Raw genomic sequence first — 57671 nt, forward strand, 5'->3', positions numbered from 1 at the left:
AAAATGCGACTAAACCTAAGCGCTAGCTGCGGGCCTCCAACGGGCACGTACTAGCCGTTAGGCCCGCGGCTAGCGCCGTCGGCTCACAAAAACAACAGCCCGCGAGCCGTCCGGTCCCGAGTCACCGGACGGCTCGCGCCGTTCCGTTACTTTTGATATCCCGTACTAATTAAGTCGACGCCCCCAGACGTTTTACCGGCCTGAGCATTTCCGTTCTTCACGTAGTGGTGTCTTGCAGATGCCACTGGAAGACCGATGGCGGCTGGAAGCCACCACTACTGGTTCGCACCACGTGTCCCATTTGAAATTGCTTTAATCAGGAGGTGCTCTCCGCTAGGTTAGAACTTCAAATTCTCACGCGGTTTAAACGCCGTCTCGCTCTCGAGTTGTTTGATCAATTCGATCGCCGAATCTGAAATTTCACTCGGCAGTTGGATCATCAACTCCACGATCAAATCGCCAGGAGTTCCGCTGGCGGACTGGACACCGTGTCCTTTGACCCGCAGGCGTTTGCCACTTTGACTCCGTGGTGGAACCGACAGCGTGACCGTGCCCTTGGGCGTTGGCACGTCGACTTTGGCCCCCATCACTGCTTCACCGATGGTAATCGGCAATTCCAGCTCGAGGTTTTTGCCTTTGCGTTCGAAGAATGGGTGCTGGTCGATTTTGATTGTCAGGATCAAGTCGCCAGGCGAGCCACCGGGAACGACTTGGCCCTGTTCGCGCAAACGGATCTTGGCTCCGTCATCGACTCCCGCGGGGATCGTGACAGAGAGCTTTTCGTTCTTCCCGGTACCGGTCGGGTAGAACTCAGCCTTCCCGCCCAACACCGCTTTCTCAAACGGGATTGACAATTCATAGCGAATGTTTGCTCCGCGTTGGGGAGGTGCAGGCTGAGCCGATCGCCCGCCGCGACCACCACCGCCGCCTCCGAATCCAGCACCACCGCCGAGGATCTGCTCGAAGAAGTCGTTGAATCCATTTTCGAATCCACCGCCTCCCCCGCCACCTCGTCCGGCTGCGCGAAAGATCTGCTCCATATCGAGTCCGTCGAACGTGGGACCGCCGCCTGCGCTGCCGGCACCGGGCTGGTACCCGCCACGGATCTTTTCAAAATCGGGGCCATAGCGATCGTAAGCTGCCCGTTTTTGCTCGTCCCCCAAAACCTCGTACGCTTCCTGGACACGCTTAAATTTTTCTTGAGCCGCTTTGTCATCCGGATTCATGTCCGGGTGGTATTTGCGTGCCAGTTTGCGATAGGCTTTTTGCAGATCGGATTTGTCCGCGTCGCGAGAAACTCCAAGCGTTTGATAAAGGTCTTCGGCCACAGTGAATCATCAACAAGGTAGGAAACGTCGCAGGTGCGAAAAAACAGTTCAATGCCGCGAGGTTCTGCGTGAGCGTCAAAACGGCAGTCCTAGCGGCAGCGAGGACACTGTAGCAAACGCCAAACCAATTACCGAGTGGACTGCCGGACTGAAATGCCGACGACGTCCCTGGTGCATTGATGCATTCGTATTTCTGCTTGTATTTTTTTCTGTCGCCGATGCCGCAGAAGGGACGTTGACCTTCTCGGCGATCGATGAAGCCAGCGGAATGCCCACAATCGCACGCATCGAGCTAACTCGACCACAAATGGTTCGCGGAGACGGGAGGGCGACCACCCGCCGAACCTCAATCCGCACCGCTAGACCGTTGCCCGGCCGCACCGCCGTCGACACCGGATTCGGCTTCGTCATCGACGGCCGCGCGGAGGTGAATCTGCATGAAGGCCCTTACGAGTTTCGAATTTTTCGCGGCCCAGAATACCGGGTGATCAACGGCAATTTCACGATCGAGAAAACGAGCGAAGACGAAAGCACGCTAATCCTTCCCCGCATCCTCTCAATGCGGCAACAAGGCTGGACAAGTGGCGACTGCTTCGTACCACCCTCGCTCGAAAATTTGCCGATTCGAATGTCCGCCGAAGATCTTCACTTGGCAATGGTCGGCAATGACGCGGCATCCGTGCCAACCGAAACCACCGAGCAGTTACGTGTCCGCAGGCAGCGGAAAGAGCAACCCGATCTCAGCGATCCGATGTTCATCGGCCGCGGCGCCGAATCGATCGCGGGCTTAGCGTTCTATCACTCAAACGGGTCGTTTGATTCCGCTGGAGACTCTGAAACGCAACCAAACACGGACCCTCAACTCGATGCCTTCCGGCGAATCGCGAGACTAGCCCACACACGTCGGGAAAACAAACAAGTCGCTGCACTAAACGACGATGACGATCCTTCCGCGGTCACGTCCCCTCAGAAAACTTCGTCAGCCCCAAAAACGTCGCCCCCAGGAACACTGCCCGCGAAAATGGCGATCGAGGATCCGTTTGCCTGGTCGCTGCCGGTGTCACTCGCCAGTGGTCAAGTCGACGGGTATTTCATTTTGGGTGATTGGTTGCGACTCGACAAAGCGACGCTGCAAACCAAGACGGGCCGCCCGTTCTCGACCGCATCGGGTCGCACGCCGACAACGCTCGGACGCGAAGCCGAACAGATCTATTGGGAAACCCTCAATGCGGGATTCCGACTCGCTCCACTTGCCGGCACCGGTGATGAAGGAACGCTTCATCCGGTCGGATACAACCGTCTTTACGTCGGCGGGCCTCCCGAAGCAAACGCGTCCTACGACGACCCACGTCAATCCCCAACGCCGGTGACGACAGAAGAAGAGTGGTGGTCACGGGCTTGGTCCGGATGCAGTTTTGCAACCAACGGACCGTTATTGCAAGCGACTATCGGGGGCAAATTGGCGGGGCATGTTTTCGAAACTTCGTCCGGTATCCCACTGTCATTGACACCGGAGCTCACACTGACCGTCCGCGACCCGGTCGATTACCTCGAAGTAATCCTCAACGGCAAAATCCATTACTCGGCGAAGCTTGACGAATACGCCAAAGCCGGGGGCAAGATCCCGCCGCTCAACATCAAAGAATCAGGCTGGGCGTTGATCCGAGTCGTCACTCTTTACGAGGGTCACTTCCGCGCCGCCACGACCGCCCCGTGGTACTTCGACGTCGACGACCAACCCCGAATTTCACGAGCCAGCGTTGAGTTATTCCAAAAGTGGTTGGCCGACTTCGAGTCCCACCTCACTTCACAACCAAATGTGGACCTCGCCGCCTACGCCCCCTTCATTCGAGCAACGCGGAGCTTTTGGCAATCACGCCTCGAACAAGCGAACGCGCGCTGAGCACAAGACTACGTCCGGATCAGCCGCCTCGAACATCGTGAAGTTCGACTTTGAAGTGCAGCGTTGCATTCGGTGGGATCGAGCCCGGCATTCCCATGGGTCCGTAGCCGAGTTCCGACGGTATTTCGAGTTCGATCATGCCGCCTTCGCTGACCAATTGCAGCCCTTCGGTCCATCCCGGAATGACACTGCTGAGATTGAATTTCGTCGGTTCGCGTCGGCTATAGGAACTGTCGAATTCCTCTCCGCTATCGAGCCATCCGGCATAGTCCACCGTCACGAAACTCTGCGGTCTTGGCTGGTCGCCACTGCCACGACGCAAAATTCGGTATTTCAATCCCGACTCGGTGGTCGTGAATTCTTTTGGCGCGTCAGCGTCTTCGGGACCAGGCCGGCCACCACGCTGCGACGGGGAACACCCCACTGATAGAACGAGCATCAGAGTAACGATGAGCGAGAAAGGACGATTCATAATTCCGATCGCGGACAGAGGAACAAAATGACGTGATATGTCGAAGTCTAACACAGATGCCCCGCAGACGACCATTGGACGGGGTGCGGGGCGAACCGAAAGCCTCACCAACCGCTCGGGCAACCGCCTTTCGCCGACGCCAATACGCGGATCTTTATGAGCTCGCGCTGCGATAACTGCCCAACGCGGTTCGGAAAACCCAGCGACTCGCCAGAACACTCATCACCGTTGCGATCAACGCCCATCCGATCAACCACCATTCGCCATCGCCGCTCGGTTCCACCGGACGGGCCAAGATCCTCGCGGGCACGTTCACCACCACCAACACCGGAATCACAAACGTGAACAAGCCATACAACGGCTGGCCCCACCCGCGGTTGTAGATCTCCATCGGATAGCGGCTGAAGTTCGTGATATAGAACCAAAAGTTGTACAGCGTCTGGTTGCGTCCGAGCCAAATACTCGTCGCCGACAAACAAATCATCAGGCTGTACATGATCGCGACGCCGCAACCGCAGAACAACACATACAGGACGCACGAAAGCGCTGACGGCACATACGGATCCACCTCCCGCGTGGCGAGCTGCCATAGCGAGACCGCCGCGATCACGATCCCCGCCCCGAAGTTCGCCAGCGAACTCCAACTGACCCGGCGAAACGAGATCAGAAACTGAGTATCGATCGGTTTCAAAAGTGCGAAATCTAAACCACCGGTGCGAATCAATTCACTGAACTCTTCCGCGTTGGGCATGAAGAATGCTTGCACAAGTGAATTGATAAACCAGGTCGTGGCAAGAAACAGAAAGAACTTTTCACGATCCCAACCGCTGTCGGCACCAATCGATTTGGTGTGTTCGAAAATGATCAGGTAAAAACCGACGTTCATCAACGTCCATCCCAAACTGCTCAAACATTCGATTACGAAATTGGTGCGAAACGTCATGTCCCGCACCAAACTGTTCTGTGCAAACGTCAAGAAGACGCGTCGATAGCGATTCAATTCAGCCAACATCCGTTCAGCCTCCATAACCGCTGTAACGAGCCACGCCGCGCGAATAGGCGAACCGGCAAAGCACGATAAAGAAAACCAACCACGCGGCTTGAATCCCCATTTCCATCCACAACTCATCTTCGGGAATTTTGCCGAGGAAAACCGCGGCGGGGAAATACGCGAGGTATTTCAAAGGCAAGAAATTCACAAACGGTTCGATCCAATCGGGCAACAACGTGAGCGGGAACATGTGTCCGGACAGAAAGAAGCTGAACAACATGTACAGGAACAGTAGAGATGAGACTTCGAGAAACCAAAAACCGATCATCCCGATCGCGGCTTCCAAAAAGAATCCGATCAAAAACCCCATCACCAATGAGGCGACGAAAGCGATGAACAGATGCGGAGGCGGAAACCCGTCGACGAAGTAGTCACGACACAAGTAGAACACGAGTGCAAACGGAGCGATCGCGACCGCGTAGTAAGCACACTTGTGCGCGATACGATTCAGCAGCAAGAAACCGATCAGATCGACCGGTTGAATCATGTATCGCTTGATTTCGCCTTCGCGAATTTGCAACGCAATCCCGGAGGCGAGTCCCGGCATGCTCGAGAACGCCCGGGCGATCATCGTGAGCAGGTAATACGCCACCATCTCGCGAAACCCGTAGCCACCGATCGTGACCGGCTCGTCCGGGTTGCCCGTTGCATCGCCCGCCGAGACTACTCCCGAATGAGCTATCGAATCGAAGATCGCCCACCATAAAAAGATCTGTGTGATGATTGGCAGGAACCGCATCAACGTTCCCAGCGCGAAATCACCGCGATAAACCAACCGCTCGGAGAAAGCGGTCGAAAAGATCATCTTCCAAATCCGGATCCGTCCCCACAGTCCGATAGGTGCATGACGCGAGGTCGAGGTATCGGAGACCGGAATGGATGACATAGAAAACGAAATCGCAGGAACGCTGAGAGAGTAAAAAATCGACCGGGACTACAACTCGATCGTTTTGCCGGTCCGGGCACTTTCGTAGATCGCGCAGATCAACTCGATACTGCGACGTCCTTCAACGCCGTTGACAAGTGGCTCGCGGTCGCTTTGAATCGCCTCGAGGAAATCGTTGAAGACTTCAGTGTGCCCGTGATGTCCAATGGCGGCGGGATCCGAAGCTCCGCCACCGGTCTCGGTTTTGCCGGCCATGCGGTCGCGGATCGATGCGTCCTCGTCGCTTTCTTTGGCAAACGTCCACTGCGTCAGGTCTTCTTCCTCGAGCACCGCACTGCCTTCGCTACCTGCGATTTCGACTCGCTTGAGAGCCCCCGGGAAAGCCGTCGTGGTGGCTTCGACGACACCCAACGCACCGTTTTCGAATTGGATGTTGGCGATCACGATGTCTTCGACTTCAATCCGCTCGTGAGTGAGCGTGTCCATCATGGCGTGAACTCGTTTAGCCGGTCCCATCAACCACAACAACAAATCGACGCTGTGGATCGCTTGGTTCATCAACGCACCGCCGCCATCGAGGGCCCAGGTTCCCCGCCACGCGCCGCTGTCGTAGTACTCTTGGCTGCGGTACCACTTCACATAGGCGTCGCCCATCGTGATCTTGCCGAACCGCCCCGCGTCGACGGCGGACTTCATCAGTTGCGATGACTCGTGAAAACGACTCTGGAAAGTGGCGGCCAACTTCACGTTTGCCGCATCGCACGCGGCGATGATCGCGTCACATTTTTCGGTGGTGACCTCGAGCGGCTTTTCCACCATCACGTGCTTACCGGCATTGGCAGCTGCAACGGCGGGTTCGAGGTGGGCACCGCTGGGCGTGCAGATCGCGACCGCTTGAACATCAGGATCGGCCAACATGTCTTCGAGTGTTGCGTATGATTTGCAGTCGTTGGCCGACGCAAACTGCTCGGCACGCTCGACACTCCGGTCGTAGCAGCCGATGAGTTTTCCGTCACGTGTGTCCGCGATCGCTTTGGCATGAAAATTGGAGATCATTCCTGCTCCGACGATACCGATTCCGATGCTCATGAATTCTTTCAATGCGAGTTGTGTAAACGAGCTGAACTAGGCGAGTTCGAGCGATCAAGATACGTTTTCAGCTTGCCCACCGCCACCGCCGACCGCATTCGAAGGCTGCCCCACGTGCCACCAGACACGAAACCTCAGTCGAAATCGCAATCGAAAGCCCGTAAAACAGGCCCGTCGAAGCGAAAACTCCAATTGCGATCACTGCACGACGTCCCCGAGGTGCTCGACAAGCACGCCGGTGTCGGCAAAGCGATCAAGCAGACCGGTCGCGACACGCCACTGGCGTTTTCCGGAGTATGGGGAGGCATCCGTGGTCTGCTAGCCGCCACGCTGACCCGTCACACGCCACACGTCCTCGTGCTGCTGCCGCAAGCCGTCGACGCCGACATCGTGGCCGGCGATGTCCGTGCTTTTGGCGTGAAAGATGTCGTCGCATTACCATTGTCGGCGGGCGACGGAACCGGTTCGTCGATTCGCGACGCGGACTACGCCGCCCGTTTGCAAGTCCTGCAATCGCTGCGGGGGCGTGACAACGACTCCCCCGAACCGCTCGTGGTGACCGCTTATATCGGGGCCGCAATCCAGCGTGTGCCCTCAGTCGATCGATTGTCGCGTGCAACTCGGAAAATCAGCGTCGGCGATGAAATCGCCCCCGAAGAACTGCGTCGTTGGTTGAGCGAAGCAGGATTCGCCGCCACCACGGCGGTCCATGTGCCCGGCGAGTTCGCCAGCCGCGGGGGGCTACTCGACATCCATTCACCAGACCAAACCACGCCGATCCGGATCGAGTGGTTCGGCGACGAGATCGAATCGATCCGCCGCTTTGACGCCGCCACCCAACGCAGCAACGAAACGCTCGATCATGTTGAAATCGCGGCGATCGGTGCCGACGGTGTCTCCAGCGACATGATTCTCGGCACGCTCGTCGACGACGACTTCGATCCCGACGCCGAGACCGACGACGAACCGACACCGAAAAAACCCCGCGGACGAGGCAGATCGAAAAAGACATCCGACGACTTCGACGCCGAACTCGCCCCGGTGGACGACACCGTTGGCGCCGAAGCCACCGTGGTCGACTACCTCCCCAGTGACACGGTCGTTCTGGTCGTCGATCCGGCCGAGTGCGCCGCAACGAGTGCCGCGTTGCTAGCCCGCGTCGCACGTACCGATCGATTCGTGACGATGGAGGAACTGCTCGCGGAACTTCGCGGACATCGTGTCGTCACCGGCACGCAGATCGCCGATGCAGCCGATTCCGATCACGTGGACCTGCACACCGCAGGCGCCGACAGTTTCGCGGCTTCACTTGACGAAACCAAATCCCGTGTCGACAGCGTCGCGGCGGGACATGAAGTCATCGTCGTCGGTGACACCCCCGCCGACGGACAACGTCTGACCGAATTGCTCAGCGACACCGACGCGGCGAGGTCGGGACGTTTGCACATGACCGTTGCGGCGTTGAGTGGCGGGTTCCGTTTGTCTGGCGCCGAAGTATTAGTGCTGACCGGTGCCGAGTTGTTCCACCGCAGTCCCGTGCGACGGGTCAGCTCGCGGGTTCGCGGCAAACCGATCGACAGTTTCTTGCAACTGACGCCCGGCGACCTCGTGATCCACCTGTCGCACGGCATCGGACTGTATCGTGGCCTCAACTCGATCGAAAAAAACGGGCTGCACCAAGAGCATCTGACGATCGAATTCGATGGCGGCACCAAGATTCATGTGCCGGCGACTCGGATCCAATTGATCCAGCGTTACGTCGGCGGCACCAAAACTCGTCCGCGGCTAGCCAAGATCGGCGGCATCTCGTGGACCAACCAACGTAAGGCGGCCGAGTCGGCGGTCACCGACATGGCCGACGAACTGCTCGAACTGCAAGCCAAACGGGCGACTCGTCGCGGGATCGCGTTTGATCCTGATAACGAATGGCAACGTCAATTCGACGCGAGCTTTCCCTATCTCGAGACCCCAGACCAACTCACCGCCATCGAAGCCATCAAGGCTGACATGGAATCACACCAACCGATGGACCGTTTGATCTGTGGTGACGTCGGTTTTGGAAAAACCGAAGTGGCCATGCGGGCCGCTTTCAAAGCCGTCTCGTCAGGTTATCAAGTCGCGGTGTTGGTACCCACCACGGTCCTCGCCGAGCAACACTATCACTCGTTTTGCGACCGAATGGCGGAGTTCCCGGTCGAGATCCGCAAGATGTCGCGGTTTTGCTCTCCCGCCGATCAACGTCAAACGGTGAAGGACATTCGTCGCGGTAAAGTCGACATCGTCGTGGGCACGCACCGCGTCGCCAGCAAAGACGTTGACTTCCACAATCTCGGATTGGTCGTCATCGATGAGGAACAACGGTTTGGGGTTGCGGTTAAAGAACGTTTAAAGACCCGACATACCAACGTGGACGTGTTGACCTTGTCGGCAACGCCGATCCCGCGCACCCTGCACATGGCCCTCGTTGGCGCCCGCGACATCAGCAACCTCGAAACACCACCCGCCGAACGGATGCCGGTCGAGACCAAGGTCACGCGTTGGGATCCCAAGCTGATCCGATCGTCAATCGTGCGTGAACTTAACCGGGGCGGCCAAATGTACTTCGTCCATAACCGCATCGGAGACATGCATGACCTCGCGGCAAAGATCAAGGAAGTCGTTCCCGAAGTTCGCGTCGGCATCGGTCACGGCCAGATGGGCGAAGGCGAACTCGAACAGGTAATGATCGACTTCATCGACCACAAGTTCGACATGCTGCTCGCCACGACAATCATCGAGAGCGGTCTGGATATCCCGAACGCCAACACGATGTTCATCGACGAGGGCAATCGCTACGGCTTGAGCGATTTGCACCAACTGCGCGGTCGTGTCGGACGATACAAACACCAAGCGTATTGCTATCTGCTCGTCTCACCGACCAAGCATCTCACCCCGGAAGCGAGTAAGCGATTGCGTGCGATCGAAGAGTACTCGCAGATGGGAGCCGGTTTCGCGATCTCGATGCGAGACTTAGAAATCCGTGGCGCCGGGAACTTGCTCGGCAGCCAACAGAGCGGCCACATCGCCGCGGTCGGGTATGAACTGTATTGCCAACTGCTCGAAGAAGCCGTGCGGCAAGCGAAAAAGCTGCCGCCCAAACTATCCGCCGATGTCGACATCGATCTGCCGATCGAAGCCTACCTGCCCGACGACTACGTCCCAGACCTACGACACAAAATCGATCTCTACCGCCGCATGACTCGGATCAATCACGCTGCCGAGATCGGACAATTCCAAGAGGAACTCAAAGATCGCTTTGGTCCGATCCCAGACGCGGCAAAACGAATGATCCAACTGTGTGAACTGCGACTCGACGCGGCCGCATGGAGCATCCAGTCCATCACTAACAATGATCGCTTCATCGTATTGCAGTATGCCAACCGACGACGTATCGAACAGTTGGTGGCGAACGCTTCGGTTCCCGTTCGCATTGTCGATACTCGCAAAGCCTATATACCAACCAAAGGCTTTGACATGAGCAACCCCACCGGCGAAGCATGGCTGCAACTCGCCCGCGCGGCGTTGTGGATCGGTTAGCGAAATGACGCGCAGTCCGGCGTTTCATCCGTAACGTTTTTCAATTTCAATAATGTCATGTCCCGTGGCTTCACGGAGCAGTCCACGTTCGATGATGTCACGTAAGATGCGTTTGTCTTCTTCGAGCGACTCTTCGCACAGACGACTGGGGTCGATCGGCCGTGTCGCTTGTTGTGCAAGCAGGCGGCGGTGACGTTCGAGCAGTTTCTCGAATGACTTCGTTCGCATTCTTGTCACATTCTGCCACGAGCAGGGCCGCGGTTCGGGCATCGCCTTCGTCGTGATCAAACTGCGGCCACCAGCCAAGCGACTATAAAAACCCTGACGCGTCTCGTCCAAACGCACCGTTCCGTCGCGGCACAGTAAACGATGAAACGTCAATTGAATGCGTCCATCCGGCGTGGTCATTAACATCTCGATGCCCAACCGCGGCCCCACCGTCGGCGACGTGAGGTAACACGGGTTCACAAATCCGAGAGTGATCGCGAGTTCGCGGGCGTTTCGAAAATCCTCGGTGAACTGGTCAGGAATCTCTTGCTCACTGATCTCTCGCAGATCGAGCAACGCGGCCGCCCAGGAAGGACGATTGGGAACACGAAACACTTTGAAGATGAGAAAGGCCAGCGAGAACTCGAGCACGTTGCGGGTCATCGACCACAATTCGCGAGTCGGCAGATGTTTAATCGACACCACCGTCCAAAGTCGTTCGTCGCCTCCGGGAAGCAACAGGTCGTCTGGTGACGGCAACGGCGACGACGCCTGCGACGATGGATGCGACCAAACCGTCTCGCGCGAAACCGGTGGACTCGCGTAAGGGTTGGACGTCACGTCGCGTGAGAAATCGCTCACTGGATCTCGCGAATCACTCGGTGGCATGGGCACTGCGGCAGGCAAGAGTAATGGGCGTCTGCGTCATGCCGAAGCGAAACTACGCTAAGTACCGCCGACATGCACCTGGACCCCGTGGTTTTCGTTCGCCCTCACCCGCATACGGGTGTCGCTCAACCGAAGCCCTGCCGGACAGGCCAGGACAAACGGGGATCGCCTTCTACTCTACTCGGTTTCACGGACCGGCGCGGGCAACTCAAGCGATTCTTCGACCGGAGCGACCAGAACGGGACCGGGCAGTTCGAGGACTTCGGCAGTGTTCAGATCGAGTTCGGCTTCGAGTTCCGCTTCCGCCGCTTGATCAATCGCGTCTCCATCCTGCCAACGCATCGGAGGTTCGTCCACTTCTACCGCTTCCGTGACACGGGTGCGATCCCGACGAGGCCCCACCGTTAGAACTTCCCAAGGTTTGGGGTAGAAATAGTGTTGTTCAACACGTTGGGGCGCACAATGTTTTCCGGCGAGCGCGCCTTTGATTCCATTGTTGTCGTACAGCCCAAGCTCTTCTGCACGATGAAACGCCATCGCCTCTTGGCTGGACGGTTCAATTTTCGCCGCTAGCTTGCCGCCCAAGTAAGTGGGGCGGTTGTACTGACGACGATACGACTCGGGCAATCGATTCCCGACCGGTCCGATCACATCCACACGTGGAGTGCCCTCGTAGCGGGACCAGGGCCAAGGACCAACCCACGGCGAACCGGCGTCGGCGTGGGAGGCGATCGCTCCCACCGCGAGAATCAAAAAGGTCAGACCGGCTCGAAACTGTTTGATCGTCATCCGTTGCATCCTGCAGGTGCTCCCATCGTGTTACCACGGCACGAGAGCGGCATCCTTCCGCCCTCCATGTTCTCATCGGCGGTGAAGGCGCAGATGTGTCAGAAAAAGCGAATGATACGGAGTTGCATGTGCATCGCGTCGTCGTGGTCGTTCCGATTGCGCAAACCGTATCGGTTCAGTCAACCACCATGACGGATTTGACCAACGAAGCCATCTCACGTCCGGCGCAACACGAATGCTCGTAATAGCGTTTTTCGCTGTGATGATTCCCAACCGTTGACGAGCAATCATGCGCACGAATGAGCAAAGGCGTGCCGTCATGACGAGGTGCAAAATAACGCGGCCCGGTGTATCCGAGTGCCTGCGACATCGGGTTTTTCGAAATCAGCTTGAAATACTTCAGGGCGATGTCGCGGTGATTGTAAAACAACACCAACCGATTCATGTTCTGTGTCGCCAACCCATGTTCGGCGCCTGAACAAAGCCATCTCGAATCAACTGCCGGAGCGAGTAAACCGACGTCGATATTGGCCCCCGTGATCGCAGGTTCACCGATCGTGCGGCGACCGAGGGAACCGCCCGCCAACGCGTGCAGTGATCCCGTGACGATTCGTCCGCCAAAGCTGAATCCGATCAACCCGGACGGTTGCGACCTCATGAGATGTTCTCTCAATAGCCAGGCGACATAGAGACCTTGCGAGTTGGTCCGCTGGGCTTTGTCACGGACGTCAGAAAGGAAAATCGAACTTGCGTCACTTGGCCAACTCCAAATCACCCAGTCGATTGGTTGATCGACGGGTCGATTTCTTGCCACTTGATGATAGACAAACAAACCTTGCGAGATTGCGGTCGATGCATCGCGGCGATTGCCGTGAATATAGATAATCCGTGGACGCGTCGAATCCATGGAGGAAAGATAATCCTCCATACTCGAAGGCAGGCGCTGACCACACCGATTCAATCGACTGACGTGAAAATTGGGTTGATTAAGATTCATGCGGCAGGTGTTGCAAGTCAGATGCCGCGTGTTGATCAACCAGAACCGATCACACTGCAAATCAGCAGATAGAGACTGTGGCATTCCCGGCATCGAAGGAATTTCGCTCGTCGAATGCGTGATATCGTCTGACGCAATGACGTCTTGATCGAACTGTGGCAACGCCTCGCGGTGAGCAACGGTGGCTGCGCCGGGTTCAAACAGCGAACTCGGCGTGGCCAGGAAACCACTCGGCGAACTCATCCAATCATCAGACACGCCCGCAGGCTCCGCTCGCAGCGATGTCGCCGAAACGATTGCAACGATTAGGCACGTTGCAGAGATCACAGTTCCTCTCGCTATCCGAGTGTGCTGCCAAAATACAGTCATCAAGGAAATCCGTGACTCGTCGTTTCGGGTCAGAAGGTGCATCATGGCGACGATCAGACGTTCGTTAGGGAAGGGTAAGGAAGACAACATGTTTCATAAAGCTGGCACAGACACGTGATGCAAATTGTCACACAGGCATCTCTATCGGCGCATCGCGAGCGGGGGGCGTGCGTGTTGCACCCCAACAACCAATTGTTGCAGAAAAAAAACGATGTTGCGTTTGCACAACACGAAACGCGCACTACTTTTCAGTGGTCACCCGTCGGAGACCAACGTTTACGCTTGCTTTGCTTTTGAAGGAAACTTTGATGACTATCCGATCTTTCACACTTGTAACGCTCGTGATGGTCATGGGCAGCGCAACCGGTTGCGGTGGAATGCGAAACTTTTTCTTTGGTCGTGGCGCACGTTGCGGGTTATGCAGCCGTGCAGGCGCCGTGGGCACCGCGATCAACCCACTTGCCCCGCCACCGAACACCGTTCCCGTCGCGCCAGCGGCGCCCCTTTTTAATGCCCCTCGTTGCCGTCTATTTGGACGCAACGCGGCTCCAACCTACGCACCTCCGGTTGCGGTAGCTCCCATGGCGCCCTGCCAAGGCGTTTGCCAAGACGGTTATGCGGGCGGTGCCTACGTTGATGACTGCTATTCTGCAGGAATGGCCGGCGATTGCGGATCGCCCTGCGGCGGACAATGTGGCGGTTCGTCCTACGGCGGTGTTCAATACGATGGTGGTGTCGTGGACCCATACTTGGGTAGCGGCGTCTACGACGGTGGCTACACCAATGGCGGCGTCATCCAAAGTGATGATTTTCAGCCACGCACTTACGAATCAAGACGCTACTCTCCCGGCCAATACGATGCACAAGGCGATCGCATCATCAGTGTCGATCCGCTGCCACCGGGATCGCAAATTTTGAACTGAGCGTGGCTGGTTGTGCTGGGTCGCAAGAATCGGGATGATGGGAGTTCTCACATCTTGATTACCAGCTCCCCTCATCACTCAAATCAGGCAACGCATGTGAATCGTCGCATGCCACCTGGAGTTATCGCCCCTTCATGTTTCCGCTCCGCCGCTCAACGAAAGAACCGGAGATCGATTGGCCGGCGTTGCTCGCACTGCTTGAGGACGATGACCGGCGCGCGGCAATCGCCCGGTTGGCTCCAGCGCCGGGCCGGGAAAGCTATCTGATGGCGCTGCGGAGGATGCAATCCTCCGTCGTCGCCGAAACACTCACAGCCGGTCGTCGACTCGATACCGCCGGCCGGTTAGTCAATCGGCCCACGATCGCGGTCGCGGGGATGCTCAACAGCGGCAAAACGAGTTTGGTGAGTTCGTTCCTCAGTCCCGCCGGACAGGCCCGGACACTGCGTGGGACGAGCAACCGCGAGGGCACTCACCGGTTCGTCCTATGGTTGCCCCAGTCGTGGCGCAACGACGTGGAATTGTGGAGTCTTTTGGTTTCCCGAATCGGCGATTCACTCGGACACCCTCCCGAGGATCTGGCGGAAGATCCGGCTGAGGCTGCGGCTCAATACAACAACCGGGCAGGTGACGAGTCACAATTATCGGTCGCTCTGCTCGCGACCGATCCCGCGCTCGATGAGATCGGCGTCGGATTGTTGGATTGTCCCGACATTGTTTCTGATGAGGAACTCGGTTTGGGCTCGCCCCAACAGCGCAAAGACCTGCTCGGACGTGCCGCCACCCTCTGCTCCGCATTCTTGATCGTGACCGACGCGGCATCGTCACGTGACACCACGCTCGCGGACCTGATGCGGATCGCTTCGGACCTCATGCCGGGCGTGCCACGCATGTTGGCAGTCAATAAGGTGCGTCCTCGACAATCGCCTGACCAAGTCCTCGAGACATTCTCTCCGCTGAGTCAAAAACACGGCGTCGCGACAATCTATGCCGCCTACGATTACGACGTTCCGGCGAGCCGTCCGTTTATCCCGCAGCGCAGCGACGACGACTCCGAACGTCGATTGCCGGCGTCGGTCGATTCGGCAAGTGGGAAGCTCGCTACCGATGCGGCGTCCAATGAAACCGAACCCTTACCGGTATTCTTTGAAGTCTCTGCGAACCCCGACGAAAACCCACCCGCTTCGATTGACGAACAACGCTTCTTAATGTCGCTGCCTTTGAAACTCGATCGTGGCGTTCTCTTTTCGCAGTTGCACCGGGCGCTGCGGATCAACCTCGAAAAAGTCATCTGGGATCGCGGTCTGGAATCGATCCGCAAAAACGCCGAAGCGTCGTTTGCGAAAACTCGTGACTGCCACCGGGTGCTGTTGGATGCATCACTTGAATTCTTTGCCCATCGAAAGATCGGCGGCGAAGTCATGGAGTTGCGTTTGCACCAAAGCGAACGGATCCTGCGACAGTTATCCGAATCGTTCGCGGCGACCGCACCCTGGTACGCACGCTGGGGCGTTCGATTGAACTCCACGATTCGGCGGTTTGTTGGCGGTGCCGGCGATCTGGTTCGTTCCCTGACTCCATCGGCACTTTCACAAAAAGCCGCTGACGACATCAAAGGCCGCTTTCGCAGCGGAGAGTACGGCGGCCTGATCGCTCCGAGCGGACTGCTCGCCGAAATCGAACGACATGGCGGCACCGTGGTTCTTTCGCATTACCGCGATCATCAAGCCGAAGCCCGATCACCGTCGCAACAGGTGGACGATTCGGGTCTTTCACTCGAAGAACCGAGCGCCGACAAACCGGTCCCAAAGGCCACACGTGCGAACTTAATCGACGACGAAGCCTTGTTGATGCCGCCCATCGAACGCGCGGTGTTACGATTTGAGCAAGACGATTTCACGACGCTGGATCCTCGTCGACTCGATGAGGCGATTCGGATCATGTGGTCGGAAATTCCGATGCACAAGAAACTCGCGCACGGCCTCACGCCGCTGGCCACCATCCTGGCCGCGTTCGGCGCCGCGTTGATGATCCCGATCGACTTCGGGCACAGTTTCATACTCGCCGCATCGATCCCCGAGTTGCTCGCCGCAGCAGGACTGGGGGCGTTGGCGGCCATGTGGGCCGGTAACCAGGGTGCTCGCGAAGTCGGCCAACAAGCCGCCCGGCAGCAACTCTCGGACTTCCTCGCTGTACTCTGTGATGAACTCGGTGTTGCTCGGCCCGACCCTCCAATGAAGGTCCGAGTCGCCGGCCATGATGTCGCGCTACCGACCTCACGAATCAGCCGGAGCGAAACCAACGGACCGACCATGCCGGTCTATCGCGTACGAGACGAATTCGTGAGCGAACTCAACAAACTGCTGCCGCGATCCTCGGGGAAACAGAAATGAGCGGTAATGATTCCCAGTCAAACACGGTGCCGCGTCTTAGCGGCACGGACGCGGGTGAGAAGTTCGCACGCCGTGTCCAACGCGCTGCCACCCATGTTCTTGGCGATAGCGAAGCGGGCATTGAGATCGTCGAACTCTGCCGACACCATCAAGAAGCCCGTTCGATGGTCATCGCCGATCGCGCCGACAACGCAACCGTTGTCGCGATCGTCGGTACAACAGGCCAAGGAAAATCTTGGTTGGCACGGCAACTGATTTCAGATCCCGCGATTGCCGCAGCCATCCGCAGTGGCAACAATCTTGACGAAGCGACCGAGAAACTCACATGGATCGGCCCCCGCCCACCGTCCGACCTCGATTCTCGCCACGAGCGATACTTGGCGTGCGACGCCGCCAACATGCGCTCGATCGGTGGCCCCTATTTGATCGTCGATGCTCCCGGTGCGAGCGACGACCGACGTGCCATCGCGGGGGTTGCTGAGCGAGCTTTGTCTCTCGCCTCGGTGCTCGTGCTCGTCGTCCGACGTGATCAACTTCGCAGCCAACGTGTTACCGGTCTCGCCTCGGCATCCGACGGCACCATTGTGATACCCGTCATCAACATGGTGACCGCCGACGAGTATTCTCCGGCGCAGAGCGATGTTGGTCAGCCTCAGATCGACGGCGACTTGGTGGCCGATATTGAAACGTTGGTATCCCGATTGCGCACCGTTGCGCCGCAAAGCAACATTGCCCAGGCGGTAATGATACGTGACTTCGAAATTGATCCTCGTGGCGAAGAAGCGATCGGTAAGGACGCCGCCGAAAGCGTTGCCGCCGCGATTTCAGCAGCATTGGTAGAGTCCGGTGGCGGAGACCATCGTCGCTCCACTCGATTGTCCGCGCTCGATGCCAGATTCACCGCTGCGGTCGCCTCGGTGCTAACAAGTCAGCTGCCCGACCTAACCACGGCCGTCGATCGACTTGACGCCGAAGCCCGCAAATTGCCAACCCAGATCGCAGGCACATTGCTCGGCGGTGAAACCCCGCTGAAGGCGGCGATCCGAAGCCGACTGCGTCTATCACTGCTTTCCAACACCGCCGCGATTTGGTTTCCCTATCGAACGGTGCTCTCGGTATTGAACCTCACCCACGGTGCTTGGGACCGCGTGTTGTTATCGTTCTCCGGTTCGATCCCATCGCTCGTCGGTGCCGTTTACACCAGCGTGCAGAATATTCGTGGCGGACACGAGACGGCGTTAGATTTACGAAACGGTCTACGCCAACGTGCATCCACCGCCGTGAGCGAACGACTCGGACCGATGGCAGCCCGTTTCCGCCGCGAACTACGAGGGCTCAATCGTACGAACGCGTCATTCAGCAACCCGGCGGACGACGATGACTCACCAATCGCGACGCTGGCCGGAATCGACGCGTTGCAAGAAGGATCGCAAGCCGCCTTCGACGAAACGATCGAGAACGACAGCGTATCGGGAACATTTGCAGTCGTGACCGGGTTGATCGGCACCGCGATATTCTGGGCGTTGATGGCTGGTCCGTTGGTTGCGTTGTATCGCGGATATCTCGATGCGAGTTTTTTCGCCATCGGAGACGTCGTTGGCGTCTACGAGCCGCATGCACCGGAACCGGCACCTCTCGGATCGGAGTCGCCGGCGCTAACACACAGCAACGATCGACTCGAAAGATTCCCGCACCCGAGCGCCGCGATGTTATTGACCAGCGTCCTGTTGTCGCTGCTACCGATGGCGATCTTTGCGATGATCGTGTTGTCGATCTGCCAAGGCCGGCGACGGATCGACAACATCGCCCGTTCGCTGCGACACCAACACGATACGATGATCGAACGGTTACAACGTGATGGTGTGTTGCGGTTGCGATGGAGTGACCCGTTATTGGCGGACGCTGAATTCCTGTTATCGATCGGCCGATCCGCCACCGTATCAGAAGCCGCGCATCAACCTAGCCACTCCTCGGGAGAAGACACCCGCTAATGCTCTCTCTCGCTGTCAAGCTGCTCGCCCAAAACGACACCACGCTGCCCCCACCCGAGACGACATCGATGTGGGACATCGTTACCAGCGGTGGCTGGCCAGGAATGGTCATCCTATTGGTGTTGGTGTCGCTCAGCATTGCGGCGGTGTACCTCGTCATCGATCAATTCATTTCGCTGCGGCGTGCGGACATCATTCCAGACGGACTGACCAATGAAGTCGCCACGGCGCTTCGCGAGTCACGCTGGTCGGATGCCGAGACGGCGCTCCGCAATCGCCCCAGTGTTCTGGCGGGTGTGATTTCACTGGCACTCTCCAACCGCGAGTTCGGATGGTCTGAGATGGAAAAAGCCGTCGAAGATTCGCTCGTCGATCGGTCCGCACAAATGCACCGACGGATCGATTATCTCTCGATGATTGCCAACCTGTCGCCGATGGTCGGGCTACTCGGTACTGTGACAGGCATGATTTTTGCGTTTCGCCAAGTTGCTGCGACGCGTGGTGCGGCCGGCGCCGGCGATTTGGCTGAAGGGATTTATCAAGCACTTGTCACCACCGTGGGTGGACTGATTGTCGCGATTCCTGCATTGGCGGCGTCGGGAATCCTACGAGCTCGTGTTGACGAACTATTATCGGAAGTCACCCGACACACCGAACGGGCCCTTTCGCCTCTTCGACGACGAACCGCTCCCGGAGCATCTGCCTCAGGTTCACCGAGCCGCGTCGTCCCGGTCGCTCCGGCACAAATGAAAGGGACTAAAATCAGTTCGATCGACAACACCGCAGGCCCCCCGCCCGCGGTTCCATCCGACCCATCAACCACTCACCCGCCTCGAACCCGATCACGCAAATCGACATGAATGGATTCCACCGCGGTTTAGCCGGCCGCCACTTACGAAACGGATTGCTCGTCTTCGTTTCGGTCGCCTCAGTTGGCATAGCCGGAGCCCAACCGCCGTCGACGGTCCCCACGATTCCCGGAACAATCCCGCTCTCTGAAATCCCTGAACCGATTACGCCGGAACCGGATCCCGCCGCGGCCGACAAGATTCAGCAAGCCCTGCAAGGCGAGACGCCTCCGACGCCGCCCGGCGTACTCAGCGACGTGATCGACATCATTCGCCAACAAGGCAGCGTTCTGGACGGATCGAGCCTCGACCCTCGTTACGGCGATCCGCTCGTCCCGGGAGAAAATCCGACCGACAACGCCCCGAAGGCGACGAGACAACCAACCCAAACGGCGAGCCCGTTCGTAGTGACAGCCGAATCGTTGTTACAGTCGGCGCGGATGCTCGAATCCCTTCCCACCGCGGCGTTCGCCCCCGCAACTCTTCAATCCATCCCCACCACCGTCCCCGACCAGACCCCACCAAAACGTCGCCGAGACTCGGCACTCCCGATCGCCGAACTCGTCCGCCAAATGCGACTTCACGCGACACGATTGTTGGTGCGTGAGTTCCCTGAAGCGGTCAATCCCCAGTAAAAACCTACATGCCCGATCATTCAACTCGTTCATTCATCGCTCGCAGGCCTTGGACTGTGGCGGCGGTCGCCGTCAGTGTGCTCATCGCCGGTGGAGTGATGGCGGACTACTTTCGCGGACTTCCCCCCGACGCGGTCGCTACATTTGTCGGCCGTGACACCTGCGTGCAATGCCACGAGACCGAAATGCACGCGTTCACCGGGTCGCATCACGACCTCGCGATGGACGTCGCCACCGACGAAACCGTGCTCGGCGATTTCAATAACGTCACGTTTGTAAACGATGGCATTAGAAGTCGCCTGTATCGCGATGGCGATCGGTTCATGATTTACACCGAAGGACCGAGCGGTGAAATGGAAGACTTCGAAGTCAAATACGTCTTTGGCGTCGATCCGCTTCAACAATACATGGTGGAGTTCGACCGAGATAAAAACACCGCCGAAGACGAAGTCGGTCGCGTTCAGGTGCTGAGAATCAGCTGGGACGTTCACCGCAAAGAATGGTTCTACTTGCGTCCGCCAGACGTCAAGGAAAAACTCAAACCCGATGATCCGTTGCATTGGACCGGCGTGGCACAACGTTGGCAAACCATGTGCGCCGAATGCCATAGCACGAATCTCAAACGGAACTATGACGTCGCAACTCAGCGATATCACACCACGTTCTCCGAAATCGACGTCAGTTGCGAAGCCTGCCACGGGCCCGCAAGTTTGCATGTCGAGATGGCGAACAGCAACTCGCTATTCTGGGATCGACATCGCGGCTACGGGCTCGTCAATCTCAAGACCGTCGACACCACACCGCAAATTGAAACATGCGCCCCCTGCCACAGTCGTCGTGGTGTGCTCGATGGCACGATGACTCCAGGAGCATCTTATTGCAATCATTACAGCCTGGAACTCCTGCGCAGCGACACGTACCACGATGATGGTCAGATCAAGGATGAGGTTTACGTGTATGGCTCGTTCATCCAGAGCAAGATGTATCACAATGGCATCCGGTGCACCGATTGCCATGATCCACACTCACTCGATCTCAAACACCCCGGCAACGAAACTTGCACCTCCTGCCACCAACACGCCGCAGGAAAATATGACGTTCCCTCGCACCACCATCATGCCGTGGGTACTGAAGGGGCGATGTGTGTGAACTGCCACATGCCACACACAACATACATGGCCGTTGACCCACGTCGTGATCATAGCTTCCGAGTACCAAGGCCTGACTTATCGGTTGAACTCAAAACCCCAAATGCGTGCAGCGGTTGCCATGTCGAAGACCAACGCGAATCGCTTCCCGCCGAGGTCGCCGAAGAACTCAAACTCTATCAAGACTGGTTGCTCGCCGCCGCGGAAGGCAATGAGGCAGTGGCCGAAGCGATCCGCAAAACCGATCGATGGTGCGATGAAGCCTGTGACAAGTGGTACGGTCCCGAGAGATTGAAGCCGCCTCATTACGCAGAGGCTCTCGCCGCACTTCGTTCGGGTGATCGTTCGGGAGTCACCAAAGCCCTCCGATTGGTCGCGGGTTCCAGCGCCCCCGCTAAAGAGGCGTTGACTCCCGTCATCGCGCGTGCCACCGCGCTCGATGAATTGGTGCAACGAGGTCATGTCGAAGCTGCGCAGGCGGCTAAACAATTGATTGTTGAAAACGAGCAATCGCCTGACTCGGTTCACCCGATTTTGCTGGCCACCGCCGCTCGAACCATCGGAATGTTAGGCGGAAACGTTATCGATCCGGTTGAGGTCGAGAAAACACTCTATCCGTTGATCAAAGATCCTTCACGACTCGTCCGCAGCGAAGCCGCACGTGGAATCGTCAATGGTGGCGCCTACACAAGAGTGTCGGGTAAGAAACGCCAAGACCTGGACCAGGTGCTCGCCGACGTCAAAGACGAACTGATGTTTGCGTCGGATCGTGCCGGCGCGCACATGGGTTGGGCGATGCTCAGCGAACAGCGTGGGCAATGGGCCGAAGCGATCCGCTCCTACAGCAATGCGATGCGAGTGGAACCCGGGACCACGGGCCCGCGCACCAACCTCGCCGCGTTGCTGGATCGATTAGTCGAAATGGCGGCCGAAAACAATACGGCTCGAGAAGTACTGCAGGCCGTCGGCGGAGAAGAAGGGATCGAGGGTGTGCAGAAAAAAATCTCACAACTGCGACGCGAAGAATTACCCCTTCTCGCCCGTGATGCGGAACTCGCCCCCGACATTGCGGACCTGCAGTATCGATATGGCCTAGCGTTGTATCTGTCGGGTGATTTGCCCGCAGCTCGAAAACAATTACAACGTGCTGCTGAGTTAGCCCCTGATGTGGAACTTTTTGGCACCGCATTAAGGATGCTCGACGAACATATGAAGAATCAGTAACGATTCTAATAGGCTTCGATTTCTTACCTTCAAGCGATACACTGCGACTCATGCTTCACGCGATCATCATGGCAGGCGGCAGCGGCACCCGTTTCTGGCCCGCTTCCCGCCGAGCGACCCCTAAGCAATTACTGCCTCTTGCAGGCGATTGCTCGATGATACAAGCCACCCGTGCTCGACTCGGCGCGGTCACGCCCGCTGAGCGGACGTACGTGATCACGTCCAAATCCTTGGTCGCCCCGATCGCCGAACAACTGCCTGAACTGCGTGAAGCGAACATTGTCGGTGAACCTTGCCGACGCGACACCGCTCCTTGTGTCGGATTGGCTGCGGTATTAGTCGCCGCTGAAGACCCTGACGCCATGATGCTGGTCTGCCCCTCCGATCACGTGATCGAGCAGCACGATCGGTTTGCCGAAGCGATCCAACGCGGCGAAGCGGTTTTGAACGAACACCCTGACGCGATCATCACGTTTGGGATCCGACCGTCTTACCCAGCGGAATCGTTTGGGTATATCCAACAAGGAAAACAACTCGCCCGTCACGACGCATTCGCGGTCGAGTGTTTTCGCGAAAAACCAAACGCAGAGACAGCGAAGGAATATGTCGATGCGGGAACGTTTTTGTGGAACTCGGGAATCTTCCTGTGGCGTGCCCAAACGATCCTGGATGCGCTCGCCAAGCACGAACCAGAAATGCACGCCCATCTGCAGAACATCGCCAATGCGATCGGAACCCCGGATTACGACGAAACGCTGCAACGCGAATTTGAAGCGATCGACGGAAAATCCGTCGATTACGCCGTGATGGAGCGTCACTCCGAAGTCGTCGTCATCGAAGCACCGTTCGACTGGGACGATGTCGGAAGCTGGCAGGCGGTCTCGCGACTGCACCCGCACGACGATCACGGCAACGCGGTCGTCGGCTCCCACATCGGAATCGATTCCAAAAACTGCATCATCCACGCGACCCCGGGACACACGATCGTGACGATCGACACTGAAGACCTGATCGTGGTGCAAACCGCGGACGCGACTTTGGTTGCCCCCCGCACCAGCGAAGAGCGGGTTCGCGAGGCCGTTGCTCAACTCAATCGCCGCGAAATGACGGATTTGATGTAGCGCGTGCCTTGGTGAGCTGGTGCCTTGGTGACACAATCCACGCATCCGATACACTTAGCTATTCCAAATCGCCCCGAGCACACCTGCGGGGAGCGATCATTTAGTCCAAATTAGATTTAAAAGCACGTTCGAATTGTCTGATCACCCCCCCGAAGAACCGGCTACGCCCGACGACTCTACCGCTGATGAACGCGCCGCTGCGGCGGAAAAATACTCCCCTCGTGGCAACCCCATGGAAACGGCGAGTCGCGCCATCCGGCCGCACGGACTCGACGACGCGAAGAAACTCGCAACCGAGGCAGCCCGCGTTGCCATCGAGAACAACGGCCAAGACGTACTCGTTCTCGATATCAGCGGGCAGTCCGCCGAATTCGATTTCTTTGTCATCGCCACCGGAACCAGCCGCCGGCAATTGCACGCGATTAGCGAACAAATCGATGATGCCCTGGAAAAAGGCATGGGCGACCACCGGATGGGCATCGAAGGCTACCAAGAAAGTAGCTGGATCGTGCTCGATTACGGGAGCCTCGTCGTCCATCTCTTCGATGAAGAAACGCGTGAATATTATGACCTTGAGTCATTGTGGGCCGACGGAATCGTGATCCCACTCGAGGATCTGGGCCTGACGCCGAACGAATAGTCATTCGGCGAGCACCGCCTCGCATTTGGTTTGAGTTGAACATCCGTACCGCGGATGCTCTGTCATCGACCGGCCTCACCAATGAATGAGACTTGGGTCGACCGGCCACCTTTCTAACCTTCTCACCGCAATCACATAACTTCGATGAATCTATCCGCGTTACTTCGGAAGCGGTTCCACGCCGCGCTCACAGAACTTACCGATCAACCGGACGAGTACGCGGGCATGATCCGTGTCGCAGCGGATCCGAAGTTTGGCGATTACCAATCTAACGCCTGCATGCCTCTGGGCAAAAAGGTCGGCCAATCCCCCCGCGATGTCGCCGCCAAACTCGTCGACACGCTGCAGGCCGACGACATCTGCGAAGCACCCGAGATCGCCGGTCCGGGATTCATTAACCTCAAACTGCGTGATGAGTTCCTATCCAAAACGCTGGCCGATATGCTCAGCGATGACCGCGTGGGTGTCAGCGTCACGTCGGATCCCGAAACGATCGTCATCGATTACTCGAGTCCCAATGTCGCCAAACCGATGCACGTCGGGCACATTCGCAGCACCGTCATCGGCAACGCATTGGCCGAAACACTCCGTTTCGTCGGCCACAACGTCATCACCGATAATCACCTCGGCGATTGGGGCACCCAATTCGGCATCATCATCTATGGCTACAAACATTTTGGTGATCCAGATGTCGTCGCCGCCAACCCAGTCCCTGAGCTGGCGAGCCTCTATCGACTTACGAATCAGTTGATTGAGTATCAAAAAGCCAAAGCATCGCTACCCAAACTCAGCGAAAAACTAGCTGAAGCGGAATCGAACGCGAAAACAGAAGCGGATGCCGCCGCCGCAATTGAGTCGGACGAAAAGGCATCCCCAAAAGACAAGAAAAAGGCACGCAAGTCCGCCGAAGCGGCACTGCGTCGCGTCGAATCCGCCAAAGCCGATATCCAATCAACTCAGGCCAAAATCGCCGAAGTTGATAACGACTCCAAACTTGCCGCACTCGCCGCTGAACACCAAGATGTCCCCGCCGCAGTCCTGCGAGAAACCGCGAAACTGCATGAAGGTGATGCCGAAAACCGTGAGTTATGGGAGAAGTTTCTTCCGCACTGCAAGGACGAAATCAACCGGATCTATGATCGACTCGGCGTTACGTTTGATCACACGCTCGGTGAAAGCTTCTATCACGATCGACTGCCAGGCGTGGTCGAAATGCTCGACCGACTTGGCTTGACCACCAAGAGCGACGGCGCCGTGTGCGTGTTTCTGGATGGTTTTGATAGCCCGATGATCATTCAAAAGCGAGACGGGGCTTACTTATATGCGACCACCGACTTGGCAACCTTGCAGTATCGACATGAGGTATTCGGGTGCGACCGAATTCTTTATGTGGTCGACTCTCGGCAAAGCGAACACTTTGATAAGTTTTTCGCCATGGCGGGTCCGCTCGGCATGGAAAATATAGAGCTGGTGCACGTTTCATTTGGTACCGTTTTAGGTAAAGACGGCCGGCCCATGAAAACCCGTAGTGGGTCATTGATCGGCTTGGAAAGCTTGCTAAATGACGCTGTCGCACGGGCAAAAGACGTTGTCTGCAATCCAGAACGCCTTGCCACCATGTCCCCGCCCATGGGGGAAGATGAACAGAATAGTATCGCCGAAGTGGTGGGTATGGGGGCGATCAAGTACGCGGACTTGTCCCATCATCGAACCAGCGACTACCGTTTTGATGTTGATAAGATGGTCGCGTTAGAAGGAAATACGGCGACCTACATGCAGTATTCTTACGCTCGAACGCAAAGTATTTTGCGACGGGTCGCGGAAGAACAAAATATCGACAGCATTGAGGATTGGATTACAGAGAACATCACGGTTGATGATCTGCAACTGCGGGAGCCCGCAGAACGAGCACTCTCGATCGCACTCATCCGATTTGAGGAAGCCCTGGAAGGCGTGGTTGCTGGCTACACCCCAAACCAACTATGCGATTACCTGTTTGATACTGCAAAGGCATACAGCACCTTTAACGAAGCGTGTCGGGTTCTTGGAAACACAGACCCTGTGATCCTTAAAACCCGACTCGCCTTAGTGGTACTCACCGGACGTGTTATCAAACAAGGTTTACGATTGCTCGGAATCGGCGTTTGTGATCGCATGTAACTGCGCTGATTAGGCTTGGTTTATATATAAGGCAATTGACAAACATCGCGTTTTGCCTATTTTTACCCTAGTCCTTCCTGTACAAAGGGAATATTACGCAACGGCACGAATGCTATGACAGCGTAAACCCTTGCAAAAACTACTGACTGAAAGAAAACATGGCCAAAAAGAAAAGCGACGGCGTTAATAAGTCACAAGCGATCCGTGATTACTACGCCGCCAACCCTAAAGCGAAGCCGATGGAAGTTGCCGAAGCGATGAAGGCTCAAGGCATCAATGTCACGGCTCAATTCGTTAGCACCGTAAAATCGAACTCGAAGAAGAGCAAAACCACCCGCGGGCGTGCATCGGCCAAAAAGTCCGTTGCGAAGAAACCTGCAAAGCGTGCAACACGCGCCAGCAAAGCGACGAGCGAAGTTTCGCTCGATTCACTCCTGAACGCCAAGAAGTTGGTTGAAGAAATGGGCGGCGTCGAAGGCGCCCGCAACGCGTTGAGCGTTCTCGAACAATTAATGGACTGAATTCGGCTGAAGCTAATGCCGAATCGATCACGATTGAAAAGCGGAGATAAACATCTCCGCTTTTTTTATGGAATCATCAATCCTGCAATCGCACCGGTCATACAACAGGCCAACGTACCGCCAAACATCGCCCGCAATCCGAGTTGTGCGAGCTCCGCTTTCCGCTTCGGTGCCAAACCGCCAACACCGCCAACCTGAATCCCGATGGCGGCGAAATTGCTAAAACCGGCCAACGCATACGTCAACACACAAGCCGTTCGTGGACTGATGGGTGGCTCATCAGATTTCATCATCTCACCGAGTTGTTGATAGGCAACAAACTCATTGGCAACCGTTTTGAGTCCAATCAAACGCCCCGCTGTCATGCATTCATCGGCCGGAATCCCCAGCAACCATGCGATCGGCCAACCCATGTAACCAAGGATCACGCCCAAGCTGATCATGGCATCTCCGGTTGATGAAACCCAGCCGATCGCTTCACACAGGACGGCCAACATCGTATCCACGAGCGCGATCAACGCCAAAAACGCGATCAACATCGCCGCAACATTGATCGCGAGCTTCATCCCTTCACTCGCACCTTCGACCGCCGCACCGATCAGATTGACATTCTCGCGTTCGATCTCAATGCTCAGACGACTCACCGAAGCCGGCGTGGTTCCCTCAGATTCACTATCAAGATCGCTCGAGATTACCTGCGGCTGATCCGATTCGGGAACCATCACTTTCGCTATCAATAATGCCGCCGGTGCGCTGATTACGGATGCCGTTAGCAGGTGACTGATTTCGATTCCCATTCCCGCATACGCCCCGAGAAGCCCACCTGTCACTGTTGCGAATCCACCCGTCATCATCGCGCACAGTTCACTGCGGCTCATCTGATTGAGATAAGGGCGAACGACCAATGGTGCTTCGGTGTGCCCAACGAACACGTTGGCCGCTGCCGCCAGCGTTTCGGGTCCGCTCGTGCCAAGCGTGAATCTCATCACCCAGGCCATCGCCCCAACGAGACGTTGCATCACACCGAGATAATACAACACGCTCATTAAAGATGAAAAAAAGATCACGGTGGGTAGCACGCCAAAGGCAAATGTTTGGATCAACAACCCATTGATCGGCGGCTCATGGCCTCCCGCCGAAAAGAGAAACCCACTGCCCACGTCGACGTTGCCCATCACCGCTTCGAACCCGTCGCCTATCTTTCGAAACAACCATTCGCCTGTCGATGTCTGCAGGATCAAATAGGCCAGCAGCAACTGGAGCATCATGCCGCCGGCAACGACTCGAACTGGAAACCGCTTACGGTCCGTGCTGATCACCCAAGCGATACCGACGAACGCTGCGATCCCCAATAGGCAAGTCAGGCGTGATGGGATATCGCTCAAATGTCCTGCCTAGCTGGAGTGTCTCATAGATGGAGCGAATTCGCCTGTGGGTATATTAAGCCGTCTCGTCCTCGCTGAGTCCAGCAATGAACTCGTTGACTACCGCCCGCTCGGTCAGCCGAGGATTGATATGAGGACGCTTACTCAACAGAAGAGCCTGCGCATCGGCGGCCGTCAAACCACGATGTTGGATTAACCAGCAGATGGCCACCGTCGCACTGCGAGCACGCCCGGCTTTGCAATGAATGTAGACGACTTCGCCTTGGCTGGCGTGCTCCTGCACAAAATCCACACCTTGGCGGACGCTGTCGATCGTGGGGTGCGTGAAGTCGACCGTAGGGATGTGCAGTTGCACGATGCCGTATCGACCATACTCCTCAACGGGCCCGCCGTACTCCTCGCAAGTGTTGACCACCGCGCGAACGCCCAATGCCGCCAAAGCCTCGACGTCACGGGTAAATGGGCGGGCGCCCACAATCACATTGTCATCAATGAAGTCCCACCAATTACGGACCTTAAACACGCGTCCAAGCATCATGTTCCATGCCAATGTTGGATAGAACACGGTGCCCGCATACGCACGATCGTAGAATGAACGCTTCTTCATAAGATTCGATTATCAATCAGTCGTGTGTTTCCGACCCGCGCGGCGATCAATGCCACCGAAGACTGATCGAGTCGTCGAACCGGTTGCAAGGAGTTGGCATCCACAACAACCGCGTAATCCACTTTGTCGCAAGCGGATAATTCCGCATACATCGTGCGTTCAAGTTCGTCCGCACGATCTTCTCCGCCCTGAACCAATTCAGCCGCTTTTACGAGGGCACGCGATAACGACAACGCGGTTACTCGTTCGCTTTCGCTGAGGTAACGGTTGCGACTACTCATCGCCAAGCCATCTTTTTCGCGAACGATTTCACAAGGCACGATCTCGACCGGAACGTTTAGGTCGCGAACCATATGCTCGATCACGCGCAATTGTTGAAAGTCCTTTTGACCAAAGAACGCCGCGTTTGCCGGGATGATCTGAAACAACTTCATCACAACCGTCGTCACGCCACGAAAGTGTTCCGGACGCGATTGTCCTTCGAGCGGCAGCGAGACAGGTGGCGGATTCACATAAGTTCCAAATCCATCGGGATACATGACCGCATCCGTTGGCAGAAACACCGCGTCGGCGCCTTCCTCACGCAGCAGTTCGAGATCTTGCTCGAGCGGACGGGGATAGCGACTCAAGTCTTCCCCCTCGGCGAACTGAGTCGGATTCACAAAGATCGTCGCAACGCACAGATCACACTGCGATTTTGCCCGACGCACTAGAGATAAATGGCCTTCGTGCAACGCCCCCATCGTGGGCACGATACCGATGGTTTGAGCGCGAGATTGTTGGTCACGACACCACGCCCGCATCGCTGCAATTTCAGAAAAAGTTTTCAAAACGATTCGCGATCAGGAAGCCAGTAATTGTCGGATGAAATGAGAGTTGAGAATCTACCTCAGTTGACGCCCGATGTTGAGCCCGCCACTATCCATTCCTGGCTGAGACTCAATGCCCGATCACGCTCAACGCCCAATCAACCGACCGCGCGTCATATCGATTCGCCGCCATCCACGGACGTTCCGGTTGCGTCCGCCAAAACTTCTTCGGAAACAAAGATCGGCAGCGGCGGATCATACGTCACCGCGACCGCAATCGCATCGCTAGGCCGCGCGTCCACTTCGATCGTTTCACCCGACGCGGTGAGCAGGTGCAGTTGAGCGAAATAGGTATGTTCGGACAAATCACTGATCACAACCCGCTCGATCACGGCACCGAGAGACTCGGCTACCGAAACGATCAAGTCATGCGTCAGCGGTCGGGGTGGGACGTAATCGTGTTTGACTCGGCGGTCAATGTTCGTCGCTTCGAAGATTCCAATCATGATCGGAAACTGACGCTCGCCGTCAACTTCTTTGAGATAAATGACTTGATTGTCCGTCAGCTCGGAGATGATGATCCGAGCGAGTTGCATTTCGACGCTCATTAAATATTCCGTCAAAGGATAGCGGCCGGAAATAAATTGCTGCACTCTCACAGTATACTGAAACTTCGGGGGCACGTATTTGAACGGCCAACCCGCGAAAGAGTTTTCACTCCTGTTTCTCGCTCTCACCTAGCAATTTTTGCACCAAAGGGCGGATATCATTTTGGTAGTTGAAACCACTTCCGGCCGCGTTCTCAGTGAACCGCGCCGCAAGCTTCCCGTCACGGTCGAAAACCATCACCGAGGGTAGTGACGCGATCTTGGCGGATCGAAACACTTCTTCGCTCGGCGTTTGCGACATGTAGTTGGGGAACGTCGCTCCGACGGCTTTGAGAAACGCTTGGGCACGATCCGCGTACGATTCCGCTGGGTAGCGCTCCCGGCCGTCGAAATCCAGATTCACGCCGATTGCTCGCACTCGATCAGGATACCGCTGCTGCAACGCCACCAATTGCGGATACTCCTTGAGACAGGGCATGCATGCGAGCGACCAGAAATCAACAACGGTCACGGCGCCCGTCTTGCCGATTTCGGCATTGATCTCATCCCATGTGCCGTAACGAAGATCGATCGCAGCCGGCTGTGCTTTGGTGCTAACCAGTCTCACCCCGCCCCGATCGCTTGGCCGCACCATCACGGATGGCTGGATATCGTCAGGGAGATGAAGCCCTTTGACGTCATCGTTAGCATCCGACGCGTCAGCATCGGCCGGATTATCTGCCGGCAGGACCATGTCTTCGGGCAACAGCAAGCCCTCAGTCAGTGTCTTAACCGGCCCCTCGGCAGCGGCATTCACTGGCGCCACAACGTTTCCGGCCGCCGCGGGCGGCGTGTTTTCGCGATCCCCACCACCACATCCGACGACCGCGGTCAACACCATGACGGCTGCTATCGTTTTGAGGACATACGTTTCCATCGCACAACTGTGTGTTGTTTGCAAAAATCGATCCATCGTTTGACTCGGTTAGAAAAGAGAAGCTGGTGGGGATACCAGCCATGAAATATAAACGATCTGCCGCGTTTTTGGCTAACGCAAGATGAGCACTTACGAACCATTCTCTCAGGGAATCCACACCGCTCAGTCGACCGGGGCTCACGGCTCGGAAACCGACTATTTCTTTCGCAGGATGAAGACCGCGTCCGTGAGATCTTCGTCGAATTGACGCTCACTTTCGATATCGCAGTCGAAATCGAAGATACCTGCGATCTCGAAGACGTCTTTGACACTCGCTAACAACGCGCGTGCCTGCGAAGGTGTATAGAGTCGAAGCGGAAATTCGCTACGAATTCGCTCGACCTGACCACTCGGTTTGGTGGCTTTAATCGAAACACGCAACGTCTCAACTCGCTTGCGTCGTTGAAAATCAATCACTCGCAACGTGACGCTCACGTTCGTTCCCGCGTGAGACGCTTTCCAGCGTTCCATGCAGTCAGGGTCGGCATCCATCGGAATACAGTGAAAGCCGAGGATGTAAATGCCATCTTGTCGAAGCGACGCAGCGACCGAGCGGAGGTGCCGCTCGGCAGAGGCACCATCGGTCAAATGCCGAAACGTGTTAAACGTACACATCGCCGCGTCGACTTGAGGCGAGCACACGTAGGTGGTCATGTCATCTAGAACAAGCTCGCCGGCCAATCCACGCCGTGACAATCGTTTGCGAAGGTACGCCAACATCGCCGCGTTGTTATCAACGGCGACCAAGTCATAGCCCCTCGCCGCCATCGCAGCCACCAACCGGCCGCTACCGCAACCAGGCTCATACAACCGTTTCACCTTCCGCTTGCAATAACGCTCGAAAACATCTTCGAAGAACTCAACCTCGTCGGCTGTCTCGTCACGGAAGACCATGTCGAAGTATTGAGGATGGTCGTACCACGATTTTTCCTCCGCCGACTTGGACGACGCTTTCGACGTCGTTGTCTTTGTTGGCTTTATCGCAGCAGGTTGTTTTTTCGCCATCAGTTCGCCGCCGCACGGGCTTCGAGCTCTTCCCAACGCTCGAAGGAGGTTTCCAACTCGGATTCCGCTTGCCGCAACACCTTAGAGGTCGCCGCGATTTTCTCACCACCGGACTGGTAGAACGACGGCTCGGCCATCTCAGCGTGCAACTGTTCGATCTTGGCTTCGAGTGATTCGATCTTGCTAGGCAACTGCTTCAATTCCCGTTGCTCGTTGTAACTCAATCGCGCCGGCTTGGTATCGCTGGACGTATCTCGAGACGAAGACGGTGATTGAATCTTGGCCTTTGAAATACGATTGGACGTCTCGTTGCTCGCAGTAGCGTTTGCCCGGTTGGCTCTCGCCGCCTCCCATTCGTCATAGCCGCCACTGTATTCGTTGACGGTACCGGGAGCTTCATCGTGCTCGAACACGATCGTGCTGGTAACGACGTTGTTGAGAAATGTCCGGTCGTGACTGACCATCAACAACGTGCCATCAAAATTAACGAGCTGCTCCTCGAGCATCTCGAGCGTTTCGGCATCGAGGTCGTTCGTCGGTTCGTCGAGCACGATCACGTTTGCGGGCTGCGTCATGAGCTTGGCCAACAACGCGCGGTTTCGCTCACCGCCCGAAAGATACTTGACCAACGTTCGTGCCCGTTCGGGCGTGAACAGGTAATCTTGCAGGTAGCCGACGATGTGCTTGGTTTTGTCTCCAACGACAACCTTGTCACTGCCTCCGCCGACGTTTTCGGTAACGGTCAACTCGGGATCGAGCGTATCGCGTAATTGATCGAAGTACGCAACCTTCAAGTTCGTTCCGAGCTTGATGTTCCCTTCGGTAGGTTCGAGATTGCCTAAGATGAGCTTGAGCAGCGTCGTTTTTCCCGCACCGTTGGGCCCAATGATGCCGATCTTGTCGCCTCGCATCACAAGCGTACTAAAGTCTCGCACGATCGGTTGATCGCCATACGAAAACGAAACGTCTTCGAGTTTGGCAACGAGTGCCCCGCCACGTGCCGCACTTTGCAGATTGAGTTTCGCGGTCGCTTCAGTCGACTGCCGTTCGCTTCGCTGAACCCGCAGTTCCTTGAGCGCCCGGACACGGCCCTCGTTTCGGGTACGACGTGCTTTGATCCCCTGGCGTATCCACGCTTCCTCCTCGGCAAGCCGTTTGTCGAAGAGTGCGTTCTGTTTTTCTTCTGCTTCAAGCGCCGCCGCCTTGCGTTTGAGAAACGTCGGGTAATCGCACGTCCAGTCAAACAAACGGCCACGATCGACTTCCCAAATCCGGTCAGCGAGCGTTTGCAAAAACGAACGGTCGTGCGTGATGAACATCAACGTGCCGGGCCAGCTCTTCAAGAACTTTTCGAGCCACAGGATCGAGTGAATGTCGAGGTGGTTCGTCGGTTCGTCGAGCAACAACAAATCGGGCTTGGCCGCAATCGTTCGCGCTAACAAGACACGGCGTTTCATACCGCTCGACAAAGAACCAAAGCCGTCCTCACCCGACAAGTCCATCCGAGACAAAGTTTCCTCGACGAGTTGTTCGATCTCCCAATCTTCGCGGGTTGCGTGGTCGGCCGGGCCAATCGATCCAGCCAGACCGGGGATCTCATCCCCTTTGGCCATCATCAGATCATGAACGTTGCAATGGATGTCGCGTGGCACATCCTGGGTCAATCGGGCAACACGGAGATTCGCTCCCGAATCAGCGACGACGTTCCCGTGATCGGGACTAATATCGCCGGCGAGGATCTTCAACAGCGTCGTCTTGCCAGCCCCATTTCGCCCGAGCAGACCGATCCGATCTCCTCGCGAAATTCGAACAGTGACATCGTCGAGCAATTGGGGACCGCGGAAACCGATCGAGATATTTTCGAGAGTGATCATAAAGTGGAAGAAGAAGTGGATTTGGATTCGTCGCTCTGCATCGACTCGCGGAACAATTCCGCAATAACGTCTTCGAGCGGTGGGTCTTCGACAACGACGTCTTCGATCGCGTGGTCGCGAAGAGTTTCAGCGAGCAATCGTGGCACATCACCACGCGGCACTCGGTATTGGATCTTGGGCCAATTCTCGTTCACGATCGAACCGAGAGTTTTGGGCAAGGTGAGTGATTCCGAAGCAGCAAACTGCAGCGTGACGAGTTTGTCGCCGCTGAACTTGTCCACGATCCCGGATAACGATCCGTCGTACTGGATCGAGCCGCGAGCCACCACCACGACGCGCCGGCAGAGGGCAGCGACGTCTTTCATGTAGTGGCTCGTTAACAGAATCGTGATTTGACGTTTTTCTTGGTAGTACCGCAAGAAGTTTTGAATGTTGTGCTGGGCGATCACATCGAGGCCGATCGTCGGCTCATCGAGGAACAACACCTCGGGGCTGTGCAGCAACGCAGCGATCAGTTCCATCTTCATGCGTTCGCCGAGCGACAATTCGCGAACCGGCTGGTCGAGCAAACGAGTCACGTCGAGCAGATCACTCAGTTCGTCGAGTCGCGCGGCAAACGCTTTTGGATCGACACCATAAATGTGCTGGTGCAACCGATAGGACTCACGAGCGGGCAAATCCCACCACAACTGGTTCTTCTGCCCCATCACGAGCGCGAACCGGCGGCGATATTCGTTTTGACGCAGCCAGGGGACATATCCCATCACCGTCGCCGTGCCGCTGGTCGGCTGGATCACCCCCGAAAGCAATTTCAGCGTGGTCGTTTTCCCCGCCCCGTTGGGCCCGAGAAACGCAACGAACTCTCCCTGTTCGACCCGCAGATTGATGCCCTCGACCGCGTGAACGTCGCGATACTCGCGGCTAAACAGGCCCCGGATACTGCCACCGAGTCCCTCACGCTTTTGATACACACGGTAATGCTTGGTCAGCTCGTTGACTTCGATAATCGGCATCACTTCCAACCCGTCGGGAGAAAACCGAGCATTGTAGCGCCGCGAGTCGATTGTTCGCAGTGGGGGTGACGCCTTATGGGCCACTTGGCTGTTTGCTTTTGATCAAACCAGCCTTCACCGCCTTTTCGATTTCGGCCCGCATGTCGACATACACCGGCTCGGGCAGCTCCTCTCCTCGGCGGATGATTTCTGCCGAGAGAATCGCATCAGGCGGCAATTGAATCTGGTTTTTCTCTTTCTTCTCCGTCGGATCGACTCGCCGCAAACGCGAGACATTGTCCATTCCGTCAATCACGCGTCCGAAGATGGTTTGATTGCTCGCGATCGCCACGATCGGCAGATACAAAATTGCGAACTGCGAACTCCCCGAATTTTCAACAAATTCTCCATTGCCGAGGGGAATCTTTGCCATCGCCAACGAACCACGCAGTCCCGGGCGTGAACCTTCTCGCCCATGTTCATCGACCAAGAACTGGCCAGCATTGCCCCGTCCATCTCCCGATACGTCACCCGAAAGTGCCAGGACATTTTCGGAGACGACCGAAAAGTCCATCCCGTCGTAAAAGCCGTCTTCGACTAGCTTGAGGAAGTGAGCCACCGCGGACGGCGCCGCATCCGGAAACAACTCGACGACGAAGTCGCCCTTGGTCGTTTCAAATCGGACCTGCGGCAGCTTATCAGGATCCGTTTTGGCGATCGCTTCCTGTTCCTGCTTGAACTGCTCCTCGAGCTTGTCGAGTTGGTACAACAACATCTTATCGGCCTTCTCGAGGTCTTCTTCGGTGAGCGATTCATAGACCTGTTTTGCGGTATCGAATCGCCCCGTTACCACCGCCGATCGGCCCAACGCCAGAAAGAGAAACCGAAAATTCTGGCCAATATCAAGCAACCGAGCAGCTGCTTCATAGGTGTGCTCGTCATAAATGTCGTTTTCGAAGTGATGCTGCACCATCGTGACGACGTAACTGACCGCCTCGACGCTGGGCAGGTATCGCATCAAGTCCAACGCGGCAACAAATTGCTCCTGCATCAGATTCCAAGTCTTGTTGCGTTGCTCGCGGTACTCGATGACGGCTGATGGCGTTTGGTCGTAGCCATTGCGATAGTGAATCTGAATGCGGCGAAGGTCCAACATGGCCGCCTCAAGCTCTTTGTCTAGCGTTTTGTAGCGATCCCATGCTTTCTGGGCGTCTGGTTGAATCTCTTCGGGCAGCGTCTTGAGCGCCATCTTGAGCTGCTCCGGGTCGTCGTGAAGCGGTGCTTCCGGCGCGGGGGCATCGTGCGAATGCCCTTCGTGCCCGTGCCCCTCATGCGACTCGCCCGCCCCAGGCACTTTCGAGGTCGTGGGCTCTGACGGCAAAGATGTCGATGGCTCGCCTGACAATGGCCCGAAAAACTCTGACGTTGAGACATCACTGTCCGCTTGAGCCCCAATTGCCGTCGCGTCCTGAGCCGAGACGCGGCTCGTCATGATCGCGGCACCCCCGAAAGTCACGGCAAAAACGGCCGTCACGGCGAGCAGACCGCTGATCCGCTTGCTGCGAAACGATCGAACCGGCATGCGTGACAACGAGGAGACAAAAGCGGGCATATCAACGGTCCAACAGCACGAACAAAAAAGAAAACATCGGCCCGCTCATACGCACCGTCGCCCAAAATGGTTTGGTCGCCGCTAGCTCAACCGCCGCAGCCCGTCTTCGGTCATCGGATTGGGAATTTCGACCTCGATCTCGTCGATCCGCGACAACGTTTCGTCGTCGAGAATGAGGTCGTCTGCCGCCAAACTCTCTTTCAATTGCTCGATCGAGGTGGCTCCGATGATCGTCGAGGCGACGAAATCATGCTGCTTGCTCCACGCCACCGCGAGCGCCGTCACGCTGACACCGATCGAGTCGGCGACTTCCATCAAGCGGCGTGTCGTCTCAATCGTCCGATCGTTAACAAATCGCTGGGCCATCCGTTTTTGACGCTCTGCCCCCGTGAGGAGGTAGTCGGTAAAGCGGGCCCCCGGCGGCGGTCCGTCGTTGTACTTCCCAGTCAACACACCGCCGCCGAGCGGCGAGTACGGCAGCAAACTGACTTTCTCGCGGCGGCAAACTTGCGCCAATTCGTTCTCACAGCGTCGATTGATCAAGCTGAAATTATTTTGCACGGTCTGATATCGCTCCACGTCGTGCAAATCAGCCGCCCACAAGCTCTTCATCAGCCCCCAGCAGGTTTCGTTGCTGCATCCGATCACCCGGACTTTGCCGGATCGTTTGAGATGCGTGAGTCCTTCGAGCACCTCCTCGTAAGGCATTCCGTGATCGGGCCAGTGCGTTTGGTAGAGGTCAATGTAATCGGTTTGGAGCCGCCGCAGCGAATCTTCGCAGGAGCGAATGATCTGATGTCGATCGAGGGTTGTCCGCCCATGTCGAACCGGGGGCGTGAACCAACCGTGCCCAGGCCCGGTGATCTTGGTCGCTACCGTGATCGCATCGCGAGGCTGGTCCTTGAGCCACGACCCAAAGATTTCCTCCGTCAAACCGACGGTTTCCTTTCGGGGAGGCACTGGGTAAATCTCAGCCGCATCAAAGAAATTGATCCCCGATTCCAACGCCACGTTGCAAATTTCGTGCGACAGCGACTGATCGCAGGAACTGCCAAAAGTCATTGTTCCCATGCAAATGTCGGAAACCGTCAGTCCGCTACCGCCTAGTCGTCGTTGTTGCATTGCCGTGTGTTCCCTGGGAACGAGTTGAATTGCGGTTACAATGATTCGATGCAGGTTTGTAGCGTTCTGACGCTGAGCATCAATCCCCACCCCGACGGCCTGAACTGAACACCACTACTTGACGATCAACCTCCCGACCAAAGCCGGGGATTCACGCACAGGCCGTGGAATCCAACCTTGTCACCTCAAAACTCCTCGCCGTCCCGGCCCTCTAAGCCACTCGCCCGCCCCGCCTCGTTCCCCACCCTCAACCTGACCTCCCGCCGCATGCCCCGCTTCCCTGATCCTGATGCCTCTACCTCGCGGGCTTGGTTCCCGCGAACAACCTGGACCGCGCACGGGACGCGAACAAAGACCGCCGAGATATCACACACGGACATCTCGCTGTGAGTGATATTGATGTCCCCTTTACCGTGTCGTTCACCCATCGCCTCCGTCACACGGCGGATATCTGCGACGCCGATTTCCATGTGCTGACGGATCTCCTGGCGACCGATCCTCAACAACGCGCCAAGGTGCAATTGTGGGTCGACTCCAATTTGCATTCTTCTGAGTCGGGACAGCAGAGCTTTGCCTCGCGACTCGGTGAGCAACTCGCTCAATCGGGTCGTGTCGACCTCGCCGGGAACCCGCACAGCATCCCGGGAGGCGAAACCTGCAAGAACTCCGACGAGGTGCTGCAACAACTACTGTCCCTGATCCATGAACACGACATGGACCGACGCAGCTATGTCATCGTCGCGGGTGGTGGCGCGGTTCTGGATGTTGCCGGATACGCTGCCGCAATCGCACACCGGGGCATCCGGCTGATTCGATTGCCGTCCACAACGCTGGCCCAATCCGATTCGGGAGTCGGCGTCAAAAACGCAATCAATTACTTTGGTAAAAAGAATTGGATCGGCACCTTCGCCGTCCCTTGGGCTGTGATCAACGATGCCGCGATCCTGCAAAGCCTACCCGACCGCGACTTCCGATCAGGGTTAACCGAAGCGATCAAGGTGTCGTTACTGAAGGACGCGCCGTTCTTCGAATTCATCCGAACCAACGCCGATGCCATCCGACAGCGTGACCCCGCCATCAGTTCAGCGGTGATCGCTCGTTCGTGTCGATTACACCTCGATCACATCACCCTCGGGGGTGATCCCTTCGAATCACTCGAAGCACGTCCGCTCGATTTCGGTCACTGGTCCGCCCACCGTCTTGAACCCATGACCGATTATCAGCTGCGACATGGCGAAGCCGTCGGGATCGGGGTAGCTCTGGACACGCTGTACTCAGCGAGAATGTTTGGGCTGAGCCATGAAACGGCGATCGAAGTTTGTCATACGATCGCCGCCATTGGTTCATCAACATGGTGTGATGCGATCAACGATAGCGACGCGGTGCTGCGTGGTCTCGAAGAGTTCCGCCAACACCTCGGTGGACGCTTAACCGTTACCATGCTGAAAGACATCGGTCGCAGCATCAACGTTCACGAAATCGACATTAAGGTCATGAAATCGTGTATCGAAGAACTGCGTGAACTAAGCAAAGAGACAAACGGAGTCGCTGCGGGCGAGTGAGATGCCAAGCCCATCCTCGCGTTTGATTGGGCACTTTCAGAAACATCACCCCCACACGAAACACCTATGCGGATCGTCTCATTACTCCCCAGTGCCACGGAAATCATTTGTGGCCTCGGATTACGCGACCAACTGGTAGGCGTCACGCATGAATGCGACTACCCGCCAAGCGTGGCCGACCTCCCCAAGGTGACACGCACGCTCATCCCGCATGACGCCACGAGCGGCGAGATCGACGGGCTCGTTCGCGAACGATTGAAGACGAACGCCGCGTTGTATTCGCTCGACATGCCGACGCTCGAGCGATTGAATCCAGACCTCATCGTCACCCAAGCCTTGTGCGACGTTTGTGCCGTCGCGGAAGACGAAGTCAACGCCGCCGCGTGTTCTCTGCCGGGTAAACCTCGCGTCATCAATCTAGAACCCACCTGCCTCGACGACGTGCTGGAATGCATTCGCCGCGTCGGCAGCGCCGCAAATTGTGCGGCGGTGGCGACCGATTACGTTCAATCGCTGCAACAAAGAATCGATGCGGTAGCCAAACGCAGCGATACCATCGCGACGCGCCCCACCGTGATGCTGCTCGAATGGATCGATCCTCCATTCAGCGCCGGCCACTGGAGCCCAGAACTCGTATCGATCGCTGGAGGCCGCGAAGTGATCGGCACTGCCGGACAACGTTCCGTCACAACGCCCTGGGAATCGATCGTTGCCGGCGATCCAGACGTCATGATGATCGCGTGCTGCGGCTTCGGCGTTGATCGCACTTGCGAAGACTTGCCAATCTTGCGTTCGTATCCGGGTTGGGAGAGGCTCTCCTGCGTGCAGTCAGGTCGCGTTCACATCGTCGATGGATCTGCCTATTTCAGCCGGCCCGGCCCCCGGCTCGTTGATAGTCTCGAGATCCTCGCCCATACGCTGCACCCCGAAACCCATCCCTTACCAGACGGCCTCCCGGCCGCGTTCGACGTGACGATGGTCTAGCACGCTCCGACGCGGCTAGGCAAGAATCATTGGGCGGAAACCTACTGGCCGTTTGGGCGCTGGCTTGGGCGGCTAAAGCTTTGCGAAAACGAGTGGATTGAGGCGGCGCAAGTTTCGCTTCGATTCTTAGTCGCGATAGCGATGGCAGGTGATAGTCCCGGACGCGAGTCCGGGTTCGACGTCGCCCCCACCTACGCCAAGTCGCGAAGCGATGACAGGTGCCGCTCTCGGTGGTTCATTCGTGCGCACACCCGTGTTTTGTGTCGTCACATTGCGACTTGCTTCGCTTGTTTTCCCACGCGGCTGGCTCACGTCTGTGGCTTATGGATGTCGTCACTATCGTGACTAACCATTCACGAAATCCTGGATCCAGCCAAACGCAAAAGTGATAGGGACACGTCTTGTTCAGAGCGAATTTTTGGCAGTCCAGTGATAGCCTTGGTTGAACGTAGGAACCATGGTTAGCATCAAATGACCAATATCCCGAAAAACTTCAGCCTACCTGCTTAACAGAGTTCGGAAATTGCAACCGATTGGACTTCCCGACTGACCTGATGCCCTCAAACTCGATGAGCGAACGTTTGCCGAGCGAGCATACCATTGATTTTTGAGAATCGCTCACGCCGCTCGGAATAGGACGCGATTGCGTGGGGTGTTCTGGAGAACTTCGTCACAATGTCTGACCATGGTCGCATCGGCGACTTCATATCCGTGGCGAAACAGCAGACTGAATTCGGTGTGCGATAGCCGACGCAGCGTCGTTTCCATCTGCGACGCTTGACTCACTTCACCGTCAGTCAAGACTGGCTGGCCGCCGACTTGACTGCGTGCGTAGACTCCCTTGGTTTTCAACCCGAGACGCAAATACGCGCCGCTGCCCGGATTCTGTTTGAAGTAGTCGATTAACATCCTCGCCCGCAAACTGCGAACCTGGTCCGTTGCCACGTCGACCAATCGCATCGATGCCTCCAGGTAGCCCGGTGTCCAACTCGACTGTCCGTTCCCTACCGACAACGGCCGCGACGCATCGCATACGATCAAAAAGTCCGTTCCCTCTCGCAAACCTTCGCCGGGTTTGAACAAAGCCTCAACGCCCAAATTGTCATACACGCCGCCGTCCCACAGATTCAAGCGTTTGTATTTGGCGCTGATCGGTTTCCACTGGTCGTCCTCAAACTCACACCACCGGTAGTTTCGCGTTTTGACAACCAACGGGCCGATCAATCCCGGAACCGCCGCTGACGCTGCCATGGCATGCGACAGTTTGAAGTCGGGATCGTTGACATACTTGGTTTGGTAGTCGCCCATCAAGTCACGCTGGAAACGCCAGTTCTTACCCGTCTGATAACAGGTCGCGTTAATGATCCAACGCGGCGAGATCGGCAGGTCAGCGAGTTTTCCATCGATCTGCCACTGTCGCTGCAATTCGTCTCCCAGCACGGAGGCTCGCCCGCGTGCGATTCGCCACGGGAAGATCAGTGATTTCAGCACGAACGATCGCTGCAAGTTCCGCGTCGTCAACAGCCAGTGAATATGCGGAACCACGTCGTGCAAATACTCTTCGCTGGACGGCCAACGATACCCGGCCCGTGCAAAGACCAGCCCCGCTGCCAAGCTGCCCCCCGAAACGCTCGAAAGGATCTTCACGTTCCCCAGCAAATCCTGCCGAGCCAAACGGGCAAGCACACCGAGGTGAAACACCGTGGCACGCACGCCACCACCGGAAAAAGCCAGGGCGATCTTCATAGGGGCAAAACGATTTTCATGACACGGTGCAGACAGTGGGGCGGCAAGGGACGTGGATTGGTTGAGTGCTATTTGCAGCGGAACAACACGAGCTGCCGGAGAGTCAAGTTCACCCCGCAGGTGCCGGGCCGACAGGCAGGGTAGCCATTATCGAGCCTTCAAATCCACGGCAAAACCGAACCCGCAACGAATTTCCGGTGTCGATGCAGCCGAACCGCTCCATCACGGAAATGATCGGATCGCCGCGCAAATTTTTTGTGACGAAAACGCGATCCGACGAAACATCCGCCCGCGGTTCACGCTGGGAAAATCTACCATTCCGCATCACCGCGATGACTCCATCGTTCCTTCCTAAATTCCCCACCTTTACAGGAATAGCCAACATGTGCAACGCCTGCCAAATCAAAGTCGACAATCTCGACAACGCCACCGAAGCGTTCGCTGGTGAACTGCTCGAAACCCTTAACCGTTCCGCCGTCGGACAGGGCATCTCGCTCGGCCACCGAACTGGACTGTTCGACGTCATGAGCGAAATGAACCGATGGGCTACCTCAGACGAAATCGCCGACACCGCTCAGTGCAACGAACGCTACGTCCGTGAGTGGCTTGGCATCATGGTGACCGGTGGCATCGTCGCGTACGACAAGTCAACCAAAACTTACCTGCTGCCCGAACATCATGCCGCGTTGCTGACGCGTGCCGCAGTGAGCAACAACTTCGCGAGAACGTTTCAGTTTTTCCCGGTGATGGCGGAAGTGGAAACGGACATCGTGGAGTGCTTTAAAAAGGGTGGCGGTGTACCGTATGAAAAGTTCACTCGCTTCCACGAAGTCATGGCCGAAGACTCCGATGGGAACGTTGTGGCGGCTTTGTTCGACACCATCTTGCCACTGGTGCCCGGGTTAATCGAGAAACTGGAAAGAGGCATCGACGTGCTCGATATCGGCTGTGGACTCGGCCATGCCCTGACCGCGATGGCAGAACGATTCCCAAACAGTCGCTTCGTCGGACGAGACATGTGTGACACTCCCATCGAGTCCGCAAAACAGGAAGTTGCTAGGCGAGGGTTGACCAACATCCGATTCGAAGTCGCCGATGTTGCCAAACCCGCCCAACCAGAATCCTTCGATTTAATCACAGCGTTTGACGTGATTCACGACCAACGTGATCCTGCTACGGTGTTGTCACAAGTCCGAAGGGCTCTTCGTTCCGGCGGAACGTTTCTGATGCAGGACCTACAAGCCTCATCGGAATTGCACGAGAACATCGATCACCCACTCGGGAGCTTTCTCTACACGGTTTCAACCATGCACTGCATGACCGTTTCGTTGGCTCAAGGCGGCGCCGGGCTGGGAACGGTTTGGGGAGAACAGTTGGCGGTGAAGATGCTCGGTGAAGCCGGATTCGAAAACGTCACCGTGCGACGACTTGAACATGACATCCAAAACAACTGGTATGTCTCGCAACTTTCCGAATGATCCCGTTTGCAGTCACCGCAAACAGATCGCCTCTTGATCTAAAAATCGCAACCACCGACCGGCCAATCGCACGGAAGCGAAGGGCCCCTCGTCTCGCGTCTTTCCAAACGTTCCTCAATCTCATCGAGACGCTAAACGATCCCAACAAGTGGACAATCGAAAGTTGATCCGCAAGAAACAGCGGTTTGCGGGTTTCGGAAGTCGTCAAGACGAACGCCACTACTTCGGCAAATCCGCCATCGGTTTGGGATCGAGTCCGTGTTTCCCGAAATAAGACACTCCAAATCCGCTGCGATAACGAGGATCGTAGAGTTTTGTCGGAATCCTCACGTTGGTATAAAACTCCGGCACTGGTTTCTCGTATTGATTTCGCAGCGACTCAACGGTTTGGCCTTCGGTCAGACGCAGCGAACTGGGCAACGCCCCTACCGTGCCTGAGCCCCACAAGAACTCCTCACCACGTCGGATCGTCAAATTGGAACGGTACGATTGACGTGTCACGTGTTCAGCGTTGGCGAGCTGTTCGCGTGTGGGTCCGAAGACCGACATCCCACCAAAGCCAAACCGAGAATTGCTTTTGACATAGAGCGACTGTTCCGGCTCATCACGACTCATTTTCGCGAATAATTTAATCGTCGCGTCTGGATCGTATCGCCATTGGTTTTCTTCGATGTGGCGCATCAAATCGGCGCGAACTCGGTCGTTGTACTGGCCACAGTCCACCTCCAAACCGACCGCGATACCAGGCTCCAAAACAAATAACTCGTCACGGTTCATTCCCGCGACGGTCTCACGGACACCCGGCCCGGGCAATTCGACCGCGCCAATGACGAGCCCCAAGACGCTGCGCGAGTCATAATCGTTGCCAATCCGCACCCCGTAACACAAGCGGCTCGAAGCGATTGCGACCACATTGGGTTCGTCTCGTTCGTTGACGACGTCGCCCTGTGGACGATAGCTCCAAACAGGCACCTCTTGATCGAGGCTGAACAACACACTTCCGCCAACGAGCAGATGATTGTCGTCCACCCACGCTAAACGCGAGGCGGAACTAAGCAAGTCGGCGCGAACACGACGTGGCGGTGAGCCCGAACCCAGCGTCCAAACCGCCATCTCATTGGAACTGAGAACCGCGAGCTTTTCGCCCATCGGATCAAACGCGACGCTCGAAACCGAACCACCTTCTACGGGCAAACTGACGAGCACCTCACCGGAGGTCGGCTCAATCAGTCGCACCGAATTTCCCTCAGGGATCGCGAGGTATTTGCGTCCGGGGGACAAAACCGGTTCAGGACTATTCCGCGAATCCTGCCCAAACTTATAGACCGTCTTTTTGGCAACAAAATCGTAGACCGCGTATTCGCCTTTGTTCATCCGGTGCAGCACGGTTCGCCCGTCAATGAACTGACCCCAACGATTCTCCGTTTCAAAGGTACGTTGTTTGCCACTCGCCCAGCGGACGAGCGGTTCGGCTTCTGTGAGCTTGGGACTTGATCTCCAAATCGTCAGCGTTGCCACGCCGTTGTCCACCTCCCCAAGGCTCATGATTTGTTGCGAACTCGGGTCCACCGCGATCGTACGCTCGCCGGGCTCAATCAAATGTTGCACCGCGACTTTACCGTCATCCAAGGTAGCCCAAATCAGACGCGACGGAGCATTGCGGTTGGACGCAAACCGCTTCGGCAACGTCGCCCCCATAATCCAGCCGCGAGAGGATCCGATCGGAAAGACTCCGATCAAGGATTCGTCACGATAGGCTCGTTCGAATGCCGCTCCGCCCATCGGAATCGCTACCCGAATCGCCGGCGGATCGGGAGCGAGTCCGGCAAGTGAGGTGGGCGCCCCCAACGCGGCCCCGACTAATTGCTGCGACTGGGCAAATTCTTCCAGCGGCGGAACCTGTGCGACTCGCGGCGGCGCCAAGCGAATCAAGATTTGAATCCGCCGTTTTTCGATGGACCCAAGGTTGTCGATCGGGAGCGTGATTTTCTTACCGTCATCGCGACGAATCAACGTCACGGTATCGGCCTCTTCGTCGATCGACTCAACGGCCGCTTCCACCGAATGTTTCCCGGTCGAGTCTTTCCAAATATAGACAGGGCTGATCACTGACGCCTGCCACGGATATCGCACGTCTTTGATCTTGAACGTCCGTTTGTTGGATCGTCCCGAGTAAGTGAAATCGACATCAGCGTCCACTTTGTCGGCGCCCAAGACGACCCCGGGAACCCACTTTCCGAGATAGGAAACTTCTACCTTGTCGCCGGCTTTCGGAACCAGCATGACAGGGACGCCTGGTAGCTCTTGGCCGCTTGCAACAACCGGCAACATCCCAAACACAAACAGCCCGACACAAAAACACAACGCCCTTGCCGGAATGCGCAGCCGTCCCTTCATCCGATGCCCCTACTCTTCGTCAGCTCGATTTTTTTAGGTTTTGAAAACGAGTAGTCTAATCCATTTGCCCGGCTGTGTTGACACTGGAACACGCCCCCGTCGTTCAAACGCTTGCGAGACGCCAGCGAGTCAACTGGACTACCGATCTACTTCCGCCACACACGCACGCGATGGTTTTCGCTATCGCCAATGAAGATCGAACCATCATGGTCAACGAAGACACCGTGAGGACGCGCCAGTTGACAAGCCAATGGGTCGTCACCATCAGGCCCATCACCTTTGCGGCCGTTTCCAACGAGAACTTCAATCGTGCCCTTCTTGACATCGAGATAACGAATCGAGTGTGACTCGGTGTCGGCAAGATAGACATTGCCCTCCGCATCAAGGCTCACACACTTCGGTCCTGAAAGTGTCGCTTGCAGTGCAGGTCCACCATTTCCCTGGAACCCTTTTTTGCCGGTTCCGGCGACTCGTTGGATCGTGTTAGCCTTGGGATCAAGCAGCAACAACGCGTTTCCTTCACGAAGGGCGAGATAGCATTTGCCGTCGGGGCCAAACGCGAGTGCTCGTGGACCGTTGAGTGATGATCCGGTGATGGGCGACCCGTCCGACGAAGTCTTCCGTTCACCCGTGCCGCTCCACGTCGAAATTACCCCGGTTGTCATGTCAATTTTACGAATACGATGATTCAGGATATCGCACACATAAAGGTCACCAGCCGCATCAAAAGCGAGGCTGTGCGGTTGGTTGAACGTTGCAGCTGTTGCTGGTCCACCGTCACCACCAAAACCCGATTTCCCTGTGCCGGCAATCGTCGTGATGACACGCGTCTTCGCATCGACACGTCTCACATCGTGATTTCCTAGCTCGACAATGAACAGGTTTCCGTCGCTATCCCAGGCCAGTTCGTAAGGTAAGTTCAGCAACGCTTTATCGGCAGGTCCTCCGTCGCCGGCGTGTCCTTGCTCTTGGCTCCCCGCATAGGTCTCGACCGTGCCGTCGCGTCCCACACGGCGGACGCGGTGATTGTCCGCGTCACAAAAATACAAAAATCCATCGGGGCCTCGGGCAACCGCAAACACGTTATTCAGCTCCGCTTCATCCGCGGGCCCACCGTCGCCCGAATCCCCTTTGGCACCGGTGCCTGCGAAAGTCGACACGGTGGCGGCATGACAGGTCGCCGTGCCCACGAGACATAACACCAACAACAGGGATAGAAATTTCACGAACACTCCGATCTCGTATTCAATTAATAAGTTAGTGGTTTGTCAGTATCAAAAAGGTGAATGAAATGGGTTCACTCGCGGTGTTCCGTGAGGCTTCTTAGCGGAAGCCTGCGAGCCCTCTTGCGGAAGCAACCCATAGCTAAAGTACGACGAAGCACAGGAAACGATCGCCATTCATGACGCTCTAATGCGTCCATCCGAATTCGGTTTCCGTGGACGCAACAACGCAGCGGCTAATCGGGCGTATCGACTGTTATTAGTTCTCAACCCTCTCAACAAAACCAACCGTATCGAGTTGATAGTTGGTGTAAGTTTGGAAATCACCTCGATTCCACAACACCACCCGTCGATCGCCATCGCGTACGATCACGGGTCGAATGTTTCGAACCGGTGAGTCCTTTGTGACGGCATTCCACTCAATGGACTCGATGCCGTCGGACGCTTCAACACGTGCACGAAAAATTTCATGCACACCGCTTTGCTGCGCGCCACTCCGCTTCTCGCCGGTCGTTGGATTCACATCCGTCGATATCACGACCGTCGATGGGTCAGCCGGATCCAGCGTGATCAATCCCGTGTAGCTCGACTCTCTGTCATAGAGACACGTCCCGGCGTACGCGACTTCTCGATCATTCCATTTCGTTCCATCCCAGGACGCGATCCGGTACCGGTGATCAGCATTGCTGTTGTAAACCGTGTATGCGATATGCGGATGGCCATTTTGGTCAACCGCAATGGAACTCGTCCATGCGGCACCGATTGCGCTGAGATCCATACCTCGCCCAGGTTGACCGCTCCCAGCATAGACCTGATCCGCTTCGCTGGGACGCAGCGGTCCATCGGCAGCGAGTGCTTTGATCGGCGTCTGATCCGCTCGAAAGTACTTGCCGTTTCGGAATTCAAAATAGTAGATCCCATTGCCAAAGTTGCGGGGATGCGCGTCTGTAATCGCGACATATACGGTGTCCTTGCCATTGCTGGCATAACGTGCATAAGGACGGTGCCGTCCACCAACCTCGTTCTCAAAGAAGTGAACGGGTTCACTCCATGTTTTTCCATGGTCACGAGAAGTTACGAACGTGGGATTGAAATTGATTCCTCGAAAGAAAAGGTAAAGATTTCCTTCATCCTTCAGTTCGTAGAGATTCATGTAGGTGACGTTGTCGAGCGGATTCGTCATCACACGCTCGTGCTGCACTTCCTCGCTCCACTGCAGCGGTTCTCCGGGTTGCGAATATCTCGAGAAGTGAAAGCGGTCCCTGCTGTGTCTCGCATACACAGTCAGAACACGTCCATCAGGGCAAACATGGAACACCGGTGAGTTGTGATCATCCCTATCAAACTGAGGACTTACGATCACGCTCCCGAGCGGTTCGTCTGCGTCCAAATCGGAGACACCGACCAACGCTTCGCCGTTACCATTGCCACGCACCGACCCCACAAATAGTTTTCCGTCGTGCACGATCGCGCGCGGATCTTGAAACCAGCACCAACCGCCTTCTCGCATGAAGACTGTGAATTCGTGCGGATCGGCGAGACGGTTGTACGAAGCTGGTAGTTCGGCGTGGCTAGATGCTGCCGTCGCGAGCAGCAAAACAAGAATCCAGATTGTTTTCATCGATCGAAATCACAATCACCGTGTGGCAGCGAAGAGCGGAAGGAGTACGCAAACGAACAGAGGAAACACCGGTACACCTCTCGATAGAACCAAACCATTCGTTCGGCAAGGTAAATCACCGATGCGAACGTTACTCAGCGGTTTCCTATTGTCCGAAAAGTATACTCGCTTTGACGAAGCGACTGCAGCGGAGCGTTCCGACCGCGGGACCTCACCGTCATTCGAACGCAGCGATGATCTGTAGAAAACGACGCTACGCCTCTATAGCCTTTGCCACAGATCGAAAACGAACGGAACGTTGGCCACCCGGCGGGGTTACAGCTAATTGTTCAGCAAGACTCTTCACAATAGCTCGATTTCAGGAATTGATATGCAGGTTCGACGCACGACGTTTGGTTTGATGGCGTTACTGTCGTTGGTGGTTTTTTCCGCGACAGGTGCCGCCCAAGGACGACGTCAATTAGAACCGGGGAAAGAACCACCGCATCCTCCCAACGTTGGCGAGGAAGCCCCCAACTTCGAGCTTCAGAATTTGGATGGCGAGATCGTCTCACTCAAAAAACTGACCGAACAATCACCTGTCGTGATCCTGGTGCTACGCGGTTGGCCCGGCTATCAGTGCCCGATTTGCAACCGACAAGTCGGCGAATTCCTCACCAAGAAAGCTGATTTGGCGGATGTCCAATTGGTGATGATTTATCCAGGGCCGGCAGACCTGTTGGAAGAACATGCCAAGGAGTTCCAGGGCGACAAATCTTTCCCTGATAACTACCATTATGTTATCGATCCCGATTACGAATTCACCAACGAATGGGGTCTGCGATGGGAAGCGCCTCGAGAAACCGCATACCCCTCCACCTTTGTCGTCGGGACGGATGGAAAAATACTTTTCGGGCAAACCGTCGTCTCGCATCGTGACCGCGTCGACGTCGCAACCGTTTTGAAAGTACTGGCAAACCAGAAGAACTAGCGAACTTTTGAACACGCCCCGCGGAAGTTTTGCGGCACGCGTACCGGTAGACAGATGATGAGCCAGTCATCTCCAAAACATCCGTTATCAACACCAACCATGCCGTTTCCAAAACACGCTATGAAAAACATCGTTCTCGTTCTCGCGGTCCTGGCAACGGCGAGCTCGGTTCGCGCCGACGATATTGAATCGTCCGCGGAACCTGCGAAGCCGTTCATCCATCCAGGAATCCTTCACAACCGCACTGAACTCGCGTTCATCCGACAAAAGATCGACGTGAATGAAGAACCATGGGCGTCGGCATGGAAACAACTACAAACCCCTGCTCCGCCGAGGTCACGTTCGAGGTCACGCTCGCGACCAAGTTCAAACTCACGTCGTCGTTCTTCCCAGACGATCAATGTTTCGTCGCTTGACTACACCCCGAGCCCGCGAGCCGAAGTCGTGCGTGGAGCCAGCAACAATCCGAACATCGGAAGTTCTGACTTTTCGAACGATTCGATCGCAGCTTACTCTCACGCATTGCAATGGTGTTTGACGGGTAAGAAAGAGCACGCGGCGAAGTCGATCGAAATCCTGAACGCTTGGTCGGAAACATTGACGGCAATTTCCGGTCACGACGCGAAACTGTTGATCGGAATGGCGGGTATGGGCTATTGCAATGCTGCCGAACTGCTGCGGCACACCGATGCGGGATGGAAAACGGAGGACCAAGCAAAGTTTGAACAGATGCTTCGCGAGATTTTCTATCCCACGATCGAGGACTTCTATCCGTCGGCCAATGGCAATTGGGACGCGTCGATGATCCAAACGATGATGGCGATGGGAGTCTTTCTCGATGACCGCAACATGTTTGATCGCGCGGCCGAATACTTCCTCCACGGCGAAGGCAACGGCGCAATCGAGAACTACTTCAATGAGTTCGGTGAATGCCAGGAGAGCGGCCGAGATCAAGCTCACACGCAAATGGGCTTGGGCTTTCTCGCCTGTGCCTGCGAGATTGCCTGGAAACAAGGCGTCGACCTCTATGGCGCATCTAAAAATCGACTGGCGTTAGGCTATGAGTACACCGCCAAATACAATCTCGGGGAGGAGGTCCCCTACGAACCCTACGAGAGCTTCCAAGGCCGATACCACTATCGCAATATCTCATCGAACTCTCGCGGGCGTTTTGCACCGATCTACGAGCGGGTTGTCAATCACTATCAGAACCGCATCGGCTTTCCGATGCCGTACAGCAGCCAAGTGGCGAAAGAACAACGTCCCGAGGGCTTTTCGACCACGTTCATTCCTTGGGGAACGTTGACGTGCTACGCAATGCCCAACGAATTCGACAACGGCGACGTCACTCCCTAGGTGGACAGCGATACTTTCTGGCTGGCGAATTGGAGTTTTCGTTTCCCACGTAGCTGAATCTCGCCGAGGCTCCGAATGCGAGGGACTCCCACAATTCTCGGTCTCGGACAGGCTGTGAAGTTATTCGTGTGGCCGTTCGCTCCGCGAACGAGCGTTTTCGTGAGCTTCGCTTGCGGGGGACGTCGATTTAATTGCTGCGTGATTCCAAAAGTAGCGGAACGGCGCGAGCCGTCCGGTGACTCGGGACCGGACGGCTTGCGCCATTCCGCTAAAAAGAATACTCATTCAATCAATGTCCCGAGAGACCGAGCTACGTGAATAGTGACGCTATCCAGCGAGTCGGTCGGACGGAAGGTTTGGGTAATTTGAATCGGTGCCGGCTGGCCAACCTGCATTACGAATCACCTTCTCCCGGTCCGCCATATCGCTGGGCCATCTCGCCAATCAGAGAATCTATTTCGGGCTGAGCCGTCGCCAGTCGCTCGGATCGTTCGGTCGAATAAGACAACCGTCCGCGCCCCAAATCCCAACCGCGAGCGAGGGCGCCCGCTCGAAATCCATCGGGGAACTCGCCCAAACCGAGCATGCGATCAAAAAGGGTCAACAGGTGATATTGCATCTTCATCGCCGCGTCGATATCGCCGGCGAGAACGGTGCGATGGACCGCCCGCGTCAACTCGGGAACAATCCCGCTGGTCGCATTCGTGCCCCCGTCGACACCCGCGACCAACATCGGAACGAGCGAGGCGTCCCATCCGGTCAAGAATGAAAAGTCATCGCGGATCGGACGAATCGCCGCCATCATCCGCAACATATTCGCCACATCCCCGGTGCTGTCTTTAATCCCGATGATGCGCGGCTGCTCGCTCGCCAATCGGTAGACCGTGTCAACGTCGATCGGTGACGCAAACATGGGGATGTTGTAGAGCGTCACGTCGACATCGACGTGCTCGGCGATCTCGGTGAAATAAGCGTGCACCGCGTCACCGCTTAGCCGGTAATAGAAGGGTGCCACAATTGCGACCGCAACCACGCCCATCTCGCCGTACGCATTGCATGCTGCAATCGTTTCGGCCGCGTTGGCTTCCGCCGCCCCCGCCAACACGGGAACGCGTCCCGCGGTTTCGTCGATCACGATACGGACGACGCGTCTTCGCTCCTCAGGTGTGAAGCGGACAAACTCACCCGTACTGCCATTGGGATACAACCCATCGACACCACGCTGAATCAACCAATCCACATACCCACGCAGTTGCTCTTCGTCGACACGGCCTTTTTCATCGACCGGGGTGATGTTCGGACAAAAGATTCCGGAGAGACGACGCGGATCTGAAGACGCTTGATTCATTGTTGCAGCTGATTTCCAAAATGAAAAAGGAAAAGCTGCATCTTACTAACAGATCCGCCCTACGTCTCTCACCGTTGACATACTGTGATAGAACGTATTGCTCAAATCTCTCGCGTCAATTGTCAACAATTCGCTGTTAGCGAATCGCAACAGAATCGTCGACGGGAGCGACTTCGCTGAGCATCTCGTGGAATTTCTCAACCGGTTGATAACCGATCCGATGTACCATCACTTTTCCTCGCGGGTGAGCCACCAGGGTAGTCGGATAAGCTGGGATGCTGATACGAGATAGCACTTTGTTGTTGGCGTCGGGCCGCAATCGAATCGGTACGAATCGAGAGAGTAGTCTCTGACGGACGGACGCATCACTCAACGTATCACGTTTCATCGCGTCGCAATAAATGCACTGGTCACTTGTGATAAAGATGACCATCGGTCGGCCGGTCGCCTTGGCCTCCTTCCAACCGCTTTCGAGATTGTCGTGCCATTTCAGTTCATGGGAGGCGATCGTGCGACTCGACGTCAGCTCGGACGCGGCCACCGGCATTTCACCGCGAACGACTGCGGGCGTCATCAGAGAGAGTGCCGCGAACAAAGCCACGCTGCACATCGAGAGGGATTTGAATGGAAAGAGTCCACCTTCGTGACTGCATCCCGCAGTCTTGAGACGTTTCGACAAGGTAATAATCCTCAAAGAAGAGTGCCGCGACTGCATGTCTGAATCGGGCACAGACGGGGCGGCGCAAGGGAAGATCATCGACCATCGAGCCGCCGTAACGAAAAGACGCGTGTTAAAATAGAACGACTACAACGACTGAGCAAGTGTCCAGTTGTCTCTCACCCAGCTAGCTGCCTACCTTCTCCCCGATGGAAAGATAGGCGGGTTGACGAACCTGAGCAAAAACCAAAGCCTCCGTAGTCACCCCAGGCTGCCGCGCCGCCGCGACACTGGACTCGCAAAAACCCACGAAAACCGGTTTTTTACCCCAATATCTCCGACTCAACCGTGTCCGCAAACAACAGCCCGCGAGCGGTGAGGCGGACGTGGTTGTCGCGACGTCGAAGGATGCCGCTTTTCTCAAAGGAGTCGAGCGTGGGGCGAATCAATGCGGAAAATTCATACCCGACCCGCCTGTCAATTTCGCTCAAATCAATCCCGTCGATCTGGCGAATGCCAAAGGCTGCGATCTCACGAGCGTGTTGATCCAGCGAAATCCGTTCACATTCGGCAGTCGCCTCACCCTGCTCGATCATCCGTTTGATGTACGTCGTCGGGCTGCGGTGGTTGACGTCCCGTTGGCCGTCGACAAATCGAGCGGCGCTCGGTCCCACGGCGAACCATCCATGCCCGTTCCAGTAGACCGCGTTGTGACGGCTGCGCGAGCGAGGCTTGGCAAAGCTGCTGATCTCGTAGTGCTCGAATCCCGCTTCGCCGAGTAACTTTCGTGACCAGCGATACATCTTGATGTCAGTATCCTCGTCGATTGGCGTTAGCCCGCCCCGCCGCCGCTGCGACCAAAATTGAGTCCCCTTTTCGTACGTCAACGAGTAGGTGGAAACGTGTCGGATTGGCAACGAGAGGGCAGTGCTCAAGTCATCCTGCCACTGCGCGAGCGTTTCGCCTGGCACGGCGAAGATCAGATCGATCGAGATGTTTTTGATAGAATCGCTCGCCAATTGGATCGCCGCGACTGCTTCTTCTCCCCGATGCGACCGCTGCAGTGTTTCCAGCTTCTCATTGTGAAACGACTGCACGCCGAGGCTGAGTCGATTCACTCCCGCGTCAGATAGAACCGCCAGCGTTTCCGGATTGACGTCTTCCGGATTGGCTTCGCAAGTCATCTCATAATCACTCGAAAGCGTCACATGCTCGGACAAGCAACCAAGCAATCGCTGTAGCCGCGGCAGCGTTAACTGAGTCGGCGTTCCGCCACCGAGATACAACGTTTCCAATTCAATTCGGTCGTCCCCATAGTGCTCTGACCGAATTCGTCTCAGTTCAATCTCGACAGCATTTAGGAAACGATCTTGTAAGTCGTCTCGCCCGGCGAGCACGCTGAAGTTGCAATAGCCGCAGCGATGCCGGCAAAAGGGGACATGCAGATAAAGCGCGCGTGGCTTCGGCCATCCGCCTGGCGGGGCGTCAGTGGGAAGTTTGGCGATCTCACGCGCATCCGTCATTCGCTCAGATCCACAACTTCAACCGGTTATCGAGCATACCGGGCAAGGCCTTCTTGACGAATCGTTTGATCTGCGCGTCGGTGTAACGCGTTGACGCGTGCGAACCGATGATCAATTCGTTCTTAAAGTTATCTTGGCGTTCGCGGTAGTCGTCGACGTGCATGTGCCCGTGCTTGTGGATCTTTTCGCGACGATGTTCAGGTGCCGCAAATGTCAACTCGCTGATGAGCACTTTGGCGTCGTAGAACTCAGGGTTATCGTCGAGACCTTTGGGAGCCGTGTCTCCGGTGTAAGCAAACACCGGCACGCGACGCTCGGTTGTGATTTCGGTTCCCGCCAATCGGAGATTACGAATTTCTTCGCCAGAAAGCTCAAAATACTCTGGTTTGAGTTTGTGACGGCGTTGATAGACGATGAACCCGAGTGCGTCGATCGTGTGTTTGACATCGACACTTTTGATCATGTACTCCCGGCCGATAGGAGTTTCGTCGCCGCCGAGCAAGCCGACCAATTCGCACGGCATCGCACCGCGGTCTAGCGAACGAAATAGCTGCAACATTTTCCAGGCGGTATCGACAGCCGAATCCGGCATGTAGATAACCGGCGGGTCCATCTTCATCATTCGCCGACGAGACACGTACGCCGGCAACGCCGCAATATGATCCAGGTGTGCGTGCGAGATAAACATGGTCGGTGTTCCCATGAAATCCCATGGTTGAATACCGGCATCGAACAGCAATTTTAATTCGTTGACGCGCCAACAAGTTTGCACAGCGGCTCGCGAATACCCTTCAATGGTCATTCCATCATGAACGTGTGATAGCAGCGGAACGTTTTCAGTCATGAACGGGATAAAGGGTGAAGTGTGGGGACAAATAAAGAGGTGAGAGAACAGGGAGAGTTCCCTGCCTTTAAAAGAGAACCACCGGGCGGCAACGCTATCTCATTCGGATAGGCATGTTGCTGTTGTCGATCGCCTTGGTGCCGTAATTGTCAACTTGGTTGACGTTGAGTTCCGCACGATATTCACCCGTGCGGACGACCTCAATGTCACCGTTTTCGTTTTCGGTGACAGCGGCCCCGTGGTGGCGGGTGAGTTCCAGCATGGCGAGGAACCAGCCGATGTAGGCTGATTTGTGCATGCCTGGTTCGACAAGATCAACCAATTCGACGCGTTCCCTATCGCGGAGCGCCTCGTGAATACGCTGCATGTAGACGTGGATCGGGGTGTCGTCGTAGATCACCTCGGTCGCTGGCGGGCCAGCGGATTCTCGCATGATCCGCCCAAAAGCAGACACGAGATCCCAGATTTCGAGTTCGACGATCGGCTGGTCAGCGGGATCGTTTCGCCGCGAAGGCAAATCGTCTACGAGCCGTTCGAACCGGGTCTGCCACCGCGTCGACATCTCGTCGAGCACCGAGGCGGCATCGCGGATTTCTTTGTACTCGAGCAATTTTTGAACGAGTTGGTCGTGCGTTTCCTCGATGACGTCCTCTTCCGCCTCGTCTTCGATCTTCGGCAAGACCGCGAGGCTCTTCATTTCGACGAGCGTCGCGGCTAATTCGAGAAAGTCACCAACTTCGCCCAAATCCAATTCTTCCAACACATCGATGTACTCGACGTATTGCGACACGACCTTCGCCAGCGACATCTCCGACAACGACAGTTCTTGCCGCCGAACGAGATACAGAAGCAAGTCGATCGGGCCACGATAGACCGGCAGGTCGATGCGAAAACTCATGAATTGCTACGTGGCGTAGGATTTGAAATCGGGATTGGAGGGGAATCGGTCATCGAAAGGGAGGCGTTGAAATCGTACAGGTTCACCGCTCAAGTTGACCAGTTCGGCGGCGATTTTCAAGTCGTCCGGGCCAGAACGAGGTGAACAACGGGCACCGGATCAATAAAATGAGTAGTCAATCGTCGATTCAAATGCCGCCTCATAGTGCTCGATTTTGGTCGGTCTGGCCTCGTCGGTCGGCCACCACACGGCGATCACATCAAATCGGCAGGCGATACCGAGCATTTTCTTACGTTTGAGATATCGCAGCGCCGCTCGACTGATGCGGGCCTGTTTGTTCTCGTCGACCCGGTCGGCGGGGTGGCCGGGCCGACGGGTCGCGAGCGTTTTGACTTCGACAAAAACGAGGGTCCGGCCCCGGACATCCATTGCGATCAGATCGATTTCCCCTGCCCGGTCAGACTCGCTCTCAGCGATTACGCGGAGACCTTTGCGGCGTAATTCAACCGCGGCAACCTGTTCGCCCCGTTTCCCCAATGCCGCCTGCGGATCAAAAGTGCCATACCGCCATTCTTCGAAGCGATGGCGAAGGTTCGTCGGTGAGAATAACGCTCGCAGCCGCGGCTTCATCGCAATTGACCACACCGCGCCGGGGAAAACTCATTGTTGCAACGCATACAAGATCACTCCCGCGATGATTTTTCCGGCGTCGCCCGTGGGATAGCCGGGGCACTGGATCGAATTCTGACTTTCGAGTGCGCAACTCAGATCGAGCGGAGAATAGAAAATCGTATCGACCCCATTCACTTCGATCACCTCCATCACCGGCGTCCCCGTTCGCTGAGCGACGACCAGCGAGGGATCGCCCACCCGCTTCTGATTCGGGGTACGGATTTCGACATTGGTAAGGTCGAAGCCGCCAAAACGCGTCGTCCAGGCAGGATGATCGCTCGGCATGGTTCGGAATTCGCCACCGGGCGTTAGGGCAGTTAGCTCTCGACGGACCGACGATGCGAACGCGGCGTTTCCGCAGATCGGCGTCGCGATCACAATGCCTTCTCGATCGATGTAGTCTTTCAATGCTCGACGCGACTCGTCGCTTAGTTCGAATTCGGTTTGACCGGTTAAATAGAGCACGCCGACGCGGGCCAGCG

47 protein-coding genes (1 of these 47 running past the window's edge) are annotated in these 57671 nt (G+C 56.4%); 18 read left to right on the forward strand and 29 right to left on the reverse strand.

The genetic code is table 11. The annotated features are described in order from the left end of the window. Nucleotides 1–338: 338 nt before the first annotated feature. Nucleotides 339–1328 carry a J domain-containing protein gene (locus NB063_RS25615; RefSeq protein WP_322975302.1) on the reverse strand — a complete coding sequence of 330 codons (990 nt, stop codon included), beginning with the start codon at nucleotides 1326–1328 and terminating at the stop codon, nucleotides 339–341. Between the two features lie 268 nt (nucleotides 1329–1596). Here NB063_RS25615 and NB063_RS25630 point away from each other — a divergent pair, with 268 nt between their 5' ends. Then, a complete protein-coding gene (locus tag NB063_RS25630; protein ID WP_250931883.1) occupies nucleotides 1597–3231 on the forward strand; it encodes a CehA/McbA family metallohydrolase domain-containing protein in 1635 nt (544 codons plus the stop codon). A gap of 19 nt (nucleotides 3232–3250) precedes the next feature. On the opposite strand, the gene NB063_RS25635 is transcribed toward NB063_RS25630, so the two are convergent. The 4 genes from NB063_RS25635 to NB063_RS25650 all read right to left on the reverse strand — a co-directional run bounded on the left by NB063_RS25635 (nucleotide 3251) and on the right by NB063_RS25650 (nucleotide 6729). Next, nucleotides 3251–3703 (reverse strand): FKBP-type peptidyl-prolyl cis-trans isomerase, encoded by a 453-nt coding sequence (locus NB063_RS25635; protein ID WP_250931884.1) that lies wholly within the window; start codon nucleotides 3701–3703, stop codon nucleotides 3251–3253. A 154-nt stretch (nucleotides 3704–3857) separates the two neighbouring features. Further along, nucleotides 3858–4715 (reverse strand): ABC transporter permease, encoded by an 858-nt coding sequence (locus NB063_RS25640; RefSeq protein ID WP_250931885.1) that lies wholly within the window; start codon nucleotides 4713–4715, stop codon nucleotides 3858–3860. 4 nt (nucleotides 4716–4719) lie between these two features. Continuing rightward, nucleotides 4720–5640, reverse strand: coding sequence for an ABC transporter permease (locus NB063_RS25645; protein WP_250931886.1), 921 nt, complete (start codon nucleotides 5638–5640; stop codon nucleotides 4720–4722). Nucleotides 5641–5688: 48 nt separating this feature from the next. Further along, the gene (locus tag NB063_RS25650; protein WP_250931887.1) at nucleotides 5689–6729 is read right to left on the reverse strand and encodes a Gfo/Idh/MocA family protein; all 1041 of its coding nucleotides are present in this window, start codon (nucleotides 6727–6729) and stop codon (nucleotides 5689–5691) included. Nucleotides 6730–6948: 219 nt separating this feature from the next. Here NB063_RS25650 and mfd point away from each other — a divergent pair, with 219 nt between their 5' ends. Then, nucleotides 6949–10305 carry a transcription-repair coupling factor gene (gene mfd, locus NB063_RS25655; RefSeq protein WP_250931999.1) on the forward strand — a complete coding sequence of 1119 codons (3357 nt, stop codon included), beginning with the start codon at nucleotides 6949–6951 and terminating at the stop codon, nucleotides 10303–10305. 24 nt (nucleotides 10306–10329) lie between these two features. Here the strand turns inward: mfd and NB063_RS25660 are convergent, their stop codons facing one another. From NB063_RS25660 to NB063_RS25670, 3 genes are all read right to left on the reverse strand, one after another. Further along, on the reverse strand, nucleotides 10330–11181 hold the full coding sequence (locus tag NB063_RS25660; RefSeq protein ID WP_250932000.1) for a hypothetical protein: 852 nt from the start codon (nucleotides 11179–11181) through the stop codon (nucleotides 10330–10332). A gap of 177 nt (nucleotides 11182–11358) precedes the next feature. Continuing rightward, nucleotides 11359–11970, reverse strand: a complete 612-nt coding sequence (locus NB063_RS25665; RefSeq protein ID WP_250931888.1) for a hypothetical protein — start codon at nucleotides 11968–11970, stop codon at nucleotides 11359–11361. A gap of 175 nt (nucleotides 11971–12145) precedes the next feature. Next, nucleotides 12146–13294: an alpha/beta hydrolase family protein gene (locus NB063_RS25670; RefSeq protein ID WP_250931889.1), complete on the reverse strand. Its 1149-nt coding sequence runs from the start codon at nucleotides 13292–13294 to the stop codon at nucleotides 12146–12148. A gap of 350 nt (nucleotides 13295–13644) precedes the next feature. Here NB063_RS25670 and NB063_RS25675 point away from each other — a divergent pair, with 350 nt between their 5' ends. From NB063_RS25675 to NB063_RS25720, 10 genes are all read left to right on the forward strand, one after another. Continuing rightward, on the forward strand, nucleotides 13645–14259 hold the full coding sequence (locus NB063_RS25675; protein ID WP_250931890.1) for a hypothetical protein: 615 nt from the start codon (nucleotides 13645–13647) through the stop codon (nucleotides 14257–14259). A gap of 134 nt (nucleotides 14260–14393) precedes the next feature. Beyond that, the gene (locus tag NB063_RS25680; protein WP_250931891.1) at nucleotides 14394–16652 is read left to right on the forward strand and encodes a hypothetical protein; all 2259 of its coding nucleotides are present in this window, start codon (nucleotides 14394–14396) and stop codon (nucleotides 16650–16652) included. Next, nucleotides 16649–18643: a hypothetical protein gene (locus NB063_RS25685; protein WP_250931892.1), complete on the forward strand. Its 1995-nt coding sequence runs from the start codon at nucleotides 16649–16651 to the stop codon at nucleotides 18641–18643. Before NB063_RS25680 ends, NB063_RS25685 begins: the two co-directional genes overlap by 4 nt. Next, nucleotides 18643–19503: a MotA/TolQ/ExbB proton channel family protein gene (locus NB063_RS25690; RefSeq protein ID WP_250931893.1), complete on the forward strand. Its 861-nt coding sequence runs from the start codon at nucleotides 18643–18645 to the stop codon at nucleotides 19501–19503. Before NB063_RS25685 ends, NB063_RS25690 begins: the two co-directional genes overlap by 1 nt. Continuing rightward, on the forward strand, nucleotides 19500–20126 hold the full coding sequence (locus NB063_RS25695; protein ID WP_250931894.1) for a hypothetical protein: 627 nt from the start codon (nucleotides 19500–19502) through the stop codon (nucleotides 20124–20126). Before NB063_RS25690 ends, NB063_RS25695 begins: the two co-directional genes overlap by 4 nt. 8 nt (nucleotides 20127–20134) lie before the next feature. Further along, the gene (locus tag NB063_RS25700; protein WP_250931895.1) at nucleotides 20135–22498 is read left to right on the forward strand and encodes a multiheme c-type cytochrome; all 2364 of its coding nucleotides are present in this window, start codon (nucleotides 20135–20137) and stop codon (nucleotides 22496–22498) included. Nucleotides 22499–22548: 50 nt separating this feature from the next. Beyond that, the gene (locus NB063_RS25705) at nucleotides 22549–23619 is read left to right on the forward strand and encodes a mannose-1-phosphate guanylyltransferase (RefSeq protein ID WP_250931896.1); all 1071 of its coding nucleotides are present in this window, start codon (nucleotides 22549–22551) and stop codon (nucleotides 23617–23619) included. Between the two features lie 133 nt (nucleotides 23620–23752). Continuing rightward, a complete protein-coding gene (gene rsfS, locus NB063_RS25710) occupies nucleotides 23753–24259 on the forward strand; it encodes a ribosome silencing factor (RefSeq protein WP_250931897.1) in 507 nt (168 codons plus the stop codon). 144 nt (nucleotides 24260–24403) lie between these two features. After that, complete coding sequence (argS, locus tag NB063_RS25715; protein WP_250931898.1) at nucleotides 24404–26419, forward strand: arginine--tRNA ligase; 2016 nt, start codon at nucleotides 24404–24406, stop codon at nucleotides 26417–26419. A gap of 158 nt (nucleotides 26420–26577) precedes the next feature. Then, the gene (locus tag NB063_RS25720) at nucleotides 26578–26940 is read left to right on the forward strand and encodes a hypothetical protein (RefSeq protein ID WP_250931899.1); all 363 of its coding nucleotides are present in this window, start codon (nucleotides 26578–26580) and stop codon (nucleotides 26938–26940) included. 65 nt (nucleotides 26941–27005) lie between these two features. On the opposite strand, the gene NB063_RS25725 is transcribed toward NB063_RS25720, so the two are convergent. The 10 genes from NB063_RS25725 to NB063_RS25770 all read right to left on the reverse strand — a co-directional run bounded on the left by NB063_RS25725 (nucleotide 27006) and on the right by NB063_RS25770 (nucleotide 37909). Next, complete coding sequence (locus tag NB063_RS25725; protein WP_250931900.1) at nucleotides 27006–28325, reverse strand: NupC/NupG family nucleoside CNT transporter; 1320 nt, start codon at nucleotides 28323–28325, stop codon at nucleotides 27006–27008. Nucleotides 28326–28380: 55 nt separating this feature from the next. Continuing rightward, entirely contained in the window at nucleotides 28381–28932 is a 552-nt protein-coding gene (locus tag NB063_RS25730) for a phosphatidylglycerophosphatase and protein-tyrosine phosphatase 1 family protein (protein ID WP_250931901.1), read from the reverse strand. Then, a complete protein-coding gene (gene panC / locus NB063_RS25735; RefSeq protein WP_250931902.1) occupies nucleotides 28929–29762 on the reverse strand; it encodes a pantoate--beta-alanine ligase in 834 nt (277 codons plus the stop codon). Before panC ends, NB063_RS25730 begins: the two co-directional genes overlap by 4 nt. A 152-nt stretch (nucleotides 29763–29914) precedes the next feature. Then, nucleotides 29915–30349, reverse strand: a complete 435-nt coding sequence (locus NB063_RS25740; RefSeq protein WP_250931903.1) for a bifunctional nuclease family protein — start codon at nucleotides 30347–30349, stop codon at nucleotides 29915–29917. Between the two features lie 106 nt (nucleotides 30350–30455). Next, on the reverse strand, nucleotides 30456–31301 hold the full coding sequence (locus NB063_RS25745; RefSeq protein ID WP_250931904.1) for a TlpA family protein disulfide reductase: 846 nt from the start codon (nucleotides 31299–31301) through the stop codon (nucleotides 30456–30458). Nucleotides 31302–31460: 159 nt separating this feature from the next. Further along, on the reverse strand, nucleotides 31461–32198 hold the full coding sequence (locus NB063_RS25750) for a class I SAM-dependent methyltransferase (RefSeq protein WP_322975303.1): 738 nt from the start codon (nucleotides 32196–32198) through the stop codon (nucleotides 31461–31463). Between the two features lie 110 nt (nucleotides 32199–32308). After that, nucleotides 32309–34183, reverse strand: coding sequence for an ATP-binding cassette domain-containing protein (locus NB063_RS25755; protein WP_250931906.1), 1875 nt, complete (start codon nucleotides 34181–34183; stop codon nucleotides 32309–32311). Then, complete coding sequence (locus tag NB063_RS25760) at nucleotides 34180–35196, reverse strand: ABC transporter ATP-binding protein (RefSeq protein WP_250931907.1); 1017 nt, start codon at nucleotides 35194–35196, stop codon at nucleotides 34180–34182. Before NB063_RS25760 ends, NB063_RS25755 begins: the two co-directional genes overlap by 4 nt. Nucleotides 35197–35269: 73 nt before the next feature. Next, nucleotides 35270–36787, reverse strand: a complete 1518-nt coding sequence (locus tag NB063_RS25765) for a peptidylprolyl isomerase (protein WP_250931908.1) — start codon at nucleotides 36785–36787, stop codon at nucleotides 35270–35272. Between the two features lie 81 nt (nucleotides 36788–36868). After that, nucleotides 36869–37909: an aldo/keto reductase gene (locus NB063_RS25770; RefSeq protein WP_250931909.1), complete on the reverse strand. Its 1041-nt coding sequence runs from the start codon at nucleotides 37907–37909 to the stop codon at nucleotides 36869–36871. Nucleotides 37910–38295: 386 nt separating this feature from the next. Here NB063_RS25770 and NB063_RS25775 point away from each other — a divergent pair, with 386 nt between their 5' ends. Both NB063_RS25775 and NB063_RS25780 read left to right on the forward strand, forming a co-directional pair. Further along, a complete protein-coding gene (locus tag NB063_RS25775) occupies nucleotides 38296–39471 on the forward strand; it encodes a 3-dehydroquinate synthase (RefSeq protein WP_250931910.1) in 1176 nt (391 codons plus the stop codon). Between the two features lie 66 nt (nucleotides 39472–39537). Further along, nucleotides 39538–40455, forward strand: a complete 918-nt coding sequence (locus NB063_RS25780) for a cobalamin-binding protein (RefSeq protein WP_250931911.1) — start codon at nucleotides 39538–39540, stop codon at nucleotides 40453–40455. A 618-nt stretch (nucleotides 40456–41073) separates the two neighbouring features. Here NB063_RS25780 and NB063_RS25785 read toward each other — a convergent pair. Continuing rightward, nucleotides 41074–42201, reverse strand: coding sequence for a patatin-like phospholipase family protein (locus NB063_RS25785; protein ID WP_250931912.1), 1128 nt, complete (start codon nucleotides 42199–42201; stop codon nucleotides 41074–41076). A 383-nt stretch (nucleotides 42202–42584) separates the two neighbouring features. On the opposite strand from NB063_RS25785, the gene NB063_RS25790 reads away from it, so the two are divergent. Continuing rightward, nucleotides 42585–43679, forward strand: coding sequence for a class I SAM-dependent methyltransferase (locus NB063_RS25790; protein ID WP_250931913.1), 1095 nt, complete (start codon nucleotides 42585–42587; stop codon nucleotides 43677–43679). Between the two features lie 219 nt (nucleotides 43680–43898). Here NB063_RS25790 and NB063_RS25795 read toward each other — a convergent pair whose 3' ends face one another. From NB063_RS25795 to NB063_RS25805, 3 genes are all read right to left on the reverse strand, one after another. Then, nucleotides 43899–45962 carry a WD40 repeat domain-containing protein gene (locus NB063_RS25795; protein WP_250931914.1) on the reverse strand — a complete coding sequence of 688 codons (2064 nt, stop codon included), beginning with the start codon at nucleotides 45960–45962 and terminating at the stop codon, nucleotides 43899–43901. A gap of 260 nt (nucleotides 45963–46222) precedes the next feature. Next, nucleotides 46223–47302, reverse strand: a complete 1080-nt coding sequence (locus NB063_RS25800) for an NHL repeat-containing protein (protein WP_250931915.1) — start codon at nucleotides 47300–47302, stop codon at nucleotides 46223–46225. Nucleotides 47303–47558: 256 nt separating this feature from the next. Further along, nucleotides 47559–48920, reverse strand: coding sequence for a BNR-4 repeat-containing protein (locus tag NB063_RS25805; protein ID WP_250931916.1), 1362 nt, complete (start codon nucleotides 48918–48920; stop codon nucleotides 47559–47561). A gap of 121 nt (nucleotides 48921–49041) precedes the next feature. Between NB063_RS25805 and NB063_RS32340 the strand changes: the two genes are divergently transcribed. The 3 genes from NB063_RS32340 to NB063_RS25815 all read left to right on the forward strand — a co-directional run bounded on the left by NB063_RS32340 (nucleotide 49042) and on the right by NB063_RS25815 (nucleotide 51246). After that, nucleotides 49042–49164: a hypothetical protein gene (locus NB063_RS32340; RefSeq protein WP_261367594.1), complete on the forward strand. Its 123-nt coding sequence runs from the start codon at nucleotides 49042–49044 to the stop codon at nucleotides 49162–49164. 126 nt (nucleotides 49165–49290) lie between these two features. Beyond that, on the forward strand, nucleotides 49291–49890 hold the full coding sequence (locus tag NB063_RS25810; RefSeq protein ID WP_250931917.1) for a peroxiredoxin-like family protein: 600 nt from the start codon (nucleotides 49291–49293) through the stop codon (nucleotides 49888–49890). 120 nt (nucleotides 49891–50010) lie between these two features. Beyond that, nucleotides 50011–51246 carry an alginate lyase family protein gene (locus NB063_RS25815; RefSeq protein WP_250931918.1) on the forward strand — a complete coding sequence of 412 codons (1236 nt, stop codon included), beginning with the start codon at nucleotides 50011–50013 and terminating at the stop codon, nucleotides 51244–51246. 394 nt (nucleotides 51247–51640) lie between these two features. Here the strand turns inward: NB063_RS25815 and NB063_RS25820 are convergent, their stop codons facing one another. The 7 genes from NB063_RS25820 to NB063_RS25850 all read right to left on the reverse strand — a co-directional run. Next, the gene (locus tag NB063_RS25820) at nucleotides 51641–52594 is read right to left on the reverse strand and encodes a dihydrodipicolinate synthase family protein (RefSeq protein ID WP_250931919.1); all 954 of its coding nucleotides are present in this window, start codon (nucleotides 52592–52594) and stop codon (nucleotides 51641–51643) included. A gap of 136 nt (nucleotides 52595–52730) precedes the next feature. After that, on the reverse strand, nucleotides 52731–53273 hold the full coding sequence (locus NB063_RS25825; protein ID WP_250931920.1) for a thioredoxin family protein: 543 nt from the start codon (nucleotides 53271–53273) through the stop codon (nucleotides 52731–52733). Between the two features lie 302 nt (nucleotides 53274–53575). Further along, entirely contained in the window at nucleotides 53576–54775 is a 1200-nt protein-coding gene (hemW, locus tag NB063_RS25830) for a radical SAM family heme chaperone HemW (protein WP_250931921.1), read from the reverse strand. A 4-nt stretch (nucleotides 54776–54779) separates the two neighbouring features. Next, nucleotides 54780–55619: an MBL fold metallo-hydrolase gene (locus NB063_RS25835; RefSeq protein WP_250931922.1), complete on the reverse strand. Its 840-nt coding sequence runs from the start codon at nucleotides 55617–55619 to the stop codon at nucleotides 54780–54782. Between the two features lie 94 nt (nucleotides 55620–55713). Beyond that, nucleotides 55714–56517, reverse strand: a complete 804-nt coding sequence (locus NB063_RS25840; protein WP_250931923.1) for a segregation and condensation protein A — start codon at nucleotides 56515–56517, stop codon at nucleotides 55714–55716. Nucleotides 56518–56676: 159 nt separating this feature from the next. Then, nucleotides 56677–57147 carry a YraN family protein gene (locus tag NB063_RS25845; protein ID WP_250931924.1) on the reverse strand — a complete coding sequence of 157 codons (471 nt, stop codon included), beginning with the start codon at nucleotides 57145–57147 and terminating at the stop codon, nucleotides 56677–56679. A gap of 30 nt (nucleotides 57148–57177) precedes the next feature. Next, a protein-coding gene (locus tag NB063_RS25850) for a DUF4159 domain-containing protein (protein WP_407652716.1) crosses the window boundary here: on the reverse strand, nucleotides 57178–57671 show its final stretch. The gene runs 1987 nt beyond the window's last position; the window shows 494 of its 2481 coding nt (coding positions 1988–2481); its start codon lies beyond the right edge, outside the window — the gene reads right to left on this strand; the stop codon is at nucleotides 57178–57180.

The sequence above is a fragment of the Aporhodopirellula aestuarii genome, assembly GCF_023701485.1.
GTDB lineage: Bacteria > Planctomycetota > Planctomycetia > Pirellulales > Pirellulaceae > Rhodopirellula > Rhodopirellula aestuarii.

Bases quoted from the DNA above. Each gene is read 5' to 3' on its own strand.
- NB063_RS25780 (WP_250931911.1), top strand. From the start codon at position 39,538: ATGCGGATCGTCTCATTACTCCCCAGTGCCACGGAAATCATTTGTGGC.
- NB063_RS25835 (WP_250931922.1), bottom strand. From the start codon at position 55,619: ATGACTGAAAACGTTCCGCTGCTATCACACGTTCATGATGGAATGACC.
- NB063_RS25795 (WP_250931914.1), bottom strand. From the start codon at position 45,962: ATGCTGGTTCCGAAAGCCGGCGACAAGGTAGAAGTTTCCTATCTCGGA.
- NB063_RS25790 (WP_250931913.1), top strand. From the start codon at position 42,585: ATGTGCAACGCCTGCCAAATCAAAGTCGACAATCTCGACAACGCCACC.
- NB063_RS25840 (WP_250931923.1), bottom strand. From the start codon at position 56,517: ATGAGTTTTCGCATCGACCTGCCGGTCTATCGTGGCCCGATCGACTTG.
- NB063_RS25820 (WP_250931919.1), bottom strand. From the start codon at position 52,594: ATGAATCAAGCGTCTTCAGATCCGCGTCGTCTCTCCGGAATCTTTTGT.
- NB063_RS25680 (WP_250931891.1), top strand. From the start codon at position 14,394: ATGTTTCCGCTCCGCCGCTCAACGAAAGAACCGGAGATCGATTGGCCG.
- NB063_RS25675 (WP_250931890.1), top strand. From the start codon at position 13,645: ATGACTATCCGATCTTTCACACTTGTAACGCTCGTGATGGTCATGGGC.
- NB063_RS25760 (WP_250931907.1), bottom strand. From the start codon at position 35,196: ATGCCGATTATCGAAGTCAACGAGCTGACCAAGCATTACCGTGTGTAT.
- NB063_RS25755 (WP_250931906.1), bottom strand. From the start codon at position 34,183: ATGATCACTCTCGAAAATATCTCGATCGGTTTCCGCGGTCCCCAATTG.
- NB063_RS25645 (WP_250931886.1), bottom strand. From the start codon at position 5,640: ATGTCATCCATTCCGGTCTCCGATACCTCGACCTCGCGTCATGCACCT.
- NB063_RS25705 (WP_250931896.1), top strand. From the start codon at position 22,549: ATGCTTCACGCGATCATCATGGCAGGCGGCAGCGGCACCCGTTTCTGG.
- NB063_RS25660 (WP_250932000.1), bottom strand. From the start codon at position 11,181: ATGCCACCGAGTGATTCGCGAGATCCAGTGAGCGATTTCTCACGCGAC.
- NB063_RS25810 (WP_250931917.1), top strand. From the start codon at position 49,291: ATGCAGGTTCGACGCACGACGTTTGGTTTGATGGCGTTACTGTCGTTG.
- NB063_RS25650 (WP_250931887.1), bottom strand. From the start codon at position 6,729: ATGAGCATCGGAATCGGTATCGTCGGAGCAGGAATGATCTCCAATTTT.
- NB063_RS25765 (WP_250931908.1), bottom strand. From the start codon at position 36,787: ATGCCCGCTTTTGTCTCCTCGTTGTCACGCATGCCGGTTCGATCGTTT.
- NB063_RS25845 (WP_250931924.1), bottom strand. From the start codon at position 57,147: ATGAAGCCGCGGCTGCGAGCGTTATTCTCACCGACGAACCTTCGCCAT.
- hemW (WP_250931921.1), bottom strand. From the start codon at position 54,775: ATGACGGATGCGCGTGAGATCGCCAAACTTCCCACTGACGCCCCGCCA.
- NB063_RS25640 (WP_250931885.1), bottom strand. From the start codon at position 4,715: ATGTTGGCTGAATTGAATCGCTATCGACGCGTCTTCTTGACGTTTGCA.
- NB063_RS25750 (WP_322975303.1), bottom strand. From the start codon at position 32,198: ATGGTCTTCCGTGACGAGACAGCCGACGAGGTTGAGTTCTTCGAAGAT.
- NB063_RS25695 (WP_250931894.1), top strand. From the start codon at position 19,500: ATGAATGGATTCCACCGCGGTTTAGCCGGCCGCCACTTACGAAACGGA.
- NB063_RS25805 (WP_250931916.1), bottom strand. From the start codon at position 48,920: ATGAAAACAATCTGGATTCTTGTTTTGCTGCTCGCGACGGCAGCATCT.
- NB063_RS25700 (WP_250931895.1), top strand. From the start codon at position 20,135: ATGCCCGATCATTCAACTCGTTCATTCATCGCTCGCAGGCCTTGGACT.
- NB063_RS25745 (WP_250931904.1), bottom strand. From the start codon at position 31,301: ATGGATCGATTTTTGCAAACAACACACAGTTGTGCGATGGAAACGTAT.
- NB063_RS25690 (WP_250931893.1), top strand. From the start codon at position 18,643: ATGCTCTCTCTCGCTGTCAAGCTGCTCGCCCAAAACGACACCACGCTG.
- NB063_RS25785 (WP_250931912.1), bottom strand. From the start codon at position 42,201: ATGAAGATCGCCCTGGCTTTTTCCGGTGGTGGCGTGCGTGCCACGGTG.
- NB063_RS25740 (WP_250931903.1), bottom strand. From the start codon at position 30,349: ATGAGCGTCGAAATGCAACTCGCTCGGATCATCATCTCCGAGCTGACG.
- NB063_RS25630 (WP_250931883.1), top strand. From the start codon at position 1,597: ATGCCCACAATCGCACGCATCGAGCTAACTCGACCACAAATGGTTCGC.
- argS (WP_250931898.1), top strand. From the start codon at position 24,404: ATGAATCTATCCGCGTTACTTCGGAAGCGGTTCCACGCCGCGCTCACA.
- NB063_RS32340 (WP_261367594.1), top strand. From the start codon at position 49,042: ATGCGAACGTTACTCAGCGGTTTCCTATTGTCCGAAAAGTATACTCGC.
- NB063_RS25720 (WP_250931899.1), top strand. From the start codon at position 26,578: ATGGCCAAAAAGAAAAGCGACGGCGTTAATAAGTCACAAGCGATCCGT.
- NB063_RS25815 (WP_250931918.1), top strand. From the start codon at position 50,011: ATGAAAAACATCGTTCTCGTTCTCGCGGTCCTGGCAACGGCGAGCTCG.
- NB063_RS25770 (WP_250931909.1), bottom strand. From the start codon at position 37,909: ATGCAACAACGACGACTAGGCGGTAGCGGACTGACGGTTTCCGACATT.
- NB063_RS25635 (WP_250931884.1), bottom strand. From the start codon at position 3,703: ATGAATCGTCCTTTCTCGCTCATCGTTACTCTGATGCTCGTTCTATCA.
- NB063_RS25685 (WP_250931892.1), top strand. From the start codon at position 16,649: ATGAGCGGTAATGATTCCCAGTCAAACACGGTGCCGCGTCTTAGCGGC.
- NB063_RS25730 (WP_250931901.1), bottom strand. From the start codon at position 28,932: ATGAAGAAGCGTTCATTCTACGATCGTGCGTATGCGGGCACCGTGTTC.
- NB063_RS25665 (WP_250931888.1), bottom strand. From the start codon at position 11,970: ATGACGATCAAACAGTTTCGAGCCGGTCTGACCTTTTTGATTCTCGCG.